Annotated in this window: 54 protein-coding genes (1 of these 54 running past the window's edge); 23 read left to right on the forward strand and 31 right to left on the reverse strand. The window is 40.4% G+C overall.

The window, feature by feature from the left end:
* Window positions 1–359 precede the first annotated feature (359 nt).
* From IAG46_RS16100 to IAG46_RS16110, 3 genes are all read right to left on the reverse strand, one after another.
* The gene (locus IAG46_RS16100) at window positions 360–653 is read right to left on the reverse strand and encodes a type II toxin-antitoxin system RelE/ParE family toxin (protein ID WP_190811427.1); all 294 of its coding nucleotides are present in this window, start codon (window positions 651–653) and stop codon (window positions 360–362) included.
* Window positions 640–882: a type II toxin-antitoxin system ParD family antitoxin gene (locus IAG46_RS16105; protein ID WP_190811428.1), complete on the reverse strand. Its 243-nt coding sequence runs from the start codon at window positions 880–882 to the stop codon at window positions 640–642. Before IAG46_RS16105 ends, IAG46_RS16100 begins: the two co-directional genes overlap by 14 nt.
* Window positions 883–958: 76 nt before the next feature.
* A complete protein-coding gene (locus IAG46_RS16110) occupies window positions 959–1,219 on the reverse strand; it encodes a hypothetical protein (RefSeq protein ID WP_190811429.1) in 261 nt (86 codons plus the stop codon).
* Between the two features lie 418 nt (window positions 1,220–1,637).
* Between IAG46_RS16110 and IAG46_RS16115 the strand changes: the two genes are divergently transcribed.
* Genes IAG46_RS16115 through IAG46_RS16125 form a run of 3 tightly spaced genes read left to right on the forward strand, consistent with a single transcriptional unit; the run spans window position 1,638 to window position 6,275 of the window.
* Window positions 1,638–2,387 (forward strand): hypothetical protein, encoded by a 750-nt coding sequence (locus IAG46_RS16115; protein WP_190811430.1) that lies wholly within the window; start codon window positions 1,638–1,640, stop codon window positions 2,385–2,387.
* A gap of 21 nt (window positions 2,388–2,408) precedes the next feature.
* Window positions 2,409–5,231: a PQQ-binding-like beta-propeller repeat protein gene (locus IAG46_RS16120; protein ID WP_190811431.1), complete on the forward strand. Its 2,823-nt coding sequence runs from the start codon at window positions 2,409–2,411 to the stop codon at window positions 5,229–5,231.
* A gap of 15 nt (window positions 5,232–5,246) precedes the next feature.
* Complete coding sequence (locus tag IAG46_RS16125) at window positions 5,247–6,275, forward strand: beta-propeller fold lactonase family protein (RefSeq protein ID WP_190811432.1); 1,029 nt, start codon at window positions 5,247–5,249, stop codon at window positions 6,273–6,275.
* A gap of 57 nt (window positions 6,276–6,332) precedes the next feature.
* Here IAG46_RS16125 and IAG46_RS16130 read toward each other — a convergent pair whose 3' ends face one another.
* From IAG46_RS16130 to IAG46_RS16165, 8 genes are all read right to left on the reverse strand, one after another.
* Window positions 6,333–6,749, reverse strand: coding sequence for a hypothetical protein (locus IAG46_RS16130; protein ID WP_190811433.1), 417 nt, complete (start codon window positions 6,747–6,749; stop codon window positions 6,333–6,335).
* A 55-nt stretch (window positions 6,750–6,804) separates the two neighbouring features.
* Window positions 6,805–7,035, reverse strand: coding sequence for a hypothetical protein (locus IAG46_RS16135; protein ID WP_190811434.1), 231 nt, complete (start codon window positions 7,033–7,035; stop codon window positions 6,805–6,807).
* A 107-nt stretch (window positions 7,036–7,142) separates the two neighbouring features.
* The gene (locus tag IAG46_RS16140) at window positions 7,143–8,690 is read right to left on the reverse strand and encodes a sulfatase (protein WP_223826736.1); all 1,548 of its coding nucleotides are present in this window, start codon (window positions 8,688–8,690) and stop codon (window positions 7,143–7,145) included.
* Window positions 8,691–8,806: 116 nt separating this feature from the next.
* Window positions 8,807–9,103, reverse strand: coding sequence for a hypothetical protein (locus IAG46_RS16145; RefSeq protein WP_190811436.1), 297 nt, complete (start codon window positions 9,101–9,103; stop codon window positions 8,807–8,809).
* 36 nt (window positions 9,104–9,139) lie between these two features.
* A complete protein-coding gene (locus IAG46_RS16150) occupies window positions 9,140–9,424 on the reverse strand; it encodes a hypothetical protein (protein ID WP_190811437.1) in 285 nt (94 codons plus the stop codon).
* Between the two features lie 126 nt (window positions 9,425–9,550).
* Window positions 9,551–10,279 (reverse strand): CPBP family intramembrane glutamic endopeptidase, encoded by a 729-nt coding sequence (locus IAG46_RS17870; protein ID WP_190811438.1) that lies wholly within the window; start codon window positions 10,277–10,279, stop codon window positions 9,551–9,553.
* Between the two features lie 131 nt (window positions 10,280–10,410).
* Window positions 10,411–10,929 carry a hypothetical protein gene (locus IAG46_RS16160; RefSeq protein WP_190811439.1) on the reverse strand — a complete coding sequence of 173 codons (519 nt, stop codon included), beginning with the start codon at window positions 10,927–10,929 and terminating at the stop codon, window positions 10,411–10,413.
* Between the two features lie 128 nt (window positions 10,930–11,057).
* Complete coding sequence (locus tag IAG46_RS16165; RefSeq protein WP_190811440.1) at window positions 11,058–11,243, reverse strand: hypothetical protein; 186 nt, start codon at window positions 11,241–11,243, stop codon at window positions 11,058–11,060.
* 439 nt (window positions 11,244–11,682) lie between these two features.
* On the opposite strand from IAG46_RS16165, the gene IAG46_RS16170 reads away from it, so the two are divergent.
* Window positions 11,683–13,605: a CDP-glycerol glycerophosphotransferase family protein gene (locus tag IAG46_RS16170; RefSeq protein ID WP_190811441.1), complete on the forward strand. Its 1,923-nt coding sequence runs from the start codon at window positions 11,683–11,685 to the stop codon at window positions 13,603–13,605.
* A gap of 70 nt (window positions 13,606–13,675) precedes the next feature.
* The gene (locus tag IAG46_RS16175) at window positions 13,676–20,962 is read left to right on the forward strand and encodes a Fic family protein (protein ID WP_190811442.1); all 7,287 of its coding nucleotides are present in this window, start codon (window positions 13,676–13,678) and stop codon (window positions 20,960–20,962) included.
* Between the two features lie 447 nt (window positions 20,963–21,409).
* Here IAG46_RS16175 and IAG46_RS16180 read toward each other — a convergent pair whose 3' ends face one another.
* Window positions 21,410–21,850 (reverse strand): hypothetical protein, encoded by a 441-nt coding sequence (locus IAG46_RS16180; RefSeq protein WP_190811443.1) that lies wholly within the window; start codon window positions 21,848–21,850, stop codon window positions 21,410–21,412.
* Between the two features lie 87 nt (window positions 21,851–21,937).
* On the opposite strand from IAG46_RS16180, the gene IAG46_RS16185 reads away from it, so the two are divergent.
* The 4 genes from IAG46_RS16185 to IAG46_RS16200 all read left to right on the forward strand — a co-directional run bounded on the left by IAG46_RS16185 (window position 21,938) and on the right by IAG46_RS16200 (window position 24,330).
* Complete coding sequence (locus IAG46_RS16185; RefSeq protein ID WP_190811444.1) at window positions 21,938–22,141, forward strand: hypothetical protein; 204 nt, start codon at window positions 21,938–21,940, stop codon at window positions 22,139–22,141.
* A gap of 325 nt (window positions 22,142–22,466) precedes the next feature.
* Window positions 22,467–23,030: a Crp/Fnr family transcriptional regulator gene (locus tag IAG46_RS16190; RefSeq protein ID WP_190811445.1), complete on the forward strand. Its 564-nt coding sequence runs from the start codon at window positions 22,467–22,469 to the stop codon at window positions 23,028–23,030.
* A 74-nt stretch (window positions 23,031–23,104) separates the two neighbouring features.
* The gene (locus IAG46_RS16195; RefSeq protein WP_190811446.1) at window positions 23,105–23,470 is read left to right on the forward strand and encodes a luciferase family protein; all 366 of its coding nucleotides are present in this window, start codon (window positions 23,105–23,107) and stop codon (window positions 23,468–23,470) included.
* Complete coding sequence (locus tag IAG46_RS16200; protein ID WP_190811447.1) at window positions 23,467–24,330, forward strand: alpha/beta fold hydrolase; 864 nt, start codon at window positions 23,467–23,469, stop codon at window positions 24,328–24,330. Before IAG46_RS16195 ends, IAG46_RS16200 begins: the two co-directional genes overlap by 4 nt.
* 180 nt (window positions 24,331–24,510) lie before the next feature.
* On the opposite strand, the gene IAG46_RS16205 is transcribed toward IAG46_RS16200, so the two are convergent.
* The 3 genes from IAG46_RS16205 to IAG46_RS16215 are packed head-to-tail and all read right to left on the reverse strand — an operon-like array spanning window position 24,511 to window position 28,497.
* A complete protein-coding gene (locus IAG46_RS16205; protein ID WP_223826737.1) occupies window positions 24,511–26,967 on the reverse strand; it encodes a carboxypeptidase-like regulatory domain-containing protein in 2,457 nt (818 codons plus the stop codon).
* 46 nt (window positions 26,968–27,013) lie between these two features.
* Entirely contained in the window at window positions 27,014–27,925 is a 912-nt protein-coding gene (locus tag IAG46_RS16210; RefSeq protein WP_190811449.1) for a FecR family protein, read from the reverse strand.
* Window positions 27,926–27,972: 47 nt separating this feature from the next.
* Complete coding sequence (locus IAG46_RS16215; RefSeq protein ID WP_190811450.1) at window positions 27,973–28,497, reverse strand: RNA polymerase sigma factor; 525 nt, start codon at window positions 28,495–28,497, stop codon at window positions 27,973–27,975.
* A gap of 117 nt (window positions 28,498–28,614) precedes the next feature.
* Here IAG46_RS16215 and IAG46_RS16220 point away from each other — a divergent pair, with 117 nt between their 5' ends.
* The 4 genes from IAG46_RS16220 to IAG46_RS16235 all read left to right on the forward strand — a co-directional run bounded on the left by IAG46_RS16220 (window position 28,615) and on the right by IAG46_RS16235 (window position 32,463).
* On the forward strand, window positions 28,615–30,405 hold the full coding sequence (locus IAG46_RS16220; RefSeq protein ID WP_190811451.1) for a hypothetical protein: 1,791 nt from the start codon (window positions 28,615–28,617) through the stop codon (window positions 30,403–30,405).
* Between the two features lie 16 nt (window positions 30,406–30,421).
* Complete coding sequence (locus tag IAG46_RS16225) at window positions 30,422–31,315, forward strand: hypothetical protein (protein ID WP_190811452.1); 894 nt, start codon at window positions 30,422–30,424, stop codon at window positions 31,313–31,315.
* 151 nt (window positions 31,316–31,466) lie between these two features.
* Entirely contained in the window at window positions 31,467–32,084 is a 618-nt protein-coding gene (locus IAG46_RS16230; protein ID WP_190811453.1) for a Crp/Fnr family transcriptional regulator, read from the forward strand.
* A 169-nt stretch (window positions 32,085–32,253) separates the two neighbouring features.
* Window positions 32,254–32,463 (forward strand): DUF2892 domain-containing protein, encoded by a 210-nt coding sequence (locus tag IAG46_RS16235; protein WP_190811632.1) that lies wholly within the window; start codon window positions 32,254–32,256, stop codon window positions 32,461–32,463.
* Window positions 32,464–33,150: 687 nt separating this feature from the next.
* Here IAG46_RS16235 and IAG46_RS16240 read toward each other — a convergent pair.
* The 16 genes from IAG46_RS16240 to IAG46_RS16315 all read right to left on the reverse strand — a co-directional run bounded on the left by IAG46_RS16240 (window position 33,151) and on the right by IAG46_RS16315 (window position 49,099).
* Window positions 33,151–34,032: an NmrA family NAD(P)-binding protein gene (locus IAG46_RS16240; RefSeq protein ID WP_190811454.1), complete on the reverse strand. Its 882-nt coding sequence runs from the start codon at window positions 34,030–34,032 to the stop codon at window positions 33,151–33,153.
* Window positions 34,033–34,041: 9 nt separating this feature from the next.
* A complete protein-coding gene (locus IAG46_RS16245) occupies window positions 34,042–34,938 on the reverse strand; it encodes an alpha/beta fold hydrolase (protein ID WP_190811455.1) in 897 nt (298 codons plus the stop codon).
* Between the two features lie 284 nt (window positions 34,939–35,222).
* Window positions 35,223–35,624 (reverse strand): MarR family winged helix-turn-helix transcriptional regulator, encoded by a 402-nt coding sequence (locus IAG46_RS16250; protein ID WP_190811456.1) that lies wholly within the window; start codon window positions 35,622–35,624, stop codon window positions 35,223–35,225.
* A gap of 93 nt (window positions 35,625–35,717) precedes the next feature.
* Window positions 35,718–36,884, reverse strand: coding sequence for an alpha-hydroxy acid oxidase (locus IAG46_RS16255; protein ID WP_223826738.1), 1,167 nt, complete (start codon window positions 36,882–36,884; stop codon window positions 35,718–35,720).
* A 27-nt stretch (window positions 36,885–36,911) separates the two neighbouring features.
* A complete protein-coding gene (locus IAG46_RS16260; protein ID WP_190811457.1) occupies window positions 36,912–37,916 on the reverse strand; it encodes a metallophosphoesterase in 1,005 nt (334 codons plus the stop codon).
* 51 nt (window positions 37,917–37,967) lie between these two features.
* Entirely contained in the window at window positions 37,968–38,309 is a 342-nt protein-coding gene (locus IAG46_RS16265; protein ID WP_190811458.1) for an L-rhamnose mutarotase, read from the reverse strand.
* A gap of 48 nt (window positions 38,310–38,357) precedes the next feature.
* Window positions 38,358–39,137 (reverse strand): SDR family oxidoreductase, encoded by a 780-nt coding sequence (locus IAG46_RS16270; RefSeq protein ID WP_190811459.1) that lies wholly within the window; start codon window positions 39,135–39,137, stop codon window positions 38,358–38,360.
* A gap of 2 nt (window positions 39,138–39,139) precedes the next feature.
* Entirely contained in the window at window positions 39,140–41,242 is a 2,103-nt protein-coding gene (locus IAG46_RS16275; RefSeq protein WP_190811460.1) for an alpha-L-fucosidase, read from the reverse strand.
* A complete protein-coding gene (locus tag IAG46_RS16280) occupies window positions 41,243–42,781 on the reverse strand; it encodes a sulfatase (RefSeq protein WP_190811461.1) in 1,539 nt (512 codons plus the stop codon).
* Window positions 42,771–43,712 (reverse strand): alkaline phosphatase, encoded by a 942-nt coding sequence (locus IAG46_RS16285; protein WP_223826739.1) that lies wholly within the window; start codon window positions 43,710–43,712, stop codon window positions 42,771–42,773. Before IAG46_RS16285 ends, IAG46_RS16280 begins: the two co-directional genes overlap by 11 nt.
* Window positions 43,713–43,724: 12 nt before the next feature.
* The gene (locus IAG46_RS16290; protein ID WP_190811462.1) at window positions 43,725–44,552 is read right to left on the reverse strand and encodes an amidohydrolase; all 828 of its coding nucleotides are present in this window, start codon (window positions 44,550–44,552) and stop codon (window positions 43,725–43,727) included.
* Window positions 44,549–45,409, reverse strand: a complete 861-nt coding sequence (locus IAG46_RS16295; RefSeq protein ID WP_190811463.1) for a fumarylacetoacetate hydrolase family protein — start codon at window positions 45,407–45,409, stop codon at window positions 44,549–44,551. The genes IAG46_RS16290 and IAG46_RS16295 overlap by 4 nt, the downstream gene beginning before the upstream one ends.
* Entirely contained in the window at window positions 45,409–46,185 is a 777-nt protein-coding gene (locus tag IAG46_RS16300; RefSeq protein ID WP_190811464.1) for an SDR family NAD(P)-dependent oxidoreductase, read from the reverse strand. Before IAG46_RS16300 ends, IAG46_RS16295 begins: the two co-directional genes overlap by 1 nt.
* 42 nt (window positions 46,186–46,227) lie before the next feature.
* Complete coding sequence (locus IAG46_RS16305) at window positions 46,228–47,553, reverse strand: L-fuconate dehydratase (RefSeq protein ID WP_190811465.1); 1,326 nt, start codon at window positions 47,551–47,553, stop codon at window positions 46,228–46,230.
* An 89-nt stretch (window positions 47,554–47,642) separates the two neighbouring features.
* Entirely contained in the window at window positions 47,643–48,521 is an 879-nt protein-coding gene (locus IAG46_RS16310) for an AraC family transcriptional regulator (protein WP_190811466.1), read from the reverse strand.
* Between the two features lie 146 nt (window positions 48,522–48,667).
* Window positions 48,668–49,099: an Rrf2 family transcriptional regulator gene (locus IAG46_RS16315; RefSeq protein WP_190811467.1), complete on the reverse strand. Its 432-nt coding sequence runs from the start codon at window positions 49,097–49,099 to the stop codon at window positions 48,668–48,670.
* 122 nt (window positions 49,100–49,221) lie between these two features.
* On the opposite strand from IAG46_RS16315, the gene IAG46_RS16320 reads away from it, so the two are divergent.
* The 10 genes from IAG46_RS16320 to IAG46_RS16365 form a co-directional block, all read left to right on the forward strand.
* Window positions 49,222–49,728: a cytochrome c gene (locus IAG46_RS16320; protein ID WP_190811468.1), complete on the forward strand. Its 507-nt coding sequence runs from the start codon at window positions 49,222–49,224 to the stop codon at window positions 49,726–49,728.
* A 9-nt stretch (window positions 49,729–49,737) separates the two neighbouring features.
* On the forward strand, window positions 49,738–50,319 hold the full coding sequence (locus IAG46_RS16325; protein ID WP_190811469.1) for a fasciclin domain-containing protein: 582 nt from the start codon (window positions 49,738–49,740) through the stop codon (window positions 50,317–50,319).
* 30 nt (window positions 50,320–50,349) lie between these two features.
* Complete coding sequence (nosZ, locus tag IAG46_RS16330; protein ID WP_190811470.1) at window positions 50,350–52,305, forward strand: Sec-dependent nitrous-oxide reductase; 1,956 nt, start codon at window positions 50,350–50,352, stop codon at window positions 52,303–52,305.
* A gap of 87 nt (window positions 52,306–52,392) precedes the next feature.
* Complete coding sequence (locus IAG46_RS16335) at window positions 52,393–52,992, forward strand: hypothetical protein (RefSeq protein ID WP_223826740.1); 600 nt, start codon at window positions 52,393–52,395, stop codon at window positions 52,990–52,992.
* On the forward strand, window positions 52,989–53,432 hold the full coding sequence (locus IAG46_RS16340; RefSeq protein ID WP_190811471.1) for a nitrous oxide reductase accessory protein NosL: 444 nt from the start codon (window positions 52,989–52,991) through the stop codon (window positions 53,430–53,432). Before IAG46_RS16335 ends, IAG46_RS16340 begins: the two co-directional genes overlap by 4 nt.
* 14 nt (window positions 53,433–53,446) lie before the next feature.
* Window positions 53,447–53,740 (forward strand): cupin domain-containing protein, encoded by a 294-nt coding sequence (locus tag IAG46_RS16345; protein ID WP_190811472.1) that lies wholly within the window; start codon window positions 53,447–53,449, stop codon window positions 53,738–53,740.
* Window positions 53,741–53,747: 7 nt separating this feature from the next.
* Complete coding sequence (locus IAG46_RS16350) at window positions 53,748–55,136, forward strand: nitrous oxide reductase accessory protein NosL (protein WP_190811473.1); 1,389 nt, start codon at window positions 53,748–53,750, stop codon at window positions 55,134–55,136.
* A 7-nt stretch (window positions 55,137–55,143) separates the two neighbouring features.
* Entirely contained in the window at window positions 55,144–56,382 is a 1,239-nt protein-coding gene (locus IAG46_RS16355) for a nitrous oxide reductase family maturation protein NosD (RefSeq protein WP_223826751.1), read from the forward strand.
* A complete protein-coding gene (locus IAG46_RS16360) occupies window positions 56,379–57,089 on the forward strand; it encodes an ABC transporter ATP-binding protein (protein WP_190811475.1) in 711 nt (236 codons plus the stop codon). Before IAG46_RS16355 ends, IAG46_RS16360 begins: the two co-directional genes overlap by 4 nt.
* On the forward strand, window positions 57,082–57,671 hold the 5' portion of the coding sequence (locus IAG46_RS16365; RefSeq protein WP_190811476.1) for an ABC transporter permease. It continues 193 nt past the right edge of the window; only the first 590 of its 783 coding nucleotides appear in the window; the start codon lies at window positions 57,082–57,084; its stop codon lies beyond the right edge, outside the window. Before IAG46_RS16360 ends, IAG46_RS16365 begins: the two co-directional genes overlap by 8 nt.

The following is a 57,671-nucleotide window of genomic DNA, read 5'->3' on the forward strand; positions in this document are numbered from 1 at the left end:
AAATTCCATACAATAGAAAAAATATATCTACAAATGAGTTATTAAGGATTAGATAAACTAATATCGCTGGGAAAGTTACAAAAGCATGAAATCTTTCCATAGGATAATAACTCTTTAGTCTTTTAATCATTTTTTGCTTGCTCATATTAATTTTCCCAATTACATCTAACTTGTTTATATACTGAACTTTTTGTTATTACATCGATTTCTAGAACGATGTATCAATATAATACATCAGTAAAACTAAAAGTACAAGTAGTACCATACCAATCTAAATTGGAATACTATCCTTGTGGTGCTTCCAAATCATCTTTCTTAATTTTTCATAATTGAACCACATGCAATCGTTTATTTGAACTTTAAAGATGTTCAATGAAGTTCATTCGTTTCCCCAAAATCCGAACCACATAGATTTGATTCTTGTCATCTATTTGGTAAAAGACCACATGAGCTCGATATCTATAATGTTTAAGTGCATGGGCAATGAAAGAAGCATCTCTTGCCAGTTCTGGACGGTCAGCTAACTCCTCCAATATTGTTTCCAATTCATACAGATAACCGGAAGCTTGTTCCTGGCCGAACATCTTCTTACCATATTTGTAGATGCCTACCAAATCAAATTGGGCCCTTGTCGATAGGTTATAACTCCCCACTATCCACTTTTCTTATGATGTCGGCGATTTTCAAAGAGCCTGGACCGCTCTCGAGACCTTCGTCAATGGCATTTTTCAAATCAAGTAACTTTTGATTGGCTTCTTGGTCCTTTCTGACCAAGTCCCTAATGTATTCACTGTCGTTGGTAAAGTCGCCTTTTTGGACCCTCAATTTTATCCAATCATCTTGTTGTCCGGTGAAGGTGATTGATTTTCTGACTGTTTCCATAAACATAAATTATGGTGTAATATAGTGATTATTTGCACCAATTTATAATTATGGAATCCTCTATTTGAACCTTGCTTTATTCATAAACAACTGCACCACGCATTATATCTGCAAATACCTTCCATGTCGGGAAATCTGCATTCTGGTCAGGTTCCATATTCTTATAATATCCGTCTAGATCTCTGGTATATGCTGACATTGCTTCTAAAAATAATTCAAGCCTATTGTTTTCCCAGTTGCTTTTATTCTTTTTAAAATCTGTTAGAAGTAAATTAATGAATTCTTCAAAACTCTTTCTATCAGTTACACCTATATCCCAAGCATCTTTATTTTTCATCGTTTATTTGAACTTTGACAACGGTCTCGCGTAAATGGCGTTGCGAGCTTTTGCTCGCAATGAGTATTTTATGCATTGTTCTCTTTTCATTCCCTGTATGAATATCACCTAACTGATTTAAATAGCTCTTCCGCACATATATTTTAGTGCATTTTGAGTTGCCCGCAAAAAGAATCAAATTGAATATCCCCCTCATCGTCATATCATTTAAGTCCTTAGGAATAGATAAATACAGCTCAATTCACACATAAAATCTTACAATTTATACAGTTTCATCCAAGATACTACAGAAAATTTGCTATTTTTTTAGAATTGGCACTTTGATCTGGTTCACTTAAATTTTACCTATCCATCTGAATGTCAAGTTAATCGTCGGAGCAACGTGCGAATATCAAATAATTAATTAAGTCTTAAGGTCATGCTTAGAAAAAGGAATCTTGTTATAATCCTAGCATTGGTTTTTGCAAACTGTCATGCACAGCAAGAACAAAGAAAAGTGGATTTCGTCAGAACAGCACTTTTTAACGGACAGCTAAGATTTAACCAAAATGCGGGAACCCAAGATGTCCCACTGCTTGTAGAAGAATTTATTATAGATGGTGGGCAGCGCTTACCTGAGATTGATTTTCCATTTGAAGGCCTATTGATAATTCAGCTGCGGGGTGGAGAACTTACAACCTTGGAGAATAACAAAACCATAAAAAGAGATGTTAACGAATTTTGGGTTGTTCCAGGGAATGGCCCTTTACAAATTAACACTTCCGATGATTCCGCAATAATCAGAACTTACTTGTTGGGAAAGGAGTTTCTTGAAATGAACCAAGAAAGATCTGCAATAGTAAACGAGCAAAAAGTGCCTTATAGTTATTCAGAAATCGCCAAAAATCTATTTGCAAAAGAAATCCAAATAATCGGTACTGACAATGCGCCTATTATCCGGTTTATCGATTTTAACATTGGCCCCGGAAGAATTACTGAGGGCATCATACTCCCCGGAGCCGTACAAATTCAGGTGGTCTCCGGTGGTAATGACCTGGTTGTTAATAACAACCGTCTTGATAAAGGCCTTGGAGCTACCATAGCAATACCAGAAGGAGAGCAAATAATTGTGGACAATAGCAAAGGAATCAAACCCGTCAAACTAAGGGCTGTGCTATTTCTTAAATAATGTCAAACTAAAAACCTCACTATGCTACGCACACCCGCCATTTTAAAGTTACTTCCTAGAAGTGTGACTGCTGTCAAAATACTTATGTCGTTTGTTTGGGTTTTTACCATTATTGGATGTCGTGGTGATGACCGGATGTCGGAGGTACGAGAACCAGACCCCAATGAAGTTCCGACTCCAGACATAAATCCGAACAGGGAATTTGTCTCACCTCCTACTTTACAAAAACCAATTTATGAGTGTGCTTCCACTGTAGTGGTCAAGGACTTTGTTTATAACGCTATTTTGGAAGTTTTTGTTGATGGAGCTCCCGTTACTTCCCAACAAGGAACAATAGTGGGAGGGCAACCAATCGATGTTGGGTTTGAGTTTAATTTAGGCCAAGAGGTTTATGTAACTCAAAGTTTTGAAGCAGGGACCAGTGACCCATCCAATATGGCGGTTGTCACTAGTTATTTGGACGATTATCCCGATGGGCTTCCCATGCCAAGAATAAGTCGTGTTCCCCTATTGGAATGTGGCAGGGCCATAGGCCTTGCCGATTATGTGCCTGGAGCTACAGTAAGGGTATATGCCGAAAATCCCGATGGAGCAGGAGGGTTTGATCCCCCTACAATAATTGCAACCCAGAAAGATTTTGGATACGTTTATGTTCCAAGTTTAGTTAAGGACGCCAGAATATATCTAGATCAAACCCTTTGTGGTGATGATAGTGACCCTTCAACACCAAAAGAAGAAGTACAACCAGACCCAGGCACTCCGCCAACGCCAACATTGGATCCAACCCCAATTGCAGGTGCAGAAATTGTTGTGTTCTGGGGCCCTGGCGGTAGCCCAAGTGAATTAATGAACGGGACTGTTCTAACTATTGAGGAAAGTGGAACAAAGGTTGGAGGTCAACCAACCCCGGGTGGGGGACAGCAAGTTGGCGTAAATCCGCCAATTGATGATAGTAAAACGTATTCTGTTATTCAGGAACTCTGCGATTCCTCACCACCTGGAACCATCAATCCAGAACCATGTTCATCTCTCACCGCACCTAAAATTTATCCGCCATTACCTGGGCAATCTTTCGTAGAAGTTTACGAGTATCATCCTGGAGCACAGATTTTAGTGTTTTCAGGAGGTCAGGAGATAGGTCATTCAGGACCAACAATAATTAACTTAAATAAAATTTTGGTACAAGGGGAAACTCTTGTTGTGGTTCAGAAATTAGGAAATTGTATTAGTTCTACCGCAATTCAAATTGACGTTGATTGCAATATTGGGAGAAACAGTACGGCCTGTGGAGGAGATTGGCCCACTTTTAGACAGAATGCCGCACGTAATGCCTGGCAGCCCAACGCTCCCAATTTGGCAGACCCGAATGACATCAAAACCTTAACGGTCAAAGCGGAGTGGACCCCAGGTTCAATGCCAGAGGGATTTACAGCTTCTCCCATTGTATATAAAGGCAAAGTTATTATCGGCGGATCCAATGGTAAAGTGTACTGTTTAACAGACGATCTGGGGACAGTGCTCTGGGAATACCCACCAGGCGGTGGAACGTTGACATCAACATACACGTGTAATCCCTCTAGTGAAGGTATCGCATCAACCGCTGCTATAGGTTTGGTAGACAATGAATTGGAAGTTGTTATTTTTGGAGCACCTGACCAAAGTATTGGTGCTGGTCTGGGATCTGGCAGGCTTTTCGCCTTGGATATTACAAATGGTAATTTGGTCTGGGATTCAGATGAAGTTGCGGTTTTAGATGGGTCCAATCCTGGGAGTTTTTCAGAATTACATGAACAAATTGGTTATTCTTCTCCCTTGGTCTATAATGACAGGGTTTATGTAGGTATTTCTAACCATTGCGATAACCCAATACAAAGAGGAAAAGTGCGTGCGGTAAGCTTAAGCACCGGTAATTTAGTAGGAGGGTTTCAATGGGAAGGCGTAGGCGGGGATGAAAAGACCGCCGATGGACGTGGAGGAGGAGTTTGGAATTCACCCACAGGAGGATATTCCGGCGGAGTGTATTTTACCACTGGGAATACCCGTATAGGCAGTCAAAGTGGAGAGCCCTCTCCCAATCATGGACTTAGCCTGGTACGCGTAAATGAAAATACTGGGGATATGATATGGAAATTACAACCAGTACCATATCCGATGGATGGAGATCCAGATTGGGCGGCTGGAGCTATAGTCACGAACACATCTTGCGGAGAAGTTGTTTTGTCTACAATGAAGGATGGCTGGGCCTATGGGGTAGATGCGGGTTCGGGAAGGCCTGGAACCGCTCCGGTAAGGTGGCAATTTCCCCCTACAGGGACTTTTGACCCAGCGACCACCAATTTCTTTTCTCCCGGTGACGGCACAAATCATGGTGATATCAGATATCTTGTTCCCGGAGCAGCGCAACGTAACAATTATGTCACCATGACCGGTGGAGAAGAAGTCACGGATAATGTCAATCTTGGATTTGGCCGACTTCATTCCGTAAATGCTTGTTTCGGAAATGTACGATGGCTCAAAGACATTCCCGGGACTAGCACAAGTAGTTATCAATTGGGGCCGCCATCTATTTCAAATGGAATCACATATGTTGGCACAAGACAGGGTAACTTAATCGCTATTGCCGACCCTTCGGTCTACAGCACAGCAAACTCCCAATGCAGCAATCCGGCATTTTCAGTTGCCGATTGTGTGGCCAACGGATATAGTATTGTAAAAGACCCTATCATTTTGAAGAACTTGGCCATTGAACGAGGGTCAATGGTTAGGAATGAACCTGTAATTGCCAATAATCGTATTTATATCTCCACGACCTCTGGATGGCTTGTGATGATCGAGCCAGAGTAATTTATAATTGTTAGGATGCCAAAGTTATTTCATTTTTTATTCGGATTGGTTGTACTAATTTCTGCGTGCACAGAGAGTAATGTCCCCAAAGGAATTGCTTATGTGAGCAATGAGGATTCCGGAACGGTCAGTATTGTAGATCTAAATTCTCTACAAGTTGTTGATTCCATCAGTGTTGGAAAACGTCCCAGGGGAATAAGATTATCACCAGATGGGAAAAAGCTCTATGTGGCCTTAAGTGGATCTCCAAAATGTCCCCCTTGGATGCCTGATGAAGAGTGCGAAAGCCAAATTGAAGATAAATCTGCGGACGGTATTGCGGAAATTGACCTGGAACAAAAGAAGATAATCAGGATAATTGAAGGAGGGTCGGACCCGGAACAATTTGATATTACCAAAGATGGGGCACTTTTGTTTGTTTCCAACGAAGATATTGGCAAGGCAAGTGTCCTAGATCTTAATAAAGGTGAAATTTTAAAGCAACTAACTGTCGGTGGAGAGCCGGAAGGTGTTAAAATAAGTCCAGACCAAAGGTTGGCACTTGTTACCAACGAGGCTGATGCGAGTGTTTCCGTTATTGATATAGCAACTCTGGAAGTGATCAATAATCTGGCTGTGGGCAATAGACCCCGGGATATTTGTTTTCATCCAGATAACAACCTTGTCTATATTTCAAATGAGTTTAATCATTCAGTATCAATTTTAGATTTATCCAATAACATCCCTACTGAAAAGATTCAACTTGAGAAAGGTCAATTACCAATGGGATTGGCCCTTGATGTCAAAAGCAATAAATTATTTGTTGCTACGGGAAGGGGACAAAAAGTGGTCTCCTACAATATCAAAGACAAAAAACTTCTTCAAGAAGCGATAGTTGGTAAAAGACCCTGGGGAATTGCATTAACTTCAAATAAGAATTTTTTGATCTCCGCCAACGGTCCATCCAATGACATTACCATACTGGACACTAAAAATTTCCAGATAATAAAAAAGATTCAGGTTGGAAGAAATCCTTGGGGCGTGGTCATTGGTTCGTCCCCTTAGCTTAAAGGTTCATCGTTTATTTGAACTTTGATTTAGTTCTCTGTTGTAAGCCGATTTTTACGTTTTTTCTAATTCAAAAACCATAGTCTGGTTAGTCTCGTTCGTGAAAATAAACCCTTCTTCTTTTAAATATTCAACTTCAATCTCCTTTGGCACAAAAGGGATTTCACCTAAGTCAACTGAATCCAGAACAAAACTAGCAACACTTGTCATTCTTTTCCTTGCGTATTCTTTTTCCACCAAGATTCTATTAATATCTGTTGAGTTTAGTATTTGTACACCAATATATTCTCTAAGACCAGTCACCTTTCCGTTTTTTTTCGTTTCGATTTGACATATAATTATATCGGCCCATTCAGCATTATATTTCTCGGCTATATACTTTTCTGCATTTGTCATAGGGTCTTGTTCCGATGCGCAGCTAATTATAATTGATGTGGCTAAAATCAACAATGTAAATTTTATTCTTATCATTTTATATTGATATAGACTCGCTTTTTTCAATTGCAATCAATCGTTTTATTGAACTTTAGTTTTTATCCAGGCTATCCCGATAATTGCCAATTCTGTTATAGTATTCTTCAAATTCATATCCAGTATCACCCAACAGATATTTATATAAATCCCGTTGGGTTAATAGCATCCTATAATGACAGCTTTCAATTTTGTATTCATCTATTGGGTTTTCAAGAACTTGAATCCGTTCAAGTATTCTCTCTATTTTGTCTAATAGATATTCGATTTTCTCTTCTGATTTCATCGCTTATTTGAACTTTTCCAACTATAAATATACCTATAATGGTGTTTTATGGGGCTTTTCAAAAAACTGACGCACCAATTTTCAAAATCTATTCTCAATTGCTAAATCTAATGGGTTTGAAAAGATTTGTCTATTTCATTCGGATACCTTTCGGCTTGTTTTTTCCACCAAGTATCAATATCGGTCTTTAGTTTTTCCTGAACTTCCGTATAGACGGTATCACCAAATACGTTTTGGGTTTCAAGAGGGTCCTTGTCAAAATCGTAAAGTTCATAAATTGCCTTATTGTCCGACATAGCTTTACGGATTATTTTCAAGGAGCCCGATCGTAACATACATAGGTTTTTTTCAGGATCTTCCCCAATAATGGAATACACCTTGTTTTCCCATTCGAAAGCGGTCTTGTCTTCCTGAATTATCGGAAGGAGGCTTCTTGATTCCATTTCTGGAAGGTTTGCCCAATCTTTATCCCCTGCAATATCCAAAAGGGTACCGTAAACATCAATAGAATTCACCAATTCCGCATATGCCCCCTTCTTCCCATACCCAGCCACAGGTTTTATGACCAATGGAATTTTCGCACTTACATCGTACATCTCACCTTTAAAAAAGGTGCCGTAGGCAGTATTAAAATCACCATGATCCGCTAAAAAAACTATCCAAGTGTTTTCCCATATGCCCTTCTCTTTTAACTGATCAAACATTTTTCCTAAATAGTGATCTATCATAGTAATTTGCCCATAATAGGCCGCGAGTACTTCTTTATATTTGCGTTCATCCCACGAGGCGCGTAGCTTCTTTGATAATTTACCAAATGGGCTCATTTTAAATATGGGACTATTTTCCATTTCGCTATAAAATCTTGGTCCAAGCACCATATCATCTGGATCGTACATTTCATCCCAAGGCGAAGGAGCCAGATATGGTTGATGCGGACCAAAAAAAGAGGTAAACAAAAAAAATGGTTCTTCTGGATCACTACTTTCGATAAAGTTCATTGACTCTTGAGCCGTCCACGGAATATCATGTTGTTCTCTTGTTCTCCAACCACTTCCCATGATAAATTTATATATACTGTCCGGATAATAGTTTTCATCCCTGTCAAAAATTTCTATGATATCCTTTTCAGTATGTTTAAAATGAGTTTCTTTTAACCATTTAACATAGTCCGAATTTTTATCATCATTAGCGTAGACGGAGTAAGGTGCATCGTTGAGTGCCTTAAATTCAAATCCAAATTTATTGTCCGTAGGAACAAAGTGAAGCTTTCCGACCAGGCCGGTATTATATCCTTGCAATTTGAGTCGCTCTGTAAGGAGGTACTCATTAATACTGTTTGTGCCGGCCACCTTTTCTTTAAATGGCACCCAATTGGTCACCATGCCGTTTCCGGGTGGGAATATTCCGGTTTTTACAGATGCTCTGGAAGGAGCACATACGGGAGACGGGCAATACGCATTTTTGAAGAGCATACCCTCCTGTAACAAAGCATCAATATTCGGGGTCTTGACAATCGTATCTCCCATGGAACCAAATCTGTCAAAGCGCATTTGATCTACCATTACCATAATGATATTCGGTTTTATCTCGACATTTTCGCGCTGTTGAGCAGCTTCTTTACATGAAAAAAACAGCCCAAACGCAATTACGATCAACCCTAATTTTATTTTGGTTGACAAATACCGTGACCCCAGGCTCGACAAAATATTCCAATTCTCTTTCTTTTGTTTTTGTAAGTTGTAGATCATCCTTTAAATCCTTTATTTGAACTTTATTTGTAATAGTCGATGATTTTATTCGCTTCAATTTCCTCCCAGTTGGCCATATCCTTTTGAATCTTTTCCCTTAATAGTTGAAGGTCTTTAGTGTCGTCTTCTTTTTTATATGGACTATTTAGAGTTAACCTAGCTTTAAGAACATTCAGATGTGCAATTCTTACTTTTTCAACTGCATTCAAAATTTTTTCTTTAGAAAAGTCACCAACAATATATCGTTTCAGTTCTTTGATTTTCCGGTCAAGAATCTCAACTTTCTTTGTGGGTTCGTTGCGAGGAGGATATATTGGCATTTATAGTTTTTTTCAATCGTTTATTTGAACTTTTAATTATTTCAACAATACCAATGTAACAAGAAGAATGGCAAGTCCAAAAACAAATATTATTCCGAGCAGAATTCTTTCTTTTCTTCTATTTGCTTTCGCTTTTTCTTGTATCTGTTGCTTTAACTTTTTTAATTCTTTTTTAGATAAAATTGTGAAGCTTAATTTTTCAGTAATCTTTTCGGATGAGTAGATTCCTTCCCGATTATTTTCTTTGAATTTGGCTCTTTTCGAAGGACGTTGTTCTCGGTTCTGCTTAATCCGATTGTTCATGTCCTGTATGTTGCTCATCGTTTATTTGAACTTTTGTAACGGTTTGTGTACAATTAGTTACGGTGTAAATTCAGCGGGGGTTTCCCGATGAAGTAAAGTTACTTAATTCCACATGGTATTAGAAGTTGGCCATCATTGAGATTGTTATCCAATTGCATAAGTATAAGCTAACCACGGTTGAACTAAAGCTATTACCAATATATGAGATACCACTACGGGCATTAATTTATATTCACTTTGTTGAAAAGCAAAAGCCCAAGCGGCTCCTAGACCAAACGTACCTGCCATAGGAATCAGGGAAGCGGTTATCATGGTAATTAAATCTTGGCCTGGAGCTGCAGCATAGGATATGTGAATTGAGGCAAATAGTAATCCCGAAACAATAATTTGTCCTGTTTGGGAAACTCCAGATCTGGCCAATCTAAGGATTATATATCCACGAAATATGATTTCCTGTGTAATACCATCAAAAGAGGGAATTATAGACATGGATATACCAAAGATGCTAGTATCAAAAAGCTTGTCAAATTCTTTTATCCATCCTAAATAAAGAACAATCACTTCAATAAAGAGAATGATTAACGCAATCCTCCAACCTCTGGTTGTAGCAGGCTGGAACAGTGTAGAGATCGACTTACGAACATCAGTAAAATATGGTATTGAAACCAATACAATGACTAAGATAATTTGGGTGATAGCACCTGTTGTAAAGCCGCCCGCTACATTTGATTCAATTTCAGAGAATCCGTTGAACCATTTTGTTGCTCCGAAAATATCCTTTGCAACTGCGATGTTCGAAAGAGTTATATAAACAGCACCAACCAGAATAGTTTCAAAAAACGCGATCTTTTTTGTTGTTGTTTGGTGTCTCACAATCATTAGTCTTGAGTGTATATTATTGCCATTCGTTAAGGACTATGATTGATTACGTAAGCCATTAAGATCCTTTATTTGAACTTTCAACGTTCCATATAAACGGTCGTTTTAATGCCGTTTATATATTGTTAGCTACTGGTTTCTTTATTAAATCTTGTCAGTGAATTCCAATAAACTCCCATTTGCCCTCTTTGTTCCATTTTCATTCTGTCTATTTCGTTAGGCAGTTCATTTTTTGATTTACTTTTTAATCTGTTTTGAAAGTTTTTGAAATCAGTAAACCTTTCAAATACGTAATCCCAACCCGAGTAGTAATCTAACATCCAATCAAGTTCATAATCAGTAATATCTCTTTTAAGTCTTCTATCTAGAACCTTGATTATTCTTTCTTCAGATTCCTCATGAAGGTCTGTAATTCCGGTTAACCAAGTTGGCTCGGCTATTGAATACCATGTAAGAAACAATCCTCTCTTCAGTGCTTCTAAGTCACTTTTTGCTAATCTTGAGTATTCCTGATGGATTTCTCGATACTCTTTAGATATTCCGAAATAGACAACTTTATCAGACTTTTCTTCAATAGTTCCCTCAAGCTCTATCACACTAGAATAAAGGTGCTGTTCTTTTATGGCAAGTTCATCTATGTTCATTTTTGTTTACTTGTAGCTAACGACCCGCTAAACGTAGTTCCGGGATTTTTGTGGAAATATAGCAAAATCGTTCGACTGTCATGTGCGAAGGTGTCCTTGGTGTGGGGTGTATCGCACTTGACGGGCTGTCAAGGAGGCCGCCTGTCGGCCGTATCTTGTCGATTTTGCGGTATTGGGAACAAAAATATCGGGGCCAAATTACTTTTAGCCCCTGTTGGTGCACCACGAGGTTTGGATTGTTTGCCCCGTGCTTGGTTTTCCCTTGATGGGCAGCTAAGGGCTGTAATTTGGTTTAGCGGGTCGTTGGAGGACATTTCTTTTGGGGCGGGAGTGCATGGCACGTAGCAACAAAAGTCAGCTTTAGCTGAATGTGCTCCAACAGTAGGGCTATGCCCAAGTTTTGTGATTTTTCATTCCGTTTAGCTTCCATTATTTATTGAGCTTTTAAAAATGTAACGAGCAACTTCAAATCAAATTGAATACTGAAATTACAGAAATAATTCATCCGATTATAATTACATGAATGGTAACAATATAAAGTTTGCCATGTTCATTATCTATTGATCCTAAATTGTCATTCCCAAAAATAATTAATGGTAAATTAAGGTCAATTTAACTGAATAAAAGGCCTTATATTTATTGTATTAATTGCCCATACTTCTTTACAAAAAGTTTTTGATCTTAACCACTACTTGTGTTTTTTGATATTAGTTTCCAATTAAAAGAATCGGATTCTTTACTTATTAATAAACCATGCGAGTAGATTTTTTAGCCACAACGACACATTTTATAGATCATTTAGCTCCAATATTTAAGGAGTTTCCGCTTTCAATGCGCGGAATCTTCTTTACAACCAGGGCCTTGCGTGACTATGGTACAAAAAAGGGAATGCATGTGCGTACCTATGGAAAAGAGGGTTTTTTGCTGAAAGTGCTCCGTGAGAGAAATAGTGTAATCGTTGTGGCTGGCTACAACGATTTATGCCTGAGCAGTTTTGCAGGCAGACCCCAAGTTTTTCTGGAACATGGCGTAGGTTTTAGATTTACTGGAGATTTCCCCTATTACCCGGGAAGTACGGTTTCTCGGGAGCATGTCGTTTTGTTTCTGTCTCCGTCTCAACGCAGTGCAAACATTCAGAAAGAAGCCTGTCCGTGGTCAGAGGCTGTTGCAATAGGTTGTCCAAAAATGGATGAATGGCATAAATTAATGGAGCTGGGCTGGAACAAAAAGAAAGCCAATCCGCCTACCGTGGCAGTTAGTTTTCATTTTGATTCAGGTCCCGTACAGGAAATGCGCTCTGCATTGCCTTTTTATCGCAACATATTATCTGAGCTTTCTTCTCATTTTAATGTCATAGGTCATGGACATCCTAGATGGGCAAGTTCCCTTGCCCAAGTCTTTGACCAAATTGGAATTCCTTTTGAGTATTCATTCGAGAGAATTCTGGAACAAGCTGATGTCTATGTTTGCGACGCTTCGTCGACTATATATGAATTTGCTTCGACTAACCGTCCCGTAGTACTACTCAATGCACCCTGGTATCGCAAAACTCCTTTGCATGAAGGTCATGCTCGGTTCTGGGAGCAAGCTAATGTCGGCCTGCAATGCGACTCACCAAATGATCTGATTGAGACGATTTACAGTGCCCTTGAGGACAGTCCCGAAACAAGGTACAAGAGAAATAAAGCCATTCAGGAAGTGTATAAAGCCACAGATGGCGGAGCTTCGCAGCGGGCCATAGATGCCATACAGCAAATAGACTTAAAAAAGTCTTTAATCTCACTTACGGAGAGAAAAAAGAAGTCTATTCCCCGGGTTCGGCCAGTTGATATTGTAACAGAAGCTATGTTATCTAAATCCTGGAATTCGAAATTCGGAATCGTCATTACAAATCGCAATCGTACCGAGAATCTGGAACATTGCCTTCAATCTATTGCGGCCCAATCAATTAATCCGAAATGGGTAGCCATAGCCAATCTCGGGAGTGATACCTGGTCCAGTTGTTCTATGGCCTGGACGGCCCGAAGATTTGGCGTCTCCTACCTAGATATTGATTATCATGGGCCCTGGAATAAGGGGCTTGCATTCAATACAGCCGTCAGGAATATGCCCGAAGCTGAATATATAATTCAATTGGATGTAGATATGATTTTAGCACCAGACCTACTCCTGCACACATGCTCGGTACTTGAGACTCATGAGGCGGTTACCTATTTTCCAAGGTTTGTGTCCAAAAACGCCGTGCACCCCAGGTACGAAGGAAGCTGGCATAATTTTAATGAACTTGTTAGACAATCAAGATCGGCAAGAAACATGTGGGCGGTAGGCGGCTATGTTGCCTTACCCTATTCGTGGTTAGTGGAGAATAAAGGGATAGACGAAAGTTTTGTAGGCTGGGGCTTTGAAGATACCGACCTATGGTGGAGAGCAACAACCACTTTGAGCGGACATGTAGAGGCGAATGGAGCAAGGCTGATACATCGATCACATGAGATCCAGGCAGATAAAAAAACATTCCTAAGTAAAAACAAAAATAGGTCCTATGGAAGATTTCTTGGCGATAAAATTTCAATTAACCCGAATGGATGGGGTAATGCCCCGGTGAAGACATCAATAATTCGGGAAGGGATAATTTCAGATAAAAAAAATACAGCAGCAACAGAAAAATATGCCTAAAGTAACGTAGGTCAGGTTCAAAATTGGGTTACGAATTCCTATACATTGTAATCCTGCAATACCTTTTGAGATGAAACTAAAGTCCAATTCCAAGTTTACACAAATTCCGAAGCCACTGACTCCTGCTTCTCAAATGAAGTATAAAAGTTATGGAATTAAAGGCCTTTTAAATCAAATTGGCAGACAACAGTTGCTAGTTGAAAAAAATCTCACAAAACCATCTAAATGGGAAGGCGATTTACGCTCAAATTCGCACCATGAGCCATTGGAACGCCAAAAAGTGATTACCACCTTTAATGAACTTCCTGATCTGATAAGTGAGAAGAAAAATTTCGAGCTAGACAAGCGCTTTTTTTTAGAGATTCATCAGAAAGGCATTGGGTCAGGTGAATTCAGAAAAGTTGCAATACGAGTGGGCAAGCACCGATGCTTTCCTGAAGCAGAAGAAGTGGAAGCTCTGGTTGAAGATGCCATCCGTGAGTCTCAGAAAAGTAAGGCACATCCGGTTGTCATTGCTTCCCGGTTATTAAGAGAACTATTACTGATTCATCCTTTTACTCAAGGAAATGGGCGTTCGGCTCGGCTCCTTGCAAGTGCATACCTAATGAAATTAGGATTTCGAAGCACTTTATTTACCTGCTTTGAGCAGCACTACAACCATTCTATTGTTCCTTATTTTAAAAGATTCAATTGTACCGCTCTTCCTGAGGACAGACAAAAATGGTTATTACATTCGCTATTGGCGATACTCTACAGAACGCATCACCTCTATTGGTTTCGACAAAGGCTGGAGGTGTTTGCAGAAGCCCTGAGTTCCAAAGGGGTTTCTAAACCTTCCCTGGAGAAGCGCCTTATTGGGTTTGACCTTCAGGACAAGCCAGGCAGTCCGGTTACAAATGGCATTGGAAACCTCCGTCAGCTAGTGAATACCACTGAGCTAAAAGACCTGAAGGCCCTTCACTATCAGTTAAAAAGAATAGGAAAAGAAGAAGAGAAAGAACCAAATCACAAAACTGATTTTTGGAATTATGAGCGAGAGGTTGAAAATTTCCTGGAGCAACATATTGAAGAGCATTCAGAAACCGATGAAGAGCTAGAAGAAGGGTTTGGAATCCCCTTAGACCAAAGACCTCAGGAAAATTGGCCAAGGGAAACGAATGTGGAGACGGATGATTCCCAAGTGGAGACAGATGATTCCCAGGTGGAAACAGAGGGTACCGATATCGATTCGGAAACGGAGAGCGATACAGATACCGAAACCGATACAGATACCGAAACCGATACAGATACGGATACCTGCACAAACTCAGAGACCTGCACGAACTCAGAGACCTGCACAGACTCAGAGACCTGCACAGACTCGGATACTAATACAGACACAGATACGGAAACAGAACATTGTAAGGTGACACTAGATGGGCCTCCAGAGCTCTGTGCATGCCCGGTCAATCCTTCAAGTGAAGTGGACGATGATGATGATAATAATGCCGACGACAATGGCGTGGTGCCTGCAGAAGACTGTACACGTACATATACGGCCAATGGTAACGGCCCGGGCACCTATATCTTCAACGTTATTGGTAGTCAATTAGACATTGTAAGTATTGTCAATAATAAACTTACGGTACGAGGTGTTGAGTTAGGCTGGGGAATCATCAAGGTAAAATTTACACATCAGAACGGAAAGACCTGTGATGATCAAATGCGAGTGTTAGTAAAAGGGGTAGTACTAAGAGCAGAAAATCAGGAGACTGGCTTGTCGTTGCGACCCAAGTTCGAGGAACCGATTGCAGTTTGGCAACACCATCCTATTTTCGCTATTGACACTCCAAGCCTTCAGCATCAAGCTGCTGAAGGAAATGTTGTTCAGCTCACCGCTACTGCGAATGGGACCAATGTAATAGACAAGTTATGCGACTATTCATTGAAAATAACAGGGAGGGTCCTCGACCCCACCAATAAACTTAACGATCAATCGCAACCCGAGGCCCATGTGAGTACTGATAATTCTTCAGCTACCCTGGATGTTACTGAAGACATGAAATTCGAACTGAGCTTGGTTCTTAGAGGAACGGGTAACCACCTTATAGAGTGCTCGGTCGTCAATGGAATTGGTTATCTGGGAAGTATTCGCATCCGAGCACAAATTTTTACGGGTCAAAGATCCAAACAAGCCGCCAATCAATTACGTACTGCAGCGACCTCGTATCACACATCACGTCAACAAAGTCAGCAAAATTTTGCTGCCCTAAGAGACATTGCCATCAGTGGGCAGGACAATAGGGAGAAAGCACTTGTAGAAGCGCAAGAAAATTATTCCAAGACCTTATCGGAAGCCTACGCCAAACCGGAAAACTGGTTGGCTCCTGAAATGGCAGCTGAAGGGCGAATCGAAGTAGATCAGGTCGGAGGTTTGAAAGCTGCGCAGGGTATCCTGTACAAAATTATAGGTGTCGGTTATGGAGCAGATGAGGCAATCGTGGGTGACTCATGCCCTCCGCACAATCCTGGAAATGGAAGAAGCGAAGAAATTCCTATGATTCAGGTTGCCGGTACTAATATCGTCTACCAATCAGATCCAAGACATCGAATCGCCTTTGTCAAACTGGGGCCCTATAGTGCAGGGATGGCCCCACCATATTTTAAGAATGACGAAATAGTACCCATATTGGTTCAGGGTCCGGATAAGAAGGTCGGTGTTACTTTTGACAATTGCACAGGTTGTGGAAGAACCTACGGTTTGGAAATAGACGAGGTTGAAAGTGCTCGAATAGGTGCTATTGCCTACCAATATGGAGAAGGAATAGAGTCTTCAAAATTGGCGCTTCTCGCGAAACCTATCCCGAAAAAAATAAACGGAATCCTTCCTGAAATTCATTGGCAAATCCATACGGCTCCACCAGGAAGTCAGATGGGACTGGAAGGGGGTACGGACGGAGCGGTTACTTTTGAGAGCGGTTACATCGGAAACTATCTGTTGAAACCCTACTGTACCTATGGAGAGGTTCCGGAAACTGAAGACAGCTCAAATAATGCCACCCAAATAGAATTTGACCTCTCTATATACGGAGCACAAAAATCTTTGTTGTTACCCGATGCCTACCAGGGTGAAGATGTTGAGCAGGGCAAGGAAAAGCTGGGCGAAAGGGTAATTACCAATATAGGTGCAGAATCGGATACAGAAATTCAAACAGGCGTGCAAACAAGTGTTGCGCTGCATGTTCATCCTTTGGACCCTAAAGTATTGCACAGTATCGAAACAAGGTTTAGCTGGAGAAGTCTTGGAGCGGGCAGGCTGGATGTTCCAAACACAGATCGGGTGTACTCCAACTTCAGCTTTGCAACGCTTAATTATCCAAAGACTGGAAGCATTCAGGTTTCAAGTAAGCTTGAAGAGCTTATTCTGGATGGAGAAGAAATAGAACTTGGAGCTGAGTTATCCTCTGAACTCAAAAGCCCTGTAGTAACTGTTAAACCCGGTTCACCCGCAAAATTTGTTTTGCATGGTCGCATGCTACATCGACCAGGATCATCCTGGGATGAAATAAAATTAACCTCGATTGATCCTATAAGAAGGCCAGATTTGTCTGCCACTATCGATCCATTTCCTGAATCGCTTCAACCTTCAACCAGTTACATGGAAATCATAGAGCTCAGATTGCAGGTTCTGGATGCTATGAACAGGCCCGTTGAAGATGGTACTGTAGTTGGTTTTAACCTCCTAGGAGGAGGAGAAATAGGTGATGTAAGAGGTAAACCGGTAGATGAGATTACAGGAGGATATGCCTATAAACAAATGCGTGCTTCTTTTGATCCCCGAACACAATTATTATTAATGAGCTGTGGCGAACATCAAGAATGGTTTGGAACGCAATCCCAATTGGTCGATTTACAGATGAGGCTTCACAATGGCGTTGCGCCTAATACAGCGACCACTGTAGACTCAGACAACGAAGGGCGTTCCCATGTTCTAGTAAGTCCAACCATAAATGGTCACCCCCTACCTGACGGGACGAAAGTAAATTGGAGCATTACCGATGGATCAGTCCAGGATCCAGATTTAGGGCATTTTGCCAAAACTGCAATTACCAAGATCCAGGGCGGAACAGCTCGAGTTGGGATTTCCTCTAATTTCTACTCACCTGACGGCAGCAGAAATTATTTCAGAACCGCGGCCACAGGCAAATTCAAAATTAGTGCAACCATTGGAGCGAAGAGTACATTCAAAGAGTTCGAGTTCTCACGTTATCCGGTTCAAAGAGTGCCTAAAGTGGTATTACCGCACAGTGGATTGCTCAAGCAATCTGATCTTTCATGGGTTGCCGTGAATGGATCTTCTGCTCAGGGAAGGGCATTGTATACCCCAATTAAAGTGGAGGGAGCCACAAACTCAACGGTATACGTGGATATCAATCAGGATAGGTATTTAGAAGAAATTATTCAATTCGATTTCCAGGGAAATCATGCTGAGTTTAATTCGAACGCTCAAAGTATTCATTATACGCGTGCCGCTAATATCAAGGTAAGTAGCTCAAGTTCAGGCGTCCAAACTACCGGAATAGCAGCTGGTGGACCTACTAGCGTTTTGCGACTGGAGGAAGCTTTTTTATTTGCTGATGTTCTTGAATCAGGACCCATCTATGGACTTACCAATTTTGAGTTCGACATGCTGTTCGCTCCTGCAGGCCGACTCGATATACCCACGGGAATTTCCGATACATTCATACTGGTAGAGGGAGGTCCAAGAACACAAAGGCAGTTTGGCAATTGGACAGTTAAATTACGTTACGATGCGACCCTGGGCGGTACAACCGGCAATTGGATAGAGTTTAAGTACTATGCAAGAGGTTGTGTGAACCGAGGAACGGTAGATGAAAGCATTATTGTCCCTTGGATATCTACCACAGGTTGGACGAGAATTAAATGTAGAGTAAAAGGTCATTTATATGGATCTCCAAACGGTATTGACCCCAACGCAGGTGTCTCTCCAGGTGAAGCAGGAAGTACCGCCAGTGTCAATGATAAGAAGGGATATGTTGAGTTGGAATTGACTGCCACTAATATTAGTACAGGGCAATCCAACTCAGGTACTGTGGCTAGTAGTAATTTTAACTGGATCCCGGGCAAGATACAGTATTTTGAGGTTTATGGATCACTGAGAAACGATCTGGATATCGGTCAAATCATTCTGCGCGCAGAATTGAATCAAAACTACAATATCGATCAAATGGGTGATGGTAGTGTGAGCGGATCGGCCGGTACGATGCCCTTGGATTCGGGCCGGACTCCCGAAGGAAACGCATTCAAGACTATTCCCAGTGCCCCTCAAAACAATCAGACCCTTAACAATCGTCCGAATTTTGATAAATCCATACAGTATTACGGTCGGATTTCGGCAAGTTACTGTATTAGTGGTGTATATGTTGAGCGCGTGGATTTGGCGGTGCTCAACGGAACCGGATTAAAGGCGTATGACGGTGTTTTGGAGTTCATAAGTGGCTTTATTGCAGGTGAAGAAGATAGTATTTCCGGTATTGCCGGTGATGTAGTCGCGGGCTTCCTGGTTTGGGGAGATGTGCGCGATATAGGAAAGAACTTAGCATATTTTGCTGCTAAGGGAGGTAAGGACCCTGATTGGCTGAACTTCTCGGTAGCAATACTCGGATTATTGGCAGACATCGGAGAATTTGTCACCGCAGGAGCGGCAACACCTGCAAACATCATAGTGGGTGTTTTGAAACCTGTTATTAGGATGATTAAGAAGATGGCAGATCTTGACAACCCGCACCTAAGAAGGCTGTTGCAAAATATAGGAGCGGTGCTTTCCCGAGAAATGATGGTTATCCTTGTCCAATGGAGAAAGGTCAGAGCAGCCCAAATTTCTTTGGCCGTATCTCCTTTATTCGAGGCAATGTACACTTATTTTTCAGCAGGAATTCAAGATAGGGACATTAAACATTTGAACGCTTTTGGCAAGCGGCTTGAAACTATTCTTGAGGCCAGTCTACAGACAGCGCTCTTAGCATTGGCGCCTATTCCACCATTTGCACCATTAGCCGCGGCGGCCACGGGTAGGAATATGGTCGTTTGGTTTAACAATTGGCAGACAGATATGACCCCAGCCCACCAACCCGGAACTACAATCCAGGAAGAAGTGCTGGCCGTACAAAGGATTGCAGATCACGTAATGCGCAAAATGCAAAACCTAATGATGTTTTTCAACAACCAGGTAGACAATTCAGATGCTTTTATAGCCCTGTTAAAATGGTTAGCCCACGTTGATATGGGTCACTTACATGCTGGAGCCGCCTTGGATGCACTACGTGGCAAGTGGTTAGAAGATGCGCGAAAACTCGACGCTGCAGTTCAGGCAGGGACTCAAGAACCCTTTGGTATTAAGTCTAAGGATTGGATTAAGGCTGTGCCGGAGGCGACATCTCCTAATGCCCTGGCCAGATCCATTGTGGCTATTGCCGAGAAGCTAAAGCGAACACCAGGGAATGGTTTAGAAAAACTACCTTCGATGTATGCTATGAGAGGCCTTTCCGGTCATCTTGCATACCTGGGCCTATTCAGAACGATGGAGCTCGTACATCGTCTGGGGGGAGGTGAGTTCGCCGACGGTAATTTATTGGAGAAGGTCCTTCAGCAAATGAATTCAGCCTTCCTAGCGGCCATTCATCATACGGATCATGCAAGACACCGCGAAGTGGTGCGGAGATTTTTGTTACCGATAACCGGAGGAAATTTGGCAAAAGGAACCACAGATACCGGACCTCATGGAACCCTTTTTGAATTAGAAATATTACACGACCTATTCGGTGAAATGAGAAGGGCTTCCCGGCAGAATCAAATTACATTGTCGCCCGGAGTAAGTGTACCCGGTAGTAGACGGCTTTTAGGTGCAGATATGGATTTCGATTTTGTAGAACCGGTATTGAAAATCCCAAAGGGAAAATGGATCGCAGAAATGAAGGCATATTTTCCAACTTCCCAGAATATATCAAAACGTGCGGATACCATAGAAATTCAGTTTCTCAACCGTGTTCAACAAGCCATTACTCAAGGTAAGCCTCTAAACTTTGCTTACTTCTTTAAGGGAGAATATCACGAAGAATTCATTGAAGCCTTAAAAAGGATTTCTTATATAAAGAAAATACCTATGGTATTCAAGATATTCGAAAGGCCAACTACTGAGTTTCCCATAACTGGTACTGTAGCGAACAGGTTTGATGATCTTGACTCAACCAGAGTGATTCGCCTACATGTAGAGCATATGGATGAACCTCAGCAGCTTTTGTCTGTTACCAATCGAGTTCCGAAATGGTTAAGAGACCTTAATAAGGATGGTTCTTAGAATAAAATATGATTTCCCCGAACTTTAAACACATTGCCTAAAATTTCAGGCTTTAATTGAAAAGGCCTAATCGGAAAATCGACGCTTGGTTTAATAATTTCTTCCAGCTCGGTTATATCAGAATAGGTTCTAATTAGCCAGCCTTGCCCATTTGGTTTGTCATATGGTATTGCCTTTGAATCGATGAATAATGTTATCAGTGCAATGTCCTTTAAGTTCTCCGGAACTTCCGGCAATAGAGTTAAGTTTAGCTGACAAATCGGAATCATGTGTTCTCCATCGGATTTGGGCCAAGTCTCGTCCCCTTTTTAACCGTTACATTACCAATCCAAGAAGCAGTTAACGAATCCTCTGGTCGAAAACCCCCAACTTAAAACTTCAATGTACACTTCTTGATTTTATTTTCAAATTCACTTTTCATCATCGTTTATTTGAACTTAGATTGTTTTAGAACTTTGTTTGCATATAGTCATATTTAATTACCTCTTCTAGATCATCATCAAAACTATCGTCAAATTTGAAAGAATAAACAATCCATTTATCGTTTGCCTTATAAAACTCGAAAGTAAATCTAAAAGGCTGTCTTTCGTATTTGGCCAAATATATATAGGTCAAGAAACTCTGCCCAAGTTTTCCTTTGTATAAGAACTCTTCCCCAAAATATTCTCCAACCAATTCTTCATATTGTTTCAGTTGGCTTTTTAATCGTTTCACAGAATCTCCCTCACTGTCTATCCATTTTGTGTTGCTATAAATGTAATCCACTGCTTTGGAAGTGTCTTTTTGATAAATCTCAAAAAAATTATCGAGTATCTCTTTTTCACTTTCTTGACTAAAAATTTGATTTGATGATAATACTGAGAGCAAGACAATAATTAATATTCCCATAATTTTAATTTGTTTGTATCGTTTAACTATGGTTATGATATACCCGATATAAGGTCTTTTTTAGATGCCAACTTCAATAAACCTACCATGTTGCAAAGAACGATTAAACCTGAGGAAGAGTGTCTTTTCTATGTCATTATGCTCATGCATTTTCCAGAGCAAAGTGGCTCTGTACGAGCCGGACTTTTCTTAAAAGAACAAGACCTTTTTTATAGATTTACTGTAAATCCACTTGATTCTGAAATAATCCCCTGCGGAAAGATTGCTTTTAAAAATGATGCTGGTAATTAACGTGGTTCAATTTTCTCATTTATTGTTGTTCAAATATTTTGCTGATGAATAAATTTAAAAGAAAATTGAGAAATAAGAAGCCAGCTCACTACAATGCATAAACAATCATTGCTCTAATTCGGTCGCTACGCTTTCTATGTTGGACGTTACCTTTATTTTTTTTATGGTTCAGTAAAAAGAACCTTTTTCGGAGCTTTTAATCCTTTAGGTAAGTAGTAATTAATCCCAGATTATCTTGCACTTTCTTTTGACCACATTGAATATATATTGAATAATTAAAAGTTTATATTGGGCATAAAAATCACTGACATAGCTCTAAACGAAGATGGAGAAACTGAGATCTTTTTTAAAAAAATATATCCCACAATCTGATGTAGAGGACCTCATTGGCTCGTTCCACAAAGTCCGAAAACTCAAAAAGAGGACATACTTATTAAAGCCCGGCCAAGATTGTTCATTTCTGGCATTTGTTAAAAAAGGCACCTTTAGGGTGTTTTTTTATGATGGGGAAGGAACCGAGGTTACCGTGTGGTTCTCTTGGGAAGGTATGATGATAGGAGACCTGTTGGCCTTCTACAAGCAATCCAGGGCCATTTTCTATGTGCAGGCCGTGGAAGATGCAGAAATCTCAATTGTTAACGGTAAAGAACTGGAAAGGCAATATGCCAGCAACCCTGAATATTTGGAGTTTGGTCGAAGATATGCGGAGCACGTATCGATCAACGTAATGGAAAGGATGCTTTCCCTTCAAACCAAATCAGCGGAAGAACGGTATTTGGAACTTTTGGCAAACCCCGGTTACATGAAAAATATTCCATTAAAGTACATTGCCTCGTACTTGGGTATTACAGATACCTCATTGAGTAGGATAAGAAAAAATATCTCCTAAGACCGATTTCTTGCCATTTGGCAAGAAAAACCAATCGTACATTGATCATTTTTGTGTCATAAAAATGGCACACAATGAAGAACTCCCTTTCACACTACTTTTTTTGGAGTTTGAACTATTCTTTTTTACCGCCAAGGTTAGGAGTATTCCAAAAGATTGATTCAGAAATATCAGCGCTTCATGGCATCACAAAGGGCAGGCATCTGTTCGGTTCGATAGAATGGAGGTATAAAAACAGGCCTATTGGCCATATCCATGGAAATACTATTGTGGATATTCTGTTCCCCAAGGAAACCAAGAACCTATTGATTCAGCAAGGAAGGGTCCAACGGCATAAATACATAAAGAGTGGTATTTCCCTGCACATTAAATCACAAAGCGACGTTATGCTCGCCATTGATCTGCTGAAAAAGTCTTATCAAATAATAAAGGAAAAATGAATTCATACAACGCAAAACTCTACCCGTTCAAAAGCAAATGGATGGACATAGATGGCAACAAGATCCACTATATTGACGAAGGGCAAGGCACAACGATCCTATTTAGCCATCCTCCTTTGGGGTCCTCTTTTATGTATCGTGAATTCATTAAATATTTGAGGTCAAAATATAGGTGTATAGCGATCGATTACCCAGGTTTTGGACTTTCCAAGGCAAATTGGGATTACAAGGTGGGGGTAGAGCAACAAAGTATTATTTTGGACAGTTTTCTCCAAAGATTAAATCTTACCGATATCTATGTAGTTGGCCATGATACCGGAGGGCCCTCTGCATTCAAAGTTGCCATAGATCGTCCGGATATCTTTAAGGGCCTTATTCTTACCGATACCGTTATCTATCCAATTAGTGAGTACTCCAAACTGGCAATAATGCTTGATATTGTAGGAAGCGGATTCTTTGGTTGGCTAAACGCAAGAACCAATTTTTTAGTAAGGGCTACATTCAGATATGGAATTAGGACAAGAAAATTGTCCAACGCGGAAAGGGGCCAATATTTATCAATGTTCAATACCAATGCCAAACGTACGAGAATTACACAAATGTTATTTGATCTTAAACAAAATGAGGCATTCATGAAAAAGGTAAAATTAGGTTTTGAAACCGTTTTGAACCTTAAGCCCACACTCATGGTGTATGGCTCCAAAGATCCTGTAAGAGAGCTTGGAATTGTCGACAGAATCTGCAAGTTATTACCCAATTCAGAACTACATTTAATCTCAAACGAAGGACACTTCCCGCATGAGGGACAACCAATTAAAATGAGCCAACTCATTGAGGATTGGATTTCAAAACAAGGATGAATGTTATTCACTCAATCCAGTTTTGAGGCAAGAGTGAAAGATCTAATTGATTTTGGTCAATTACGAAACCTACATTTAAACTGTATTACCAGATAGAAATTATACACAGGTTTTTCTAGACTTTAATTGCCCATTTTTAGGTCAAGTCAAGTTTAATGGTAGCCTTAGTGGTTAATTAAATCAGTTGAATAAAAGTCTCAAACTTGCATTGGGGGTGATCCCTAAGGACTGCTGAAGAATTTGTTGGGCATCGTTTTGTGGGTTTACCCTAAAAAAAGTATTTATGGGATTCGCGCGATTCAGTAGGTTCCAAATGGAAATTCCTGTTCGCAGGCTGGTCTTTTTTCCGATTTTGGCCTTATAGATAGCAGAGAAATCCAATCGCAAGTAGTCATCCAGTTCATCCGAATTGGCTTTCCAATAATTGATATCTCCGTTAACGATTTCATCCCCTGCAACCGTAGGGGTAAACGGTTTTCCTGTCCGCCAATTGGCCCCAAGCGCTAGGTTCAATTTTGACGTTGAAAAGGTTATGCCCGAAGTAAGGGAGTGGGTCGTATCAAAATTGCTTCTAAATTCAACTTCAGTCAACTCTTCAAAATTGTAAGTGCTGTTCAAATACCCATAACTCAACCACAAGTTCCATTTTTGCAACTGCTTTCTAAGAAGAAAATCAAGTCCAAAAGCATCATATTTTCCGGATGTTCGAACGAATTCAAAACTATCTAGAAAACCTTGGCTCTGCGTAATGATGCCGTTAACTTCCTTGTAGAATCCTACGGCATTGACCAGCCAACCCGATTCTTGATAGCTCAGCCCCAAGGAACCCTGTTTACTCTGTATTACAGGAATGTCCAGATTGTTGGAAAGTTGCCATCGTCTTTTTTCGACACCTAGAAAATCGTTCTGAAAGTTGATAATTTGTGAGGTGTTTTGATGCTTGAACTCCCCCAAAACCTCCAGATTAAAGTGACTCAAAAACCGCTGGTTGAAACTCAATCGGGGTTCCCAAAGCTTCCTATTGAATTTATCCAGATAGTTAAAACGGACCCCTGCGTTCAGGGATGTGTTTCCATTTGTACTGGACCAGTCAACCTCTGTGAAAATCCCGTGGGTCCTAAGTACCTCGCCCTCCAATCGACGAAAAATCGGGTCGTCAACATCGTCCAGATTGGTGACCTTGGTTTCCACAAAGTGATAGCCACTGCGCAAAACCAGATTCTCGTATAATTCATTCTGTGCTGTGAAGCGTGCACCTGTTTCAGAAATGATATTCTCCTGTAGAAAACGCTGATTTTCTAATACGTTCGCGTTTATGGCCCTCAACTTATAATCAGTTTCGTAGACATCAATATAAGTCTCAAATCTGTCGTTCCATTTTCGTTCGTAGTAAATACCGCCTGCAATACTGGTTTGATCAAGACTGCTTTCCCGGACCTCTTCCCTGTTGGCGATAACGGCACTTTCGTTGAAAACGACTTCGTTGGCGGTATGTATAAAGTTCAGTCTCAAAAAATCCTTATCACTGGGTCTATACAAGAACCGCAAGGAGACATCATAGAAATCAAATTCGATATCCGAGTTGGTGACCAGAGCATCGTTGGATTCAATCTCTGTGTCTTGGGCAATACGGTCAAAATATTCAGAATAGGTTGGGGTCTCAAAAAAATCGCTTATCGCCTTTCTCGCCCCTACCTGAACGGATATATTTTCTCTTATCGGTGCATCTATGAAACCATTCACATCGATTAGATTGATGCCCAGACTTCCCTTGAAACTTAGATTGATGTTCTTATCAGTGCTCATGGCAATAGTTCCTGAAACTCCATCAGTGAATGCCGGAGATGTGCCATTTTTTTGCAAGGCTACCGTTTGGGTGATTTGGGGATTGTACATGGAAATCAATCCGAAGAAATGACCGGATTGGTACATTTTGATATTATCCCAAAGAATCAGGTTCTGATCGTTACTGCCTCCTCTAATATTGATATTCGAAACCGTTTCATCAATACTGGTTATACCTGGTAATGCCTGAACCGACTGAAGTACGTCTTTCTCTACAAGTCCGGGTAAAATTGAAAATTGGTCAAAATCCAATTGAAAGGAGCCGTTGTCCAGTTTATCCATCCCCCGAATCAAATAATGGGACAGTACTATTTCTGGTAATTTTTGCTGTTCCGATACCATATGGATAATCCCACAGTTGGCGGTATTGAAAAAACGTGCTTCCCTTCGAATCGTCCTATGCCCGATATGCCGGATAAGAACTATTTGGGAAGAATCATCGATGGATAATTCAAAAAAACCTTCTTCGTTGGTAACGGTACCCTTGCCATCGAACTGCACCGTAGTATAGGACAGTGGCTCATTAGTGTCCTTATCGCGAATGTAGCCGCAAAGCACTGTTGATTTTGCTTTAATGGAAACTACATTATCAGAAAGAAAGACAAAATCAAGTCCGGTACTTTCCCTTAAAAAGTTAATGACATCCCTCAAATTGGTAAAATCGTCAGTGGTCTTGACCACTATGTCCTCAATCAAATCGGAGGCATAATTGAAGTGAACCTCGAAACGATCTTGAAGCTCTTTTAAAATGGTGGTAAGTGGTTTATTTCCAGGGATTTCCTGTGCCGTCAACGGCAAACAGATTAGTATGGTTAAGAGAAAAAATAAAAAAGATAGTCTACTTTTCACGTGGCTTCACCCTGACTTTTTTGTTTTCCAAAATGACATAGTCCAAATCCAACGGGACCGTAATCGATTTCAGGGCGTTATCCAAATTGTCGTGCACAAATCCACCTGTAAACAAGCGTTTACCGTCTACTTTTTCCAAAGTGACCTTCAACCCGTATTGTCTTTCCAATTCTGAAAATACTTGGGATATGGCAACCCTTTGGAAATCACTGACGTTTTTCGTCCATTGGGGAATCGAATAGGTGTTTTTGCCCTGTTCTATTTCCCCGTTGAACCAGCGTATATTGTCCCCCTGATTAAGTATCGTTTCGCGCTGTTCTGAAGTGACCCTGACGGTACCTTCAAAACATTTTACCTCGAAAAAACTTCCCCTCTGTTTTACATTGAACTCTGTTCCCAAAACCGTGACCTCTCCCTTCGGTGTGCTGACCACAAACTGTTTTCCCTTGGCCACATCAAAAAAGGCTTCTCCTTCCAATGTTATCGTCCTATTGTCGTTCCATTTCTTTTCGTTATAAGCAATTTCAGATAGCGCATTTACCGAAACTATGGAATTATCGGGAAGCTCTATGGTAGTCTTTTGCCCAAATTGGGTCTCAACACGGGTCAAATTTTCATAAATAAGGAAATAGTATGCAACGAGCCCTACAATAAAAACACTAGCGATCCGCATAAGGGGCCAAACCCAATTTAATTTTCTAACAGGGGTCTTATGAGCATCAAGAGCTTTTTTAAAGTCCACGTATGCTCCGGCATTTGAGAATTGTGAGGCACTGAAATTCTTGGCATCATCTGCAATACCCTTCAAAAAAGCTACATCTTCAAGCGACTCAAATGCCTTTTCTTCCTCGGGAGTCAGCTCCCCGGCAAGCCATTTTTGTATCAAGTAATCCCTGTCCATTCGCATCTTACTTTATTATAGAACAACTGAGTTGCCCTTTTTCCTGATTATTTTATGTTAAAACCTTTCAGTTCCGCCTTTAGCACTTTAAAAGCTGAGTAGATTCGATACTCCACGACCTTTCTTGTAACCCCCAATAATTCTGCTATTTCCCCATGTTTTTTGCCTTCCGCTTTATTTAAAAGAAAGGCGGTTCGCTGCTCCTCGGTCAAGCTTGCAAGCACTTCCTGGTATTTTTTAAAGTACTCCTCTTTTTCCAAAAGAAACTCAGGCGACTCATGGGTCACTTCACTGGGCTTTTCGTTTTGGTACTTTAATACCACTTTTTGGTGCTTGACCTCGTTCAGCATCAAATTATTGGCAACTGTATATAAAAAGGACTTCGCCTTTGTGGGAGTCACCTTTTTGCAATTTTCCCAAAGTTTAATGAATGCCTCTTGTGTTTTATCAGTGGGATCATGTCTTTCTCCATACTTATAATAGAGGTAGTCGTGCAAGCCTTCGGCCAATCGTTCATAGATTCCCTTGAATATGGAATCCTCGCAAATATCCGTATGCAAATCTTTCTTCAAACTGTTCGGTTGGGTTCAGGCTAAAAGTAAACAAATAAAATTCTTTGGTTTTTTTCAGGAGTTTTTGGGTTTGGGTTGTTTTAGTATTGAATACAGCAATTACAAAATACAAATGCTATGAAAAACACTCTGAAAACATTGAGCCTTATGATCCTTATTCTGGCCCTGACGATGATCTCTTGCCGTGAGGAAGAATCCGTATTTATTGAAGGCCCCCAAGAGGAGACCCTTGAGGCCAATTCCAACATTGCAGGTTTATTGCAGAACACAGCTACCAAAGATGGTTCTGATGACAACATCATTGACAATGCCAGCTGTATTTCTATTGCACTGCCCGTGACCGTTATCGTTGATGGTCTTGATATCATTGTGGATTCCCCCGAGGATTTTGATACCATTGAGGACATTTTTGACGAATTTGACGATGACGAGGATATTCTTGAGATTATATTCCCCATAACCATAGTATTAAGCGATTTTACCGAATTGGTTATCAACGACCTGGATGAATTGGAAGATTTCGCAGATGATTGCGGGGGCGAGAACGAATTCGATGATGATATCGAATGTGCGGATATCAAATACCCGGTCACCGCATCTGTATTCAACTCAAACAATGAGGTGATCGATACGATAACCTTTAATAACGACCAAGACCTTTATGAATTCATCGATGACCTTGATGAAGATGATGTGGTCAGAGTCGATTTTCCCATTACCGTAATTCTATTTGACGGTACAGAGTTACAAGCCTCCAATCTTAATGAATTAGAAAATATTTTGGACAACGCCAAAGATGACTGCGATGAGGACGATGACAACGATTTTAATGATGATGATTGTGATAATTGCACTACTGACCAACTTTCAGAGATCTTGGTAGGTTGCTCGGATTGGAGCGTGGATAAATTGGAGCGCAACGATCAGGATTTGGAAGATCTGTATACTTCATATCGTTTCAATTTTGCAAGTGACGGAACATTGACCGCTGATTCCAGTTCCGAGTCATTTTCTGGAACCTGGGAGACCAACGGTACCGGGAACAACATTTCCGTGGTCATCAACATCCCTAATCTGACAGATTTTAATGCCACATGGAACCTACATGAAATTGAGCAGGACGCGAGCGAAAGCGATGTTGACCTGCGCATGGGTGATGACCGCCTTCGCTTTGAGAGCAACTGCACAGGTGGTGGTGACAATGGAGGAGTTGACGATAGCAGTTTGGTGCAAGTATTGACCACAGGTGATTGGTACGTGACCAATTACTTTGACGATGTGGATGAAACGGCCCTATTTGATGGCTTGGTCTTCAATTTTGCTTCGGATGGTACCGCAATGGCAGATGATGGTTCCATGACCACAAATGGTACATGGTCAACATCCTCTGGAGATGAGACTACATTGGAATTGAACCTGAACTTTGGAACCGCCAATCCTTTTGATGAGTTGGAGGAAGATTGGGACGTACTGGAAGCGACCAATGACATTATCCGGTTGAAGGACATTAGTGGCGGTGATGGCACCACGGACTTTTTGACCTTTGAAAGAAACCCAAGTAGTAATGGGAACGGTGGCTCCGATTTGAGTACGGTTTTGGTCGATGGCCTTTGGACGGTCTCAAGTTACCTTGATGATGGAAATGATGAAACCAACGATTATAACGGTTTCACCTTCGACTTTGTAGCCGATGGGTCTGTCATTGCAGACAATGGCAGTGCCACCAATGGCACATGGGCCGGACAAAATGGGGATAATAAACTGGTCTTGGATTTTGGGACGGTGATGCCCTTGGATGAATTCAACGATGACTGGGATGTCATTTCAGTTTCGGACACCCAAATAGAGCTACGCGATGTGAGTGGCGGTGATGGCGGTGTGGACACCTTGATTTTTGTAAAACAATAACCCAAATAAGAATACTATGAAAAAGAACATTTTTAAGTTAGCTTTTGTTTCACTGACACTATTGGCAACAGCCTGTACTGAAGACAGTGAAAGTGATGAAATGGCCAATTTGGCCCAATTACAGGCCGATGTCGAGGAAATCACCATTGCGGCAATGGCCGGCCCATGGACGATAACTAATTTTGTGGACTCAGGCACCAACGAAACCTCTGACTTTGAGGGTTATGGCTTTAGTTTTAATGAAGATGGAAGTTTGGTGGCTGATAATGGAAGTGTCTCCGTTACAGGTACATGGTCAGTAACCATCGATGACGATTCGGACGATGATTCCGACGATGATAGCTCAAGTCAAGATGATGGGGATGATGATTGTGACAGCTGTACTGTCGACCAACTTACTGAAGTACTCACGTCATGTGAGGATTGGTTTGTGGACAAGTTGGAACGTAATGACAACGATTTGGAAGATGGTTTTTCTTCCTATCGATTTAACTTTTCTGCCGATGGAACGGTTACGGCCACTGCGGGATCGGAGAGCTACCCAGGTACTTGGGAAGCATCGGGAAGCAGCAACAACATACAAGTGGTATTGACAATTTCAGGTTTGTCCGATTTTGAAGACACTTGGACACTTCATGAGATTGAGTTGCAGAACGGCGAGTCAAAAGTGGACCTACGAATCAACGGAGAAGATCGACTGCGCTTTAAGAACGGTTGTACCATTGGTAATTTTGATGGTGGGCAGACCACTGGAGAAATCGATTTCAACATCTTTTTTGCCTCCCCTGAAAATTTCAACGAACTATCTGACGATTGGAACATTGTATCCTATTCAGCCACAAAGATTGAATTAATGGATGTCAGCGGCGGTGATGGGGAAACCGACCTGTTGACCTTTGAAAAACAATAAGCCCCTTCTATATATGACCCGTAAGCCTTTCTAAATGCATTGATTTGACCCCCGCTATGAAAAAGAAAGGTTCATAAACCGTCCCAATGTAATCTCTGGGACGGTTTTTTTTATATTTACTATGGACGAACTCTTCTTCCAAATCTGAACAATGAAGCCCGAACACAAAAGCGTATCGACCCACAAAATACTGTTCCAGAAATTGGCAGAAGTGGGCACTGTCAAGAAAATTGCAAAAGGCACCGAAATTCTAAGGGAGGGGCAATTTGTAAAACTCATCCCATTTGTTCAAGAAGGACTTATCAAGGTATTTACCCGATACGAGGACAGGGAGCTTTTGCTCTATTACATTCAACCCAACCAAAGCTGCATTATGTCATTCTCTGCAAGTATCAATAATGAGCCTAGCCAGGTTTTTGCAGTTACCGAAGAAGATACTAAGGTGCTTCTTCTTCCGGTTAGGGAATTACATACGTTGACCAGTGCCCATCCTGATATCAACAGATTTTTCTTTCAGCAATACCAAGGCCGCTATGCCGAGCTTTTGGATACGATACACCACGTACTGTTCGATAAGGTTCATATACGCCTTTATCAGCATTTAAAGGAAAAGACAGTGTTGAAAAAAGAAAATCCACTTCAAATGTCCCATCAACAGATTGCGGATGAGCTCGGAACGGTTCGTGAAGTTATCAGCCGTGTTCTCAAAAAATTGGAGGGCGAAGGCTTGGTAAAGCAATTGGGCAATAAAATTAAGGTATACAAGTAGTGACTACAGTCACTGCCCATATCGGTTCTCTAATCTAATTTTGAAATAACCAAGTGAAGATTATGGCAAAAATGGTGATCAAGCTTCTTTTCGTTTGCCTCATCTGTATTGCCTTGATCACTGGTATTGTTTGGTTATTAAAACTTTTGTTCAATTAAATTTAAATATGATGAAAAAAAATATGGGGTCGGCTGACCGAATTATCCGATTTATAATTGCAGCAATTATTGGAGTGCTATATTACACCGGTACCATTGGTGGTACTTTGGGGATAGTGCTACTTGTATTAGCTGGGGTGTTTGTACTTACTAGCTTTATCAGTTTTTGCCCGTTATATGCCCCTTTTGGGATAAGCACTTGTGCCGTAAAACAGAAATGACCATTAACTATTTATTTAATTTAAAGAGAGCGGTGAATTGCTCTCTTTTTTTTGGAACAGTAGTTATAGAAAAAGTCAGGTTTTTTCAGTAGTTTTTGGATTTCAATATAACTTGAACGACAATGTTAAGGAAACTGCTGATTTGGTAGATAAATAATGGTTCCATATAGCTATGAGTACGAAAACATCCCCAATATCTGGGGATGTTTTTTTTTAAATTTCCGATGTTATTACGGTATATTTCTTGCATAAAGACATATGAAGAAGGAGATACCTCATACTTGTTCTAAAAAACAAAGCTTTCTCAGAACAATCAATTTATTATTGTGAAGAAATTAATCCCAGGTTTACCTAAACTTAATCCATTTCATATTTTCTTTCTACGAATGGATTCACTGTGACAATCATTTGCACCGAAAATTTAATTACATTTATCTTTAAATAAGCTCATTTGATATATCGTTTTTGATAGGTGCGCAAATCGGTGCACATATTAAAAATATAGATTTTAACTTTTTGAAAATCAAATGATTGGAGTTTAAGTTCAAACCCCAGTCAGGTCACTTCCAAAATTAAATAATTAAAAAAAGCCGGTAAATCTAATTTACTGGCTTTTGTTTTTGAAAGGTATGAGGTTTTGAAAAGTAGAGCCATAACTAGACTCTGCTTGCCACTACTAGGCCGATATTATACAAACAGTTCCTTGTATTCCTCCAAGTATGTTTTAAAGGTGCGTGCTTCATGCCCGGTTATTGTATGAACCGCATCCGAAGTTCTATCGAACCTTCCATCCCCTACTTCTGAGCTGAACTCTTTTAAGTGTTTTGCCAAAAATTCATTAACGGTTGGGTGGGATTTTATGTTCTCAATCCAAGTTTCTACCGGAATCGGTACATAATCCACCTGCTTTCCGATTGTTTCTGAAATGTCTTTAGCAACTTGCTGTGCCGAATGCACGGTGGGACCTGTAAGGTCGTACCGCTTACCAATATGATGTGAATAATCCGAATCTGTTAAAATCTCGGCCACTACTTCACCTACATCCTTCGGATGCACAATAGAGTACCGCGCATCGGCCAATGGGTAATAGAATTTCTGATGGTCGGATACGGTGGGTGCCGCAAAACCCAAATAATTCCAGGCAAATAATGCCGGTCTGATATGCACAGCTCCTACATCGGCCCAATCCAAAATGCGCTCGGCAATACTATGGTTTTGAGTGGCTGGACTTGGTGAATTTTCTGTAACTCCCATTTGAGACATTGCAACTATCATTTCCAATCTATTATTTTTTGCAGCATGGGCAAAATAGGCTGCTGCTTTGGGCAAATGGTCAATAAAAGGATACAAAAAATAGGCCCTTTTTATTCCTTTCATGGCTTTATTCAAGCTTTGGATATCCATAAAGTCTCCTTGGACGACCTCTACACCAAGAGATTCCAATGCTTTGCTTCTTTCATCAATAGTTCGTACCATGGCACGTAACTTAATTCCTTTTTCCAATAAATGCCTTATAGCATATTGCCCTGTTGTTCCAGTTGCGCCAGTAATTAAAATTTCAGTTTTCATTTTGTAGTTTTAAATATTAACAGTTCTATGTTCTTGTTCAATTTCTTTTAAAAATTTCGTGGTATGTTCCAATAATCTATCTGGTCTATCCATTTGGACAAAATGCCCTGAATCTTCAATAATTTTCAATCGAGCATTGGATAAGTTATTGGCCAATAGTTCGCCCAATTTCACATTAATAAACCGGTCATGTCTTCCCCAGACTACCAAAACGGGTTGTTGAATTTCATGTATTCGGCTTTCCAAATATGCCTGTCCCGACGCATTGTTTTGAAAGTATGACAGGAAAGCATTCTGCGTAGTTTTATTATAACCATCGGCAAGGAATTCATTCTGTACTTCCTTCGGAATATTGTTGCTCTTGTAAAATCCTTTTTTATAGGCAATCTGAGCCGAGATTTTGGGAAACCACTTTATGAGTGCCTTTGCCCTAAGGGAATTTTTCCGTCCAAAACTTTTGACCTCCCATGATGAATACGCAGTGGTAGGAAATGGAATTCCGTCCATTACAATGATTCTCCCAATGCTATTTGGATTCTCTACGCCCATAATCAATGCTGGTGATAGCCCAATGTCTGTTGCCATTATATGTGCAAAGTCAATTTGGAGGGTCTCCAAAAAATCCATCCCCATAGCCGCAAAACTTCTTGGGTTATGATCTTTTAGGTTTGAGAAGGCCTCACTGCCGCCAAAACCGGGCCAATCTATGGCCAGAACGTGATAATCCTTAGATAATGCTGGAGCAACATCGTACCATGTATGAAGATTTTCTGGAACTCCATGTAATAAGAGAATGGTAGGATTTTGGCTGTTTCCCATTTCCGCATAGCGGATGTTCAATCCAAATTTTTTAATCCGAACCTTTTTTGTGTTCAATAATTTTGATTGTTGTTGATTTGTTTTCATTAGCATCATTTTAATTGTTTTTGTTTTTAAATAGCCAGGGCCTTAGCAATTTCACCAATACCGGCATCACTACGAATACCATCGAAGTAGCGATCATTATCACTACAATAAAAAGGGTGACTTTACGGTCTATATATTGCACCGGAAGAATTTGTTTCACAAGCCATTCGAAGAACAGTAGTAAGGGATAAACCGCCAAAGATGTTACGAGTGCTTGTTTCCAAGGAATTATTTGTTCCATTTTGATTATTTTTATGTTGTATATACAACTTATGATGTAAAATTTATCGCATTTTATTTTCTAATTCTTGAAGGCTATTCAATCCATCAGGATTTAATTGATCAACAAGAATGTCCATGGCTTTTTCCCATTGGGGAACGAGAATTTTTACCAGATCCATACCTTCCTTAGTTAACTCAATTTCTGGTCGGTACTGGGTAGATTTCTCAATAAGGTTTCTTTTTTCAAGAAGCTTGACATTTCTGCTCACGGTTGACCTTTCAAGACAGAGTACCTCTCCCACTTTTCCTTGCTCAACCTTTCCCAATTCGTGCAACGTGAATAAAATGGTCATCTGGTTTTCGGTAATCTTATAATCTCCTAAAAACTTTCTAATATGCCCATCAGCAATTCGAGACAAACGTCTTAACCTAGACCCGATACAATGCTTTAATTGATGTTTCATATTGCAAAGATAATTTCAAATGTTGTATATACAACTTATTTAACAGGTTTTTATCATTTCTAAGGAATAGATATTACATATACCTGACACCGATTACATTTTTAAATGGCCTGGAAAATCTGAGGTCCGCTCACATCCAATTTGATGCATCACCTGTTGCAACTGGGTCTTTAACAAAGAAATAGTATGGTTGCCCCCTTCTTTTCCCAAGGCAGCAGCTCCATACATAAACGAGCGTCCCATAAAGGTGAAATCGGCACCACATGCCAAAGTTCGGGCAATATCAGGTCCTGAACGTATGCCACTATCCATCATCACCTTAATCTGATCTCCATATTTATCCGCAATTCGCGTAAGTGGTTTTATGGTCGATTCACCTGCATCTAGTTGTCTTCCGCCATGGTTGGAGACAATGATTCCATCTAATCCCAATTTTATGGCTCTCTCAGCATCTTCTTCGGTTGCTACACCTTTTAACACAAGTTTGCCTTTCCAAAGATCGCGGATGGGCGCTATTTTTTCCTCTGGCATTCGCTTAGAAAATAGCCTGTCCATAAAAAGCCCCAAATGTTTAAGATTGAGGTTATTGGGCATGTAGGGTCTTAATGTTTCAAAGTTAGGTTGTCCATGTTTTAGGGTCTCCAAAGCCCATCTGGGTTTTCCCAATATCTGAAGCATATTATTCACCGTCATTTTTGGCGGCATCGAGAGTCCATTCTTTATTTCCTTTGGGCGAAAACCAAATGTGGGCACATCGCACAACAAAACCAATACAGGGCATTCCGCGGCTTGAGCCCTTGCTATTATATCATCTCGGACACTATTCTCCGTTGGGTGATATAACTGAAACCAAGCCCTTCCTTCTGTGAGTTCACTTGCTCTTTCTATACTAGTAGTTGTGACCGTACTTAATATAAACGGAATATTATGTTCGAAAGCCGCTTTTGCCAATATTTCGGAGGCGTTGGGCCACATCAACCCCTGCAATCCAACTGGGGCTATTCCGAAGGGAGCGTCATACTCGTGACCAAAAAGTTCGGTTTTCATTGAAGAATTCGGGTTGGCATTGAGGTATTTTGGTTGTAGCTCCACCTCACGTATTTCTGAAGTGTTCTTGCGTAGATTTATCTCTTCATTACAGCCTCCATCCAAATATTCAAACGCGAATCTGGGAATCCGTTGTTTTGCCCTATTTCTTAGATCTTCTATGGACGGATACTTCGTATTGTACTCCAAATTCTTCATTTTATGCACTCTCATGTTTAAAATCCTTCAACTAATATTGGGTTAAAACCTCAGCTTGTAATCCGAGATTTCTGCTGAATATGCATTCCCGTAGATTGGTTTTGGCATTCCGGCTTCATAAGGAGATGGTGACATCCATTCACTTTTCACACCCTTAAGGGACAAGGTACCTTCTGCTCTTAATTCGGCAAAGGCATATAAAGGATCTTTATATGTAGCCATATTGGGCAGCCATTTATACTGCTCGTACATTTCTTTGGGGTAACGTTGGGTATTCTTATACTTATCTTCCATCCATTGATAGGACATGCTGTTGATTTCGATATAATCGATTCCATTTTGATGATGGTGAAAATCGATATGGTTATGACCGTTCATACAGCATATTATCTTTTCTTCTTGGGCTTCCATGATTTTTTGAATGGTTAAACGATTTTTTACTCCCCACTGGTAATGCCACAAACTTTGATGGGAAAATACAATGGTAGGCAATTGTGTGGCCTCCAAGTCTGCCCTGAACCATTCTATTTGGGCGTCATCAATGAAAGTCCTTAGGTTGCTGTTCACGTAGAAATTTGATTTTTCATAATCCGTGAACTTTCCATCTTGATACAAAAAGTTGGCATCCAAAACAATGAAATGATACCCATGAAAATCGAAAGAATAATAGGTTTTGGGCATGCCCCAGAAATCCAACATTTCCTGTTTGGAATTTCTATCCATATCATGATTGCCCAATACATGGTATTTTGGACCTTTATAGGTTTCCCAAATCTTTAAAAAATCCTGATTTTTCGCATCCGCCATGCAAAAATCCCCTAACTGGATTACAAAATCCACGTTTTGGTCAATAGCTTCGGAAATAAATCTTTCCAATCGTTTGTTAGCATCGGGCATCAAATCTTTATGCACATCTGCCACAATCCCAAAACGGAGCGGTCCATCGGCATTCGTTGTAATTGAGGGTTTGAATGACAACAGTAAGGGCGCCAATATTGATGCTGCCGACCCTGTTCCAATTTGATTGATAAACTTTCTACGTTCCATAACACATTAAATTGTATGGGACCAGCTAATGAACCGAACCCTTTATCAAGTCTATTCTTCTTGTTCCAATCGGAAAATCTCCTTCATCAACAACCATTTTTCTCCCGGATTGGCCATGGGCAATGCTTGCTGGTATTTCCACATGAGTTCTTCCCATTCCTGAACCTTTGGATTGTTCAAATCTGCCTTTGCCTTATTTTGAAATGAAAAATGCTCGTCCGCTTCTATAATCATAAAAAGCCTTGTCTCCAATCGATATATTTCCATTCTCTCTATTCCAGAATCCAAGATGCTCTTTTTAATCTCTGGCCAAACAGTCATGTGATGTGCTTCATATTCCGCAATCAAGTTTGGGTCATCCTTTAAATCTAAAGCAAGGGCATAGCGTTTCATTTTCAATCTATTTGGTTCGTCCAGATTACCTCCTGGCACTCATCAATTTCAAAGTGCTCTGTCCAAATGGGTATATCCGCCATCCACATAAATCAACTGACCGGTAGTGTGACTTGACCTGGGGGATAGCAAAAATGCAACCATATTGGCAATTTCCTCAGCAGTGGTCATTCGATTTTCCAGAGGGATTTTGTCCGTGATCTTTTTCAGTTTTTCTTCCGGATCAGGAAAAGTTTTGATCCATCGATCATACAACGGGGTATAACATTCAGCCACCATCACGGCATTAACCCGAATGGCATAGGGTAACAATTCTACCGCCCATTCCCGGGTCAGTGCGTTTCGACCTCCATTGGCGGCCGCATAGCCCGATGTACCTCCTTGTCCGGTAATGGATGTCTTAGATCCAATATTGACAATTGGACCCTTACTTTTTTTGAGTTCGGGCAATACATAATGGGCCATTAAGTAGTAATGGGTCAGATTTTTGTTGATGGATGCCAAGAAATCGTTATGATTTCCATTTTCCAGACCAACACCATCATTGATTCCCGCATTGTTCACCAAGCCATCAATCTTTCCAAACTCATCAACCACCCTAGCAACAGCCTCTATGCATTGCTCGGGGTCTGTTAATTCTGCAAAGGCATAAAAGGCTTTTTGCCCTTTTTCTTCAATATATTTTACGGCTTTGAGGACATGTTCTTTGGTTCGACCTACAATTACCGGAATTGCCCCTTCAGCAGCCAAAACATTTACTATTCCGTTTCCAATTCCCTTGGAACCGCCGGTAACTATTATGACCTTATCCTTTAATTGTAAATCCATATCTATTTGTTCGATGTAATTACCCCAATCTCCGCAAAAGATGCCCTGGGGTCATCGCCTGCCACCTTTGTAGCCCTTAATTTAATAAATCTACCTTTGGTAGCATCAAATTTTATGGTCTGTTCTATGGGATTATTGACCACGTTGCTGAATTCACCTTTCGAAACTCTTTTCCAATTTCTGTTGTCCGTGCTCACGAAAAACTCATATTCCATTACCATTCCAAATGACCATCTTTCTTGAATTGGCCAATAAGTGAATCCGTTTAAATCATGAGTTTTTCCAAGGTCAATAACTACTTCACCAGGTTGTTTTCCTTCTTTGTCGGTGGCCCAAAAGGTTTTGGAATTATCATCTATAAGTTTAGTTGCTTCCTCCATGATTCCTGATGACACTTCCACCACTTTCCAATCTTTCTTATATACATCGAAATGTTGTGTTGTCACGCTGGTTGTCCTTTGATCGGCAGGGTCAACAGCAATGGCCTTGATCGTTGTTGGTGCATCAACCAAAAATGGTCCTTTATATTTTTGGGAGGATTTTGTAGGGTCCGTTCCATTTAGGGTATAGAACGTCTCAATATTCTTATCCGCCAAATTGAAACTTACCATGCCGTCCTTATTTCTTTTGATAACAGGCTCGGTCAATAAATTGGGAGCGTGGTAACAAGAAATATTGGAAATGGTCGGTGGTCCTTTGGACTCCAAAATGTTCACCTTTAGTTTGGATGCTTTTACAGCATCAAATCGCAGGATTCGTTTGTATCCGATAGTAGTCTGATTTGCCACTTCCACCCAATTGCCATCAACTTCTGCTTCCACATTAAATTTTTGAACCCGTTGTCCCAAAGGAATATATTCTTGAATTAGAATACGGTTTACCGCTGTGGGTTCTTCAAACTGAATAGTAACAGATGCTTGAGTGGTTCCATCATTGGTAGCCCAATAGGTTTCTTCATCACCATCTGTAACCTTGTTCGAATCAAAATTGGAACTATTACCTCTAACTTCTGATGCGATTACATCTTGATTTTTTGCTAAATCCAAAGTGAAATCCTTGTCCAATTGTTCACGCAGGCGCATCAATTGTTCTACATCTTTTTCATGAACCAAACCTCTATTGTCCACAGGCAGGTTCAGCAACAAGTTGCTGTTTCGTCCGACGGATTCATAATAGATTTTAATCAAATGTTCCAATGATTTCACTTGATGATCCTCGGAAGGATGGTAATACCAGCCGGGTCGAATGGAAACGTCGACTTCCGAAGGAAGCCAATGGGTACCATCTTCATGACCAGTTCTGAGTTCTACATATCTGGGCCATCCCGGATGAATCTCATCCCTGCGCATGATGCTCCAATGCGTCTCATTGGCCCATCCTTCCTCGTTGCCCACCCAACGGATATCGGGGCCTCCATCACTAAATATAGCCGCTTCAGGCTGTAATTCACGAACTATGTTGGTTACTTCATCCCATTCGTAATAGGTTTTGTTATCTATTTTTCGAGTTTCATTGGAGCCTCCATAATAACCTGAGCCTCCGTTGGCACCATCAAACCAAACTTCGAAAATATCACCGTAGTTGGTCAAAAGTTCACGAAGCTGTTCATGAAAATCTGCCACATACTCTGGTCGGCCATAATCCTCATGGTTTCTATCCCATGGGGAGAGATAAACCCCAAATTTGAGTCCATATTCCTTACAGGCTTCCGAGAGTTCTTTAACTAAATCTCCTTTGCCGTCCCTCCATGGTGAGTTCTTAACTGAATGTTCTGTGGTTTTGGTTGGCCACAAGCAAAAACCATCATGGTGCTTGGCGGTAATAATTATACCTTTCATACCGGCTTCTTTAGCCACACGCGCCCATTGACGGGTATCCAATTGACTAGGGTTGAACTGTTCCGGTGATTCTCCCCCTAAACCCCATTCCATATTGGTAAAGGTGTTCATATTGAAATGTATGAAGGCATAATATTGCATCTTATGCCAGGCTAACTGTCTTTCTGAAGGAATTGGCCCAACCGGAACTGGGGGGTCGATTTGAGAACAAGAACTAATCCCGGTAAATATTATAAGTGCAACAAATATTATTCTGATGTTCTTCATTTATAGTGTTATTTCATCTGGAAATGGAACGGGTTCTCCTGTATTTTTAAATGATGGCATCTGGGCATCCACATGTCGCAAATGGTTTGAGAGTATTTTAGCCAATTCATCCACTTTTTCTGGATGCTCCGATGCCAAATTTTTGGTTTCTCCTATATCGGTTTTTAGATCGAACAATTCGAAATGTTGATCTTCATGAAAATAGATGAGTTTCAGGTCTCCTTTTCTAACCGTGCTTGATGCTCCAATACCCGGTCCATCAGGGCCCCATTCATTGGGATAATGCCAAAATAGTGCACGCTCTGCGGTGTTTGACTCTTTTTCAGAAAGCAAGGATAAAAAGCTCTGTCCGTCTATGGTCTGCACAACATTTGGATTCTCAACACCTGCCATTTCAAGAATGGTAGGATAAAAATCCTCGATAATTAAATATTCTTCGGTTACGGAGTTGGGTCTTACTTTTCCAGGCCATTTTACCAACATGGGCTCGCGAATTCCGCCTTCATAGGCAGAGCCTTTTCCACTTGCCAAGGGTTTATTATGTGTATGTTTTTCACCACCTCGGGCCACAGCGCTCAGACCGCCATTGTCCGACATGAACAGAATTATGGTATTCTCATCCATTTTTTCACGTTCCAAGTAATCCATGATATCTCCCAAACTTTTGTCCATTCCTTCAACCATGGAAGCATATTTGGCTTCGGTGGAATCCATACCCTTTTCCAAATACTCCTGTAGGTATCTGTCATCACCCATTATTGGGGTGTGCACAGCATAATGAGCCATATACAAGAAAAATGGCTGCTCTTTTTCAACCGCCGTATCTAGCGATTTTAAGGCTTCTTGGGTAATGGCCTCTGTCAAATAAATGTCTTTTCCGTGATATTGTTCCAAACCTGGTACCGCCCAGACCTCCTTTCCTTCTTTTCCATTCCCAAAATTCTCAGTGCCAAAATAACTTTCAGGTGCACCCGCGGCATGTCCTGCGATATTTACGTCAAATCCGAGATTTATAGGGTTTTCTCCGGGTGTACCTATAGCTCCAAAGTGGGCTTTACCTGAATGAATGGTGAAATATCCTGCATCCTTCAACATCTGTGGCAACGGTGTGGCATAAACCGCTTTATCGTCACCTTCAACCGGACTCATTCCGTTAACATTCCATTCAGGAAATTGAAGGGTCTTATGATTGACCTCCATGGGCTGTAACATATCCTTTTTTAAGGTCCAATTGGTTACACGATGCCTGGCTGCATTCATACCTGTCATTAAACTAACCCTTGTTGGTGAGCAAACCGCCGTGGAATACGCCTGGGTAAATTTCATCCCCTCTTTTGCCAACCGTTCCATGTTCGGGGTTATATATCGCTCATTGAAAGGTGTCTTTTTGTTCCAAAAAGGAACAGAAGTGTCTTGCCATCCCATATCGTCCACAAAGAACAAAACAATATTGGGTGATGGCGCAATTTCTTTCTTTTTTTCTGGTTGGCAACTTGCAAACATTACCAATCCAAGAAGTAATAAAAGGTTATTTTTCATTTTCGAAGATTTCATTTATAGGTACTCCCCTCCAAAAATCGGGTGTTTCCAATCCCAGAATTTTGGCTATTGTGGCCGCTGTATCGTACGTAACCACGCTTGATTTCAATTCTCCTTTGGGTAAGACGTTTTTTCCATATACAATCCAGGGAATTTCAACTTCCGCCAAGGTTTTTCCTCCATGCCCCTTACCTACTCCACCATGATCAGAACTAAACAAAATAACCGTATCATCCATCAGTTTGTTTTTTTCCAAAGTGTTTAACACATGACCCACTAAAGCATCAATTTCCTCTACTGCTTCATAGTATTCCGGTGTTCCGTGTCCAATATTATGTCCAGCACCATCAGGTTGATCAAAATGAATGAAAGTCAAAGATGGCTTTTCAGCAACTAAAAAATCCATCGCCTTAATTACTGTCAAGGAATCTGTTTTTCCATTGTAATCCAAATCGACCATATTCTTTTCAAATAGATATCCTATTCCGCCCCAACTATAGGATACTCCTTTTTTGGACTCGGGTAATTGCTCGTCAATCAAACTGAAAACTGTAGGATATATATTTCCTTTTCCAATAATTCGTGAGGGTAACTCTGGTGTTTTGCTGCCCCATTCTGTATATCCGTGCAATTCAGGTCCGGACCCCATGATCATGGAGGCCCAGTTTACTGCACTGGAGGATGGAAGTACGGAGCGTGCTTTTAGTGAATATGCGCCTCCCTTCATCATTTTTTTCAAATTCGGCACCTTGGCCTTATCAAAGGCATATGCACCAAAACCATCAGAACCAATTAAAATAACATGTTTGGCCAGAGGTTCGGGCTTAACATCTTCCTCTACGGTCTTGCAAGAGCCCAAAACCATTAAAATACTAATGAAACCCAACATACCTTTCTGGGACAGAAACTCCACTATTTTTTTGGTCATCATTGATTTTTTAAGTTAAAGATTATAAAAACGGACCGCGTTCAATCCCATAATATTTCGCTGCTCTGTAGGTGACAATTGTTGGACAAAATTTGTAACAATGGAAAGCACATTTTTATAAGTTCCTGCGACCAGGCATACGGGCCAATCTGATCCATATAAAACTCTGTCGGTTCCGAAAGCTTCCAAAACAGTCTCCATAAAAGGATAAAATTCGGCTTCATCCCATTTAAAACTGCTGGTTTCGGTTATCATACCAGACAATTTACAGTATACATTGGGTACTTCTGACAATGTATTTATGTTTTGCTTCCATTGTAAATCCATCCCTTTTGAAATTTGGGGTTTGGCAATGTGATCCAGCACAAACTTCTGGTTCGGAAACTTTCTTGACAATTCGATTGCTGCTGGCAACTGATGTGGATATATCAAAATGTCGTACATAAGCCCGTATTTACCCAAACAACTAATCCCGGATTGGAAATCTTCCCTTAACATAAAGTTTAGGTCAGGTTCTGCTTGAACTATGTGTCTAACTCCTTTGAGTAATTTGTTGGATGCAAAACATTCTAATCGTTCTTCAACATTATCTTGTAAGAGGTTTACCCAGCCGACAACTCCTTTTACAAAATTGTTTTTTTCGGCACAATCCAACAGAAATTGCGTTTCTTCTTCGGATTGATCTGCCTGGACTGCAATGCATCCGTCAACACCATTCATTTCTAGAATGGATTTTAAATCGGATGGAAGAAAATCTCTTCGGATAGCCATCATGGAATCATCTATCCAAGCATCTCTGACTGGATCGTATTTCCAAAAGTGTTGATGGCTATCAATAATCATGGTTTATGGTATGCCTTGGCTTGCTGTTTTGAACTTCCTAATCCATCAATCCCCAATTCTACAACATCGCCAGGTTTTAGATATTTTGGTGGATTTAACCCCAATCCCACTCCAAAAGGTGTGCCTGTAGAAATAATATCACCCGGAAGAAGCGTCATGAACCGACTAATGTAACTCACAAGTTCTGGTATATTGAACACAAAATCTGATGTGTTGCTGTTCTGCATGAGCTGTCCATTGAGCTTTAACCAAAGGTTAAGGTTGTGTGGATCATTTATCTCATCCTTTGTGGCGATAAAAGGGCCTAAAGGAGCAAAGGTGTCGCAACTCTTGCCTTTTACCCATTGTCCTTCACGTTCCAATTGATATTCTCTTTCACTGTAATCGTTATGCAGTACGTATCCGGAAACATAATCCATTGCTTGATTTTGATCTACATAGGATGCCTTTTTACCGATAACAACTCCAAGTTCCACTTCCCAATCGGTTTTTTTGCTTCCTTTTGGGATGATTAAATCATCATTAGGACCTACAATTGCCGATGTCGCCTTAAAGAACAGAACGGGTTCCGAGGGTATGTCCATGCCGCTTTCGGCAGCGTGTTTTGCATAGTTCAGTCCAACACAAACAATTTTTGAAGGACGGCATAAAGGTGAACCCAACCGTGTTTCTTTATTGATTTCGGGGCAAGTTGAGCTATTCTCGACCAACCAAGTTTTAAGTTGTTCTATGCCATTGCTGGCAAAAAAGTTTTCATCATAATCCTGACCAAAGGCTGAAACATCTATTCTTGTTCCATTCTCAAGTTCCAGGCCTGGTTTTTCGTTTTCGTATTCTCCGAATCTTATTAATTTCATTATCCGTTCAATTTTATATATCCGCCATCTATGGGAAAATCAGTTCCAGTGATAAAGGAAGCTTCATCGGAACATAGATACAATGCCAAATGTGCTACTTCCTCAGGCTTTCCCATGCGTCCAATTGGTTGTGTTTTGGAAAGCTTTTCAAACATTTCATTTTCTGTTCCGGGATAATTCTTCTTTATGAAGTTATCCACAAAAGGGGTATGTACCCGTGCCGGGGAGATGCTATTACAACGAATTCCGTAATCCAAATAATCTTTGGCTATGGAATACGTCATTGTAAGTACGGCTCCCTTGGTCATGGAATAGGCAAACCTATCAGAAATGCCAATAGTGGAAGCAATTGAAGCCATATTCAAGATTGTGCCTCCATGCACTTTCATAGTTTCAATACAGGAAAGGATACAATTATAGACTCCCTTGATATTGACTTGATATAGTTTATCCATATCTGCTTCAGTGGTACCTTCAATGTTTCCCACATGGGCTATTCCTGCATTGTTAATGAGGATGTCAATCTTAGACTTGTCCGAAATTGATTTTATAACTCTTTTAGTTTCTTCCTGATTTGATACATCGCATTGATGGCCAACCGCTTTACCTCCTAAACTTTGGATCTCCTCTTCAATGGATTTGGCCTTGTCTGAATGTAACTCCAATACATGTACCTTGGCACCTTGTTTTGCAAAGGCTTTTGAAATGGCTTCGCCTATCCCGCTTCCTCCACCGGTGATTATTGCAGTTTTTCCTGTCAGGCTAAACAATGACATTAGTTATGGTTTTAAACATGATATTTTTCTAGTCCTTTAAATTCAGTCCACATTAGCCATTTCCTCTTGCCAAATCACTCCATCGGGAAACTTATATTGTTCTAAAGAGTTGTCTTTAATGGCAATGCTATATCCAGGCATGGTTGGTGGCATATACGCACCGTTTTTTATGACAACGGGGTCATAGAAATGCTCATGTAAATGATCAACATATTCGATGATTCGATTTTCCATAGAACCGGTCACGGCAATATAGTCAAACATGGAAAGGTGTTGTACATATTCGCACAACCCTACCCCTCCGGCATGTGGACAAACCGGAATATTAAACTTGGCGGCCATTAGGAGAATGGACAATATTTCGTTAACACCCCCTACCCTACAGCTATCAATTTGACAAATACCTATGGCATTGGCCTGCATCAGCTGTTTGAACATCACCCTATTTTGACAATGTTCTCCCGTAGCAACTTTAATAGGGTGTACAGCTCTAGCCACACGGGCATGCCCCAGAATATCATCTGGACTTGTAGGTTCTTCAATCCACCAGGGGTCGAACCTCTTAAGCTCCTCCATGTTGGAAATCGCTTCTTCTACATCCCATTTTTGGTTGGCATCCATCATCAACTGTAGATCAGGTCCCATTTCTTCTCGAATCAAAGCTGCTCTTCTTATATCATCATTTAAATCGGCTCCAACTTTTATTTTCATATGCCTAAATCCTGAAGCTTTTGCTTCACGGCAGAGACGTCGCATTTTTTCATCTGAATAGCCCAACCATCCTGCAGAGGTTGTATAAGCAGGATATCCGGATTGAAATAGTTCGTCTATACGTTCTTGTTTTGTGTTTTCTTGTTTTTTTAGAATCTCAAGTGCTTCTGCTGGGGTTATGGCATCTGTTATATAGGTAAAATCTATACATGAAACCAATTCTTCCGGTGACATATCGGCCAGCAAACGCCAAAGCGGTTTCCTTTCTACTTTGGCATACAAATCCCAAACTGCATTGACCAGTGCACCAGTGGCCAGATGAATCACACCTTTTTCGGGACCTAACCAACGTAATTGACTGTCACCCGTTATCATTCTCCAAAAATCCCCCATGTTTTGGGTAAAGCTTTCCAAGGATTTACCCATCAGCAGCGGAGACAATGATTTTATCGCAGCAACACAAAGTTCGTTTCCCCTGCCTATGGTAAAAGTTAAACCATGCCCTTCCAATCCTTCATGGTGGTTCGTTTTTAAAATCACGTAGGCCGCGGAATAGTCCGGGTCGGGATTCATAGCATCAGAGCCGTCCATTGTTTTGCTCGTGGGAAAACGTATATCCTTTACCTCGATGTCTGTAATCAATGTTGAATCGGACATTTGTATTATTGTTTAAAACAAAACTAACCGCTGGGACAGGTTTAAGCTACCTAATAAACCACTAAGGGCAATACTATTTTTGCCACATATTAGGCATATTCCATTTTATCGGTATGATATTGAATATAGGAGCTTGGCGATTTACCAATAATCATTTTGAATTGTCTGTTAAAGTTTGAGATATTATTGAATCCTGATTCGTATGCTATTGCTGTGATGTTCAATTTATCTTCAAGCAACAACTTACAGGCATATCCTATTCTTATCTCATTTAGATATCGGGTGAAAGTTTTTCGGTGAACCTGTTTGAAAAACCTACTAAAGGCAGAAGAATTCATACCTATTACCGCTGCAACATCGCTGGCGCCAATAGAATTTTTAAAATTCTTGAAGACATATTCATAAATCTTATGCAGTCTTTTATTCTCAGTTTTTAAGAACGAATTTATATACCCCATACTCGAAAGCAGTCGATAGGGTCGTTCTTTTGCCAAGGTGTTTAAAATCTCTATGAACTTCAACAATTTTTCAAAAGGCTCCAAATTCCGTAAACTTCTGATATCCTCAATTGTTCTTTTACCCACTTTTGGGAACTTCACACCGCGATTGGCCCTCTCCAATAAATCGGTAATGGGCTTGGTTTCCGCTACCGATAAAAATCCCATTCCCAAAAACTCTTTTTTAAAATGGACCACTACGGATTCGGCCATTTTTTCGGAAGAGGGATTAAAATAAACGTCATCATTGAGTAACATATGGGGAAGATTCTTTCCTATAAGAATTACCTCGCCTACATCAAATTTTTCAATACTATCCCCTATAAATTGTGTTCCAGAACTTTTCTCAACCAAAATTAACTCCAATTCCGGATGGTAGTGCCATATTTTTAAAAAGTGTGGATACAGATTATGACTGACCATAAACGAACTATTATTAGGACTAGTTCTATTTAATAAATGGAGCTTCATAATTGCTGATTATGGCCTCAAAATAAACAATTTCATGCATTCAACATGCCATTTACACTATTTTATCACATAAATAGCAAAAAAAGTATTGAATTCCAATTAAGTAATGGTTTCAAGCAATGTTAGAATCAAACGGTGTTTGGTAATTATAACGGAAGTATTGCCTTACCATCCCTGATATCTTCAATAAGTTTTTCAATGGTGGTTTCCTCAAGATTTTTCAAGAAATAACTGTTGGCGTTTCCAACCAGATCATGCAGGGCACATGGATTTTGACTATCACACTCCTTTATACTCAACATGCAGGACTGTAGTCGATGTCTACCTTCAATAACATCCACAATATTGATCAATGGAAGCGTTTTGTTTGTATCGCTCAAGTAAAAACCGCCTTTAGGTCCCCTTGCGGATGAGATAATATCCTTCTTGGAAAGCTCTTGTAAAATCTTGGCCAAATACTGTTGCGGAACATTAATTCTTTGGAATATATCCTTGACCATCATTTTATGGTTCTCATTTGAATGCAATGCCAAAAACAACACTGCTTTAATGGCGTATTTTGATGAGGTTGAAAGCATAAACATCTAAATATAAGTCACAAAGGTAAAAAAGATGTTTTTATCCGAAATGTGACATTTATCATATTATCCCACAATTTGGGACTATATTTTTGATCCTAAAATCTAACAATTGTAATCCCATGAAAATTATTGTAAAAAGCAGTGCATACCTTTTCCTAGCCCTCCTATTAAGCTGCGGAGGTAAAGAAGAAAAGAAAAAAGATGGCTTTCAAGTACAGCGACAAAAATCCACAACCGAAAAGGTTGAATCACAACCAGAAACAAATGCTGTTAAGCCCTCTGAAAGGGTCGAGCTTACCAATAAAGGGGTTGGACCTGTAAAATCATTGACACTAAACGATGATATCGATACCGCTATGTCGGAAGAGGGCAAAGCCGTATTTGAACAGATGTGCTTGGCGTGCCACAGGATCGGAAAAAAGTTTATTGGTCCAGCACCCAACGGCATATTGGAACGACGCTCACCTGAGTGGGTTATGAACATGATCTTGAATCCTGAGGTCATGGTAAAAGAAGACCCCTTGGCAAAAGAACTTCTTATGGAATTCAATGGATCTCCCATGGCCAATCAAGGTCTTACCGAGGAACAGGCCAGGGCCGTACTCGAATATTTTAGAACCTTATAATATTTAACTATGAAAGTAATCACCAAAATTAAAGTATTCCTAGGTTCGTTCCTAGTGCTATGTATTTTGACCAGCTGCAAGAACGAAGCCAAAACGGAAACCACTGCCACAACAAATGTGGAAACCCAAAAAAGTGACAAAAAACAAGGACAGGCATTCCTTAAAGATGATGAAGCCCAACCTAATGTACTGGACATTGCCATAGGCTCTAAGGACCATACCACACTTGTGGCCGCTGTGCAAGCCGCTGAACTGGAAAATGCCTTGGTAAACGCAGGCCCGTTAATGGTATTTGCACCAACCAATGCCGCTTTTGATGCTTTACCTGAAGGTACCGTAGAGAATCTGTTAAAACCAGAGAACAAAGCTTCCTTGGCCAATATTCTACAATATCATGTTACTCCGGGGAAATACTCCAAAGATTTTCTCAAAAAATTTAAAAAACTAGGACAAGCAAACAATCAAAATGTTCAAGTGGAAGTGCAAGGAGATGATGTCTTTGTCGGAGGTGCAAAAATAATAGCCAGTGTCCCCTGTGGAAATGGTATTGTACATGTGGTGGATAAAGTAATGCTACCACCAAGCGAATAACTATAGAACAACCTTTTAAAAACAATAACAATGAAAAAAGTCCATTATTTATTTTTTGCACTTGCAGGCGTTTCGCTGCTCTTTACAAGTTGCAATCAAAGCAAAAGCTCCAGCGGTGCATTGGCTTCAAGTGCAGCAGAAAAGGTATATGTGGCACCTGGAGAGCACGATGATTACTACGCCTTCATTTCTGGAGGGTTCAGTGGCCAAATGTCCGTATATGGTCTTCCATCGGGTCGTTTGTTCAAGGTAATTCCGGTTTTCTCGCAAGATGCTGAAAAAGCTTGGGGATACAATGAAGAGACCAAGCCCATGTTAAATACTTCCCATGGGTTTGTACCTTGGGATGATTCGCACCACCCTGATATTTCCCAAACCAATGGTGAAATTGACGGCCGTTATGTTTTCATCAATGGAAATAATACACCAAGGATAGCTAAAATAGATTTGAGTGTATTTGAAACTACCGAGATTATTGAGATTCCTAACAGTGCAGGTAACCATAGCTCCGCTTTTGTAACTGAAAATACTGAGTATGTTGTTGCAGGAACACGTTTTTCCGTTCCAATTCCGCAACAGGATATTTCCATAAAAGAGTACAAAGGCAACTTTAAAGGATCTCTTTCCTTTATTAGCGTTGACCCTGAGGATGGTGGAATGGATCTATCCTTCCAAATATTGATGCCTGGATTCGATTATGATTTGGCACACCCAGGTAGAGGTGCTTCACACGGTTGGATGTTCTTCTCGACCTACAACTCAGAAGAATCTCATACGTTGATGGAAGTTAACGCTTCACAAAACGATAAGGATTTTATCGCCGCCGTGAACTGGAAAAAAGCCGAAGAGTACATCAAAGAAGGAAAGTTCACTACCATGCCGGCCAATTATGCGCACAATGTTTACGATGAGCATACCCATACAGCTACCTCTACCATGAAAAAAGAGGTTCGTATACTCGATGCTTCAACCCTACCCGGTTTGGTATATCTTTTACCTACGCCTAAATCTCCACACGGATGCGATGTTAATCCAACAGGAGAATACATTGTAGGTAATGGAAAACTTTCATCCGATTTAACAGTGCATTCCTTTAAGAAAATGATAGATGCTATTGAGAATGAAAAATTTGAAGGAGAAGCATATGGAATCCCCATTCTAAGTTTTGAAGATGTTTTGGCCGGAACGGTTAAACAAGCAGGTCTTGGTCCATTGCATACCGAGTTTGATGGAAAAGGAAACGGATATACCACCTTCTTTATCTCTTCCGAAGTTGTAAAATGGAAAGTAGGGACATGGGAAGTGGTCGACAGACAGCCTTGCTACTATTCCGTGGGTCACTTGATGATTCCTGGTGGTAACTCTAGAAAGCCATACGGCAAATACGCTGTGGCCATGAACAAGATCACAAAAGACCGATATCTGCCAACCGGGCCAGAAGTAACACAATCTGCCCAGTTATATGACATTTCGGGTGAGAAAATGGAATTGCTGCTGGATTTTCCAACAGTAGGTGAACCACACTACGCTGCTGGTATTCCAGCCGAGTTGATCAAACCAAATTCCAAGAAAATATACAACCTAACGGAGAACAAGCACAAATATGCTACAACATCTGATGCCAATGTAAAGGTGGAACGAGATGGAAACGAAGTTCATATATATATGACCATGATCAGGAGTCACTTTAATCCGGATAATATTGAAGGAATCAAGGTGGGTGACAAGGTGTATTTCCATGTAACCAATTTGGAGCAAGATTATGACGTACCCCATGGGGTAAGCATGATCGGTGCGAACACCTCAGAGTTGTTGATCATGCCCGGACAGACCGAAACCTTTGTTTGGGAACCTAAACAGGTGGGTGTTTGGCCCTTCTATTGTACCGATTTCTGTTCAGCTTTGCATCAAGAAATGCAAGGTTATGTCAGGGTTTCTCCCGCCAGTTCAGATATTGATTTGACTTGGTCGTTGGGTGAAGACTGACGCAATAATTCCAAAATTGTTGGATTCTAATTTGGATAAGCGGGAGGATTGCTCCTCCCGCTGATTAAAACCTTAGCGTGTAATAAAATGAAAAAGAACTCAAAAGTTATAATGTTTATCGCCGTGTTATTGCCCTTGCTCCTCTTTGTTTTCCCGCTGTGGAAAATAACCCTGGAGGCTCCGCAATATCCTACCCCATTGGGAATGTATATTCATATCAATGATTTTTCTGATGCCAACCCTCATGACATCAAAAACATAAACTTGATGAATCATTATGTGGGCATGAAATACATTCCAGACGCCATACCCGAGTTTAAGATTTTTCCGATTGGGATTATATCCACAACTATTATTGGATTGTTAATTGCCTTTAAGGCAAATTACCGCTGGTACCTTTATTGGTTTATTCTGATGGTGTTATTAAGTACTGCCGGATTATACGATTTCTATCTGTGGGAACATGATTACGGACATGACCTTGATCCAAAAGCCATTATGAAGTTTACAAATCCAGATGGTTCTGTAATGGGCTTTCAACCTCCCTTATTTGGATCCAAGGACATTTTGAACTTTAAAGCACATTCCTACCCCCAATTAGGAGCCTTTAGTCTTGGCATTGGTATGGGACTATCCCTTTTCGCCTTTATCCTTGGAAAAAAAGAACATAAAAAATCCCAAGCATGAAAACTCTAGGCGGAATTCATTTACTTCCCATTGTTTTAATCGCAGTCTTGAGCAGTTGCACGGCAAAACCTCAGCAAATAGTTTATGGAACCGATGGATGTCATTTTTGTAGAATGACGATTGTTGACCAGCAACACGCTGCACAAATTGTGACCACAAAAGGAAAAGCATTCAAGTTTGATGCTATCGAGTGTATGGTAAACCACTTAAAGGAGGTGGATGCTAACAGTATCGCAATGTATCTCTGTAATTACTATACGGAGCCTGGGAAATTAATGGATGCCACTGAGGCAACTTTCCTGATTAGTGACGGAATTCCAAGTCCTATGGGTGAATTTTTAACTGCATTCGATACAAAAACCGATGCAGAGCTGGAAAAAAGCAAACATGGAGGCAACCTTTTTACATGGGACGAACTTTTGATTGAATTGAACCAATAAATCCTTTTATGCCAATGTACACCATAAACAACCAAATAAAAGAGCAAGAACCCGATGGATTACAGGTTGCTTCGTTTGTTAAAACAGATGCTCTTGAAATTTTGACCATCAGTTTGGAAAAGGACGCCACATTTCCCAATCACACTTCTCCAAAAGATGCTCAATTGATTGTTTTGGAAGGAGATATTGATTTTCATATCAATCAAAAAAAATACAATCTCGCAACTTATCAACATTTCAACTTTCCTGCGGATGAAGAACATTGGGTAAAAGCAAACGAAAATTCCAAGTTTTTAATCATACGATAACAGCAGAATGAAACCTCCAATAACAGTTTTTACACTCTTCCTATGCCTAATTTTCACTGGACTCACAGCGCAGACCTATAAACAATGTGCCCACTGCAAAATGGATGTAAAGAACATTAAATTTCAGGCGAAAGCGGCAAAAAACGGTGGTAAAACCTATCATTTCGATGCTATCGAATGTTTGGTCAATTACCTTAAAACCAAAGAAGAAGGGGATTTTAACCAACTATGGGTAACCGATTACAATACCGAAAAATATATTGAAGCGGCTTCTGCCTATTTTCTAAAAAGTAAGTCCCTTCCAAGTCCAATGGGGGCAAATTTATCAGCATATTCCAGTGAGAAAGATGCAAAAGCTGGCCAAAAGACCGATGAAGATGAGGTAATGGATTGGGGCACTCTCAAAAAACAATTCGTTTCGTCAAATTTTGGAGCTGTTGACCATTCGCATCATCATCATGGACCTGGTTCCTATGCGCCAAGCGGAATAATGGGCGATCATTTACACGCGAAAGGTGGTTTTATGGTTTCACTCCGCTACATGAAAATGGCCATGAGCGGAAATCGTGAAGGTTCCAATGAAATTTCAGACGAAGAAATCTACCAAAGGTTCATGGTAGCCCCTCAAGAAATGACCATGCAAATGTATATGTTGGGAGTTATGTACGGGGTTTCTGATAAGCTAACCCTTATGCTTATGCAGAATTTTGTCAAAAAAGATATGGACCTTACCGCCCGAATGATGATGAACAATATGCCAATGCTCAGGGATTTTTCAACTTCATCCGATGGTCTTGGAGATTTAAAACTGGGGCTACTATATAGCATTATGTCGACTGAAAAGCTATCTTTTCACTTGAATACAAAATTCAATATTCCCATTGGTGATATAGAAAATAGGGATGCAACACCAATGATGGCCAACGCCAAACTACCTTACACCATGCAACTAGGTTCCGGAACGTTTGATATAACCTTCGGAGGCACATTGAAGGGAAATCATGGTGATTTTTCATGGGGAATACAACAATTGAATACCTTTAGAACAGGAACAAATAATGAAGGGTACCGTTTTGGTAATCTATATGAGCTGAACTCCTGGGCAGGGTATGCACTTTCCAACAATGTTGGTGCTACCATTCGATTGACCGGTAGTAAAGAAAACGAGATAAAAGGCATGGATTCGGAATTGAATCCGATGATGGTGACAACCGCCGACACTAATAATTATGGAGGCGAACGCATTTGGGGAGGAGCTGGATTCAATATTGGTCTTGCAAAAAATAAGCTTGTACTTGGTGCTGAAATAAGTTTTCCATTATATCAAAATTTTAATGGAATCTTCATGGATTCAGATCATACGCTGAATACTTGTGCCAAATACACCATTTTTTAAAAGCATGATGCAGAGCAAACACAAACTCACTTTTATATTGCTATTTGTCATACTATCCTTTGCAAACGCAAAGACCATCCAGGTTTGTGCTGATTGTGAAGTAAACACCATTAAAAAAGGTATTGCACTTGCCGCAGATTTTGACACCCTGCTAATTAAAAAAGGCACCTACAACGAATTCAATATTAGGGTGAACAAGCCCTTGACCATTATAGGTGAAAATTATCCCATTATAGACGGTAAGGATCAAGGTGAAATTATTACCGTTGTCTCGGACAATGTTACCATAGATGGGTTGTTCATCATAAATGTGGGTACAAGCTATACCGAAGATTATGCCGCTATTCGGGTGGTAAAAAGCAAAAACTTCCTTATTCAAAATGTGGTTTTGGAAAAGCTTTTTTTTGGCATTTATCTTGAAAAATCCAGTTACGGAAGGGTATATCATAACAAAATCATTGGGGATGCCGTAGAGGAGTTCAACTCTGGAAACGGGATTCAGTTATGGTACAGCAAGCATATTGAAGTAGAACAAAACATTGTTCAACACGTTCGCGATGGTATTTATCTGGAATTTTCTGATGATATTTTGATCAAGAACAATAGCAGTACCAATAATGTGCGCTACGGACTGCACTTTATGTTTTCCAATAACGATATATACGAAAACAATGTTTTTGAAAATAATGGCTCCGGAGTTGCCGTAATGTTCTCCAAAGAAATCGTGATGCGCAACAATACATTTCGAAAAAATTGGGGGTCTGCTTCCTTCGGAATGTTGCTGAAAGAAATAAACGATGCCGAAATAACGGGAAACACTTTTGAAGAAAACACCGTAGGCATCAGCATAGAAGGATCAAACCGAATTAAATATTTGAACAATAATTTTTTAAACAATGGCTGGGCCCTAAAAGTTAGGGGCGCATGCTATGGAAACACCTTTTCCGCCAATAATTTTTTGCACAATTCCTTTGATGTTTCCTATAACAGTAAACTCAACGATAACATTTTTAAGGGAAATTATTGGAGTAAGTACACCGGTTATGATCTAGATAAAGATGGAACCGGAGATGTGCCATACAGACCAGTTAAACTTTTTTCCTATATCGTAAACCGAACCCCGGAGACCATTGTGCTGCTACGAAGTCTTTTTATGGACATCATAGACTTTTCAGAGAAAGTTTCTCCAGTTTTCACACCCGATAAACTTTTGGATGCCACCCCTTTAATGAAACAAATACAATGATACAAATAGATAACCTTTGCAAACGATTTGGAAAAAACGAAGTGCTTCGTAACCTAGACCTTACCATAGAACCCAAGGGAATTGTGGCCATTTTAGGCCCAAATGGTTCGGGCAAGACAACCTTGATAAAATCAATTTTGGGTATGGTGATTCCAAATCAGGGAACCATTACAATCTCAGGGGAAAATATCCGAAACAAATGGAAATATCTCAGAGATATCGAATATCTCCCTCAAATCGCAAATTTTCCAAACAATCTTAAAGTTCGGGAACTCATTCGAATGATCAAAGATTTGCACCAACAACCCTCCAAAGAAGAAAAATTGATTGCCCTCTTTGGTCTAGAGCCATTCTTGGACAAGAAACTTTCAACCCTTTCCGGTGGAACCAAACAAAAAGTGAACATCGTTATGACCTTTATGTTCGATGGTCCACTAATAATTCTTGACGAACCCACAACCGGACTAGATCCTGCGGCCTTAATTCAGCTTAAACAATTGATTCAGGAAGAAAAATCAAACGGAAAAACCATTTTGGTCACCTCCCACATTATGCAATTTGTAGAAGAAGTTGCGGACGAGGTGGTTTACTTATTGGAAGGAAAGATTTACTTTAAGGGCAGTATTGACCAACTCAAGAAAATGACCAATCAAACCAATGTTGAACATGCCATTGCGGCAATAGCCTCTGAAAACGTCCATGCTTAAAATACTAAAATACAGTTTTTACGACCTCATTCGAAGTAGATGGAGCTACGTTTATTTTTTGTTCTACTTAGCGCTCGGATTTGTACTACTTTTTTTGAACAACGATGTTTCAAAAGCAGTAATCACCTTGATGAATGTTATCATTGTTTTGGTACCCTTAATTGGTACAATATTCGGGGTCATGTACTATTACAATTCCAGGGAATTCACCGAACTGCTTTTAGCGCAACCTATTAGGCGAACCTCTATTTTTTTAGGACAATATTTCGGGGTGGCAGGTTCACTTGCCCTTAGTTTGGTTCTAGGACTGGGCATTCCCTTTGTTATTTATGGATTGTTCCGCAGTGATGCCATTTTTGACTTTACCCTATTATTGGTGACAGGTGCCTTTCTAACATTGATTTTTACCGCTTTGTCCTTCAACATAGCCCTATCCAACGAGAACAAAATCAAAGGCTTTGGGTATGCCGTTCTCCTTTGGCTCTTCATGGCGGTGATTTATGACGGATTGTTTTTGATGTCATTAATAGTGTTCGAAGAATACCCACTTGACACTTTTTCCTTGATTGCAACAATGTTGAA

Source organism: Flagellimonas sp. S3867 (genome assembly GCF_014698935.1).
In the GTDB taxonomy this organism is placed as follows: domain Bacteria; phylum Bacteroidota; class Bacteroidia; order Flavobacteriales; family Flavobacteriaceae; genus Flagellimonas.

Excerpts from the sequence above, each read along its gene's own strand:
- IAG46_RS16275 (WP_190811460.1), bottom strand. The coding sequence starts at position 41,242 with ATGAAGAACATCAGAATAATATTTGTTGCACTTATAATATTTACCGGG.
- IAG46_RS16310 (WP_190811466.1), bottom strand. The coding sequence starts at position 48,521 with ATGAAGCTCCATTTATTAAATAGAACTAGTCCTAATAATAGTTCGTTT.
- IAG46_RS16360 (WP_190811475.1), top strand. The coding sequence starts at position 56,379 with ATGATACAAATAGATAACCTTTGCAAACGATTTGGAAAAAACGAAGTG.
- IAG46_RS16320 (WP_190811468.1), top strand. The coding sequence starts at position 49,222 with ATGAAAATTATTGTAAAAAGCAGTGCATACCTTTTCCTAGCCCTCCTA.
- IAG46_RS16240 (WP_190811454.1), bottom strand. The coding sequence starts at position 34,032 with ATGAAAACTGAAATTTTAATTACTGGCGCAACTGGAACAACAGGGCAA.
- IAG46_RS16120 (WP_190811431.1), top strand. The coding sequence starts at position 2,409 with ATGCTACGCACACCCGCCATTTTAAAGTTACTTCCTAGAAGTGTGACT.
- IAG46_RS16110 (WP_190811429.1), bottom strand. The coding sequence starts at position 1,219 with ATGAAAAATAAAGATGCTTGGGATATAGGTGTAACTGATAGAAAGAGT.
- IAG46_RS16200 (WP_190811447.1), top strand. The coding sequence starts at position 23,467 with ATGAATTCATACAACGCAAAACTCTACCCGTTCAAAAGCAAATGGATG.
- IAG46_RS16105 (WP_190811428.1), bottom strand. The coding sequence starts at position 882 with ATGGAAACAGTCAGAAAATCAATCACCTTCACCGGACAACAAGATGAT.
- IAG46_RS16125 (WP_190811432.1), top strand. The coding sequence starts at position 5,247 with ATGCCAAAGTTATTTCATTTTTTATTCGGATTGGTTGTACTAATTTCT.
- IAG46_RS16210 (WP_190811449.1), bottom strand. The coding sequence starts at position 27,925 with ATGGACAGGGATTACTTGATACAAAAATGGCTTGCCGGGGAGCTGACT.
- IAG46_RS16245 (WP_190811455.1), bottom strand. The coding sequence starts at position 34,938 with ATGAAAACAAATCAACAACAATCAAAATTATTGAACACAAAAAAGGTT.
- IAG46_RS16230 (WP_190811453.1), top strand. The coding sequence starts at position 31,467 with ATGAAGCCCGAACACAAAAGCGTATCGACCCACAAAATACTGTTCCAG.
- IAG46_RS16300 (WP_190811464.1), bottom strand. The coding sequence starts at position 46,185 with ATGTCATTGTTTAGCCTGACAGGAAAAACTGCAATAATCACCGGTGGA.
- IAG46_RS16160 (WP_190811439.1), bottom strand. The coding sequence starts at position 10,929 with ATGAACATAGATGAACTTGCCATAAAAGAACAGCACCTTTATTCTAGT.
- IAG46_RS16335 (WP_223826740.1), top strand. The coding sequence starts at position 52,393 with ATGAAAAAGAACTCAAAAGTTATAATGTTTATCGCCGTGTTATTGCCC.
- IAG46_RS16290 (WP_190811462.1), bottom strand. The coding sequence starts at position 44,552 with ATGATTATTGATAGCCATCAACACTTTTGGAAATACGATCCAGTCAGA.
- IAG46_RS16115 (WP_190811430.1), top strand. The coding sequence starts at position 1,638 with ATGCTTAGAAAAAGGAATCTTGTTATAATCCTAGCATTGGTTTTTGCA.
- IAG46_RS16250 (WP_190811456.1), bottom strand. The coding sequence starts at position 35,624 with ATGAAACATCAATTAAAGCATTGTATCGGGTCTAGGTTAAGACGTTTG.
- IAG46_RS16280 (WP_190811461.1), bottom strand. The coding sequence starts at position 42,781 with ATGAAAAATAACCTTTTATTACTTCTTGGATTGGTAATGTTTGCAAGT.
- IAG46_RS16355 (WP_223826751.1), top strand. The coding sequence starts at position 55,144 with ATGCAGAGCAAACACAAACTCACTTTTATATTGCTATTTGTCATACTA.
- nosZ (WP_190811470.1), top strand. The coding sequence starts at position 50,350 with ATGAAAAAAGTCCATTATTTATTTTTTGCACTTGCAGGCGTTTCGCTG.
- IAG46_RS16255 (WP_223826738.1), bottom strand. The coding sequence starts at position 36,884 with ATGAGAGTGCATAAAATGAAGAATTTGGAGTACAATACGAAGTATCCG.
- IAG46_RS16285 (WP_223826739.1), bottom strand. The coding sequence starts at position 43,712 with ATGATGACCAAAAAAATAGTGGAGTTTCTGTCCCAGAAAGGTATGTTG.
- IAG46_RS16325 (WP_190811469.1), top strand. The coding sequence starts at position 49,738 with ATGAAAGTAATCACCAAAATTAAAGTATTCCTAGGTTCGTTCCTAGTG.
- IAG46_RS16190 (WP_190811445.1), top strand. The coding sequence starts at position 22,467 with ATGGAGAAACTGAGATCTTTTTTAAAAAAATATATCCCACAATCTGAT.
- IAG46_RS16195 (WP_190811446.1), top strand. The coding sequence starts at position 23,105 with ATGAAGAACTCCCTTTCACACTACTTTTTTTGGAGTTTGAACTATTCT.
- IAG46_RS16345 (WP_190811472.1), top strand. The coding sequence starts at position 53,447 with ATGTACACCATAAACAACCAAATAAAAGAGCAAGAACCCGATGGATTA.
- IAG46_RS16270 (WP_190811459.1), bottom strand. The coding sequence starts at position 39,137 with ATGGATTTACAATTAAAGGATAAGGTCATAATAGTTACCGGCGGTTCC.
- IAG46_RS16165 (WP_190811440.1), bottom strand. The coding sequence starts at position 11,243 with ATGTCCTCCAACGACCCGCTAAACCAAATTACAGCCCTTAGCTGCCCA.
- IAG46_RS16295 (WP_190811463.1), bottom strand. The coding sequence starts at position 45,409 with ATGAAATTAATAAGATTCGGAGAATACGAAAACGAAAAACCAGGCCTG.
- IAG46_RS16305 (WP_190811465.1), bottom strand. The coding sequence starts at position 47,553 with ATGTCCGATTCAACATTGATTACAGACATCGAGGTAAAGGATATACGT.
- IAG46_RS16180 (WP_190811443.1), bottom strand. The coding sequence starts at position 21,850 with ATGGGAATATTAATTATTGTCTTGCTCTCAGTATTATCATCAAATCAA.
- IAG46_RS16235 (WP_190811632.1), top strand. The coding sequence starts at position 32,254 with ATGAAAAAAAATATGGGGTCGGCTGACCGAATTATCCGATTTATAATT.
- IAG46_RS16135 (WP_190811434.1), bottom strand. The coding sequence starts at position 7,035 with ATGAAATCAGAAGAGAAAATCGAATATCTATTAGACAAAATAGAGAGA.
- IAG46_RS16150 (WP_190811437.1), bottom strand. The coding sequence starts at position 9,424 with ATGAGCAACATACAGGACATGAACAATCGGATTAAGCAGAACCGAGAA.
- IAG46_RS16315 (WP_190811467.1), bottom strand. The coding sequence starts at position 49,099 with ATGCTTTCAACCTCATCAAAATACGCCATTAAAGCAGTGTTGTTTTTG.
- IAG46_RS16225 (WP_190811452.1), top strand. The coding sequence starts at position 30,422 with ATGAAAAAGAACATTTTTAAGTTAGCTTTTGTTTCACTGACACTATTG.
- IAG46_RS16220 (WP_190811451.1), top strand. The coding sequence starts at position 28,615 with ATGAAAAACACTCTGAAAACATTGAGCCTTATGATCCTTATTCTGGCC.
- IAG46_RS16260 (WP_190811457.1), bottom strand. The coding sequence starts at position 37,916 with ATGGAACGTAGAAAGTTTATCAATCAAATTGGAACAGGGTCGGCAGCA.
- IAG46_RS16145 (WP_190811436.1), bottom strand. The coding sequence starts at position 9,103 with ATGCCAATATATCCTCCTCGCAACGAACCCACAAAGAAAGTTGAGATT.
- IAG46_RS16340 (WP_190811471.1), top strand. The coding sequence starts at position 52,989 with ATGAAAACTCTAGGCGGAATTCATTTACTTCCCATTGTTTTAATCGCA.
- IAG46_RS16170 (WP_190811441.1), top strand. The coding sequence starts at position 11,683 with ATGCGAGTAGATTTTTTAGCCACAACGACACATTTTATAGATCATTTA.
- IAG46_RS16350 (WP_190811473.1), top strand. The coding sequence starts at position 53,748 with ATGAAACCTCCAATAACAGTTTTTACACTCTTCCTATGCCTAATTTTC.
- IAG46_RS16175 (WP_190811442.1), top strand. The coding sequence starts at position 13,676 with ATGAAACTAAAGTCCAATTCCAAGTTTACACAAATTCCGAAGCCACTG.
- IAG46_RS16265 (WP_190811458.1), bottom strand. The coding sequence starts at position 38,309 with ATGAAACGCTATGCCCTTGCTTTAGATTTAAAGGATGACCCAAACTTG.
- IAG46_RS16130 (WP_190811433.1), bottom strand. The coding sequence starts at position 6,749 with ATGATAAGAATAAAATTTACATTGTTGATTTTAGCCACATCAATTATA.
- IAG46_RS16185 (WP_190811444.1), top strand. The coding sequence starts at position 21,938 with ATGTTGCAAAGAACGATTAAACCTGAGGAAGAGTGTCTTTTCTATGTC.